This is a genomic window from Uliginosibacterium sangjuense (assembly GCF_059132465.1).
Genome location: NZ_CP101132.1, coordinates 393,704 through 450,689, shown reverse-complemented (window position 1 = coordinate 450,689; position 56,986 = coordinate 393,704). Strand labels below are relative to the sequence as shown.

At 66.1% G+C, this 56,986-nt stretch carries 50 protein-coding genes and 1 tRNA gene (1 of these 51 only partly in view); 16 read left to right on the top strand and 35 right to left on the bottom strand.

What is annotated here, in order from left to right:
- The 4 genes in view from NMB43_RS02075 to NMB43_RS02060 are tightly spaced (at most 38 nt apart) and all read left to right on the top strand, a layout consistent with a single transcriptional unit that may run on beyond the window.
- On the top strand, positions 1–551 hold the end of the coding sequence (locus NMB43_RS02075) for a glycosyltransferase (protein ID WP_494350500.1). 670 nt of this gene lie to the left of the window's left edge; only the last 551 of its 1,221 coding nucleotides appear in the window; its start codon lies beyond the left edge, outside the window; its stop codon occupies positions 549–551.
- The gene (locus tag NMB43_RS02070) at positions 548–1,693 is read left to right on the top strand and encodes a glycosyltransferase family 4 protein (RefSeq protein ID WP_494350499.1); all 1,146 of its coding nucleotides are present in this window, start codon (positions 548–550) and stop codon (positions 1,691–1,693) included. Before NMB43_RS02075 ends, NMB43_RS02070 begins: the two co-directional genes overlap by 4 nt.
- A gap of 23 nt (positions 1,694–1,716) precedes the next feature.
- Positions 1,717–3,039, top strand: a complete 1,323-nt coding sequence (locus tag NMB43_RS02065) for a UDP-glucose dehydrogenase family protein (RefSeq protein ID WP_494350498.1) — start codon at positions 1,717–1,719, stop codon at positions 3,037–3,039.
- A gap of 38 nt (positions 3,040–3,077) precedes the next feature.
- Entirely contained in the window at positions 3,078–4,181 is a 1,104-nt protein-coding gene (locus NMB43_RS02060) for a nucleotidyltransferase family protein (RefSeq protein WP_494350497.1), read from the top strand.
- 212 nt (positions 4,182–4,393) lie between these two features.
- Here the strand turns inward: NMB43_RS02060 and rpoH are convergent, their stop codons facing one another.
- From rpoH to NMB43_RS02005, 11 genes are all read right to left on the bottom strand, one after another.
- A complete protein-coding gene (gene rpoH, locus NMB43_RS02055) occupies positions 4,394–5,245 on the bottom strand; it encodes an RNA polymerase sigma factor RpoH (protein ID WP_494350496.1) in 852 nt (283 codons plus the stop codon).
- Positions 5,246–5,447: 202 nt separating this feature from the next.
- Positions 5,448–6,527: a lactonase family protein gene (locus NMB43_RS02050; protein WP_494350495.1), complete on the bottom strand. Its 1,080-nt coding sequence runs from the start codon at positions 6,525–6,527 to the stop codon at positions 5,448–5,450.
- Positions 6,528–6,568: 41 nt separating this feature from the next.
- Entirely contained in the window at positions 6,569–7,837 is a 1,269-nt protein-coding gene (locus tag NMB43_RS02045) for a glycerate kinase type-2 family protein (RefSeq protein WP_494350494.1), read from the bottom strand.
- Positions 7,834–8,730, bottom strand: coding sequence for a 2-hydroxy-3-oxopropionate reductase (locus NMB43_RS02040; RefSeq protein WP_494350493.1), 897 nt, complete (start codon positions 8,728–8,730; stop codon positions 7,834–7,836). Before NMB43_RS02040 ends, NMB43_RS02045 begins: the two co-directional genes overlap by 4 nt.
- Before the next feature lie 34 nt (positions 8,731–8,764).
- Positions 8,765–9,550: an aldolase/citrate lyase family protein gene (locus NMB43_RS02035; RefSeq protein WP_494350492.1), complete on the bottom strand. Its 786-nt coding sequence runs from the start codon at positions 9,548–9,550 to the stop codon at positions 8,765–8,767.
- Positions 9,551–9,567: 17 nt separating this feature from the next.
- Positions 9,568–10,353 (bottom strand): ABC transporter ATP-binding protein, encoded by a 786-nt coding sequence (locus NMB43_RS02030; protein ID WP_494350491.1) that lies wholly within the window; start codon positions 10,351–10,353, stop codon positions 9,568–9,570.
- A 16-nt stretch (positions 10,354–10,369) separates the two neighbouring features.
- Positions 10,370–11,242, bottom strand: a complete 873-nt coding sequence (locus NMB43_RS02025) for an ABC transporter ATP-binding protein (RefSeq protein ID WP_494350490.1) — start codon at positions 11,240–11,242, stop codon at positions 10,370–10,372.
- A gap of 9 nt (positions 11,243–11,251) precedes the next feature.
- Positions 11,252–12,154, bottom strand: a complete 903-nt coding sequence (locus NMB43_RS02020) for an ABC transporter permease (RefSeq protein ID WP_494350489.1) — start codon at positions 12,152–12,154, stop codon at positions 11,252–11,254.
- Between the two features lie 10 nt (positions 12,155–12,164).
- Complete coding sequence (locus tag NMB43_RS02015; protein WP_494350488.1) at positions 12,165–13,205, bottom strand: ABC transporter permease; 1,041 nt, start codon at positions 13,203–13,205, stop codon at positions 12,165–12,167.
- Positions 13,206–13,402: 197 nt separating this feature from the next.
- A complete protein-coding gene (locus tag NMB43_RS02010; protein ID WP_494350487.1) occupies positions 13,403–15,001 on the bottom strand; it encodes an ABC transporter substrate-binding protein in 1,599 nt (532 codons plus the stop codon).
- Between the two features lie 41 nt (positions 15,002–15,042).
- Positions 15,043–16,197 (bottom strand): mandelate racemase family protein, encoded by a 1,155-nt coding sequence (locus NMB43_RS02005; RefSeq protein ID WP_494350486.1) that lies wholly within the window; start codon positions 16,195–16,197, stop codon positions 15,043–15,045.
- A 263-nt stretch (positions 16,198–16,460) separates the two neighbouring features.
- Here NMB43_RS02005 and NMB43_RS02000 point away from each other — a divergent pair, with 263 nt between their 5' ends.
- Positions 16,461–17,192 carry a FadR/GntR family transcriptional regulator gene (locus NMB43_RS02000; protein ID WP_494350485.1) on the top strand — a complete coding sequence of 244 codons (732 nt, stop codon included), beginning with the start codon at positions 16,461–16,463 and terminating at the stop codon, positions 17,190–17,192.
- Positions 17,193–17,214: 22 nt separating this feature from the next.
- Here the strand turns inward: NMB43_RS02000 and ftsX are convergent, their stop codons facing one another.
- The 4 genes from ftsX to NMB43_RS01980 are packed head-to-tail and all read right to left on the bottom strand — an operon-like array spanning position 17,215 to position 23,060.
- The gene (gene ftsX / locus NMB43_RS01995; RefSeq protein WP_494350484.1) at positions 17,215–18,123 is read right to left on the bottom strand and encodes a permease-like cell division protein FtsX; all 909 of its coding nucleotides are present in this window, start codon (positions 18,121–18,123) and stop codon (positions 17,215–17,217) included.
- Positions 18,120–18,773 (bottom strand): cell division ATP-binding protein FtsE, encoded by a 654-nt coding sequence (locus NMB43_RS01990; RefSeq protein WP_494350483.1) that lies wholly within the window; start codon positions 18,771–18,773, stop codon positions 18,120–18,122. The genes ftsX and NMB43_RS01990 overlap by 4 nt, the downstream gene beginning before the upstream one ends.
- 53 nt (positions 18,774–18,826) lie before the next feature.
- Positions 18,827–21,940: an efflux RND transporter permease subunit gene (locus NMB43_RS01985; protein WP_494350482.1), complete on the bottom strand. Its 3,114-nt coding sequence runs from the start codon at positions 21,938–21,940 to the stop codon at positions 18,827–18,829.
- Positions 21,941–21,953: 13 nt separating this feature from the next.
- On the bottom strand, positions 21,954–23,060 hold the full coding sequence (locus NMB43_RS01980) for an efflux RND transporter periplasmic adaptor subunit (RefSeq protein ID WP_494350481.1): 1,107 nt from the start codon (positions 23,058–23,060) through the stop codon (positions 21,954–21,956).
- A gap of 128 nt (positions 23,061–23,188) precedes the next feature.
- On the opposite strand from NMB43_RS01980, the gene NMB43_RS01975 reads away from it, so the two are divergent.
- The 3 genes from NMB43_RS01975 to prsT all read left to right on the top strand — a co-directional run bounded on the left by NMB43_RS01975 (position 23,189) and on the right by prsT (position 29,638).
- Positions 23,189–23,944 (top strand): sulfite exporter TauE/SafE family protein, encoded by a 756-nt coding sequence (locus NMB43_RS01975; RefSeq protein WP_494350480.1) that lies wholly within the window; start codon positions 23,189–23,191, stop codon positions 23,942–23,944.
- Between the two features lie 144 nt (positions 23,945–24,088).
- Entirely contained in the window at positions 24,089–26,683 is a 2,595-nt protein-coding gene (locus tag NMB43_RS01970; protein ID WP_494350479.1) for a pectinesterase family protein, read from the top strand.
- A 192-nt stretch (positions 26,684–26,875) separates the two neighbouring features.
- Positions 26,876–29,638: an XrtA/PEP-CTERM system TPR-repeat protein PrsT gene (prsT, locus tag NMB43_RS01965; protein WP_494350478.1), complete on the top strand. Its 2,763-nt coding sequence runs from the start codon at positions 26,876–26,878 to the stop codon at positions 29,636–29,638.
- 462 nt (positions 29,639–30,100) lie between these two features.
- On the opposite strand, the gene NMB43_RS01960 is transcribed toward prsT, so the two are convergent.
- The 9 genes from NMB43_RS01960 to NMB43_RS01920 all read right to left on the bottom strand — a co-directional run bounded on the left by NMB43_RS01960 (position 30,101) and on the right by NMB43_RS01920 (position 37,895).
- Positions 30,101–30,874, bottom strand: coding sequence for a PEP-CTERM sorting domain-containing protein (locus NMB43_RS01960; protein WP_494350477.1), 774 nt, complete (start codon positions 30,872–30,874; stop codon positions 30,101–30,103).
- A gap of 258 nt (positions 30,875–31,132) precedes the next feature.
- A complete protein-coding gene (ychF, locus tag NMB43_RS01955) occupies positions 31,133–32,224 on the bottom strand; it encodes a redox-regulated ATPase YchF (RefSeq protein WP_494350476.1) in 1,092 nt (363 codons plus the stop codon).
- A complete protein-coding gene (pth, locus tag NMB43_RS01950) occupies positions 32,221–32,814 on the bottom strand; it encodes an aminoacyl-tRNA hydrolase (RefSeq protein ID WP_494350475.1) in 594 nt (197 codons plus the stop codon). The genes ychF and pth overlap by 4 nt, the downstream gene beginning before the upstream one ends.
- Complete coding sequence (locus tag NMB43_RS01945) at positions 32,814–33,422, bottom strand: 50S ribosomal protein L25/general stress protein Ctc (RefSeq protein WP_494350474.1); 609 nt, start codon at positions 33,420–33,422, stop codon at positions 32,814–32,816. The genes pth and NMB43_RS01945 overlap by 1 nt, the downstream gene beginning before the upstream one ends.
- Positions 33,423–33,512: 90 nt before the next feature.
- Positions 33,513–34,469: a ribose-phosphate pyrophosphokinase gene (locus tag NMB43_RS01940; protein WP_494350473.1), complete on the bottom strand. Its 957-nt coding sequence runs from the start codon at positions 34,467–34,469 to the stop codon at positions 33,513–33,515.
- Between the two features lie 108 nt (positions 34,470–34,577).
- A tRNA-Gln gene (locus NMB43_RS01935) sits at positions 34,578–34,654 on the bottom strand.
- A 52-nt stretch (positions 34,655–34,706) separates the two neighbouring features.
- Positions 34,707–35,573, bottom strand: coding sequence for a 4-(cytidine 5'-diphospho)-2-C-methyl-D-erythritol kinase (gene ispE / locus NMB43_RS01930; protein WP_494350472.1), 867 nt, complete (start codon positions 35,571–35,573; stop codon positions 34,707–34,709).
- A 7-nt stretch (positions 35,574–35,580) separates the two neighbouring features.
- The gene (locus tag NMB43_RS01925; protein WP_494350471.1) at positions 35,581–36,156 is read right to left on the bottom strand and encodes an outer membrane lipoprotein LolB; all 576 of its coding nucleotides are present in this window, start codon (positions 36,154–36,156) and stop codon (positions 35,581–35,583) included.
- 8 nt (positions 36,157–36,164) lie between these two features.
- Complete coding sequence (locus tag NMB43_RS01920) at positions 36,165–37,895, bottom strand: tetratricopeptide repeat protein (RefSeq protein WP_494350470.1); 1,731 nt, start codon at positions 37,893–37,895, stop codon at positions 36,165–36,167.
- 123 nt (positions 37,896–38,018) lie between these two features.
- On the opposite strand from NMB43_RS01920, the gene mutM reads away from it, so the two are divergent.
- The 4 genes from mutM to NMB43_RS01900 all read left to right on the top strand — a co-directional run bounded on the left by mutM (position 38,019) and on the right by NMB43_RS01900 (position 42,863).
- Positions 38,019–38,834: a bifunctional DNA-formamidopyrimidine glycosylase/DNA-(apurinic or apyrimidinic site) lyase gene (gene mutM, locus NMB43_RS01915; protein ID WP_494350469.1), complete on the top strand. Its 816-nt coding sequence runs from the start codon at positions 38,019–38,021 to the stop codon at positions 38,832–38,834.
- A gap of 235 nt (positions 38,835–39,069) precedes the next feature.
- Positions 39,070–41,031 (top strand): dynamin family protein, encoded by a 1,962-nt coding sequence (locus NMB43_RS01910; RefSeq protein WP_494350468.1) that lies wholly within the window; start codon positions 39,070–39,072, stop codon positions 41,029–41,031.
- A 160-nt stretch (positions 41,032–41,191) separates the two neighbouring features.
- Complete coding sequence (locus tag NMB43_RS01905) at positions 41,192–42,556, top strand: EAL and HDOD domain-containing protein (protein ID WP_494350467.1); 1,365 nt, start codon at positions 41,192–41,194, stop codon at positions 42,554–42,556.
- Between the two features lie 142 nt (positions 42,557–42,698).
- The gene (locus tag NMB43_RS01900; RefSeq protein ID WP_494350466.1) at positions 42,699–42,863 is read left to right on the top strand and encodes a hypothetical protein; all 165 of its coding nucleotides are present in this window, start codon (positions 42,699–42,701) and stop codon (positions 42,861–42,863) included.
- Positions 42,864–42,908: 45 nt separating this feature from the next.
- Here the strand turns inward: NMB43_RS01900 and NMB43_RS01895 are convergent, their stop codons facing one another.
- From NMB43_RS01895 to NMB43_RS01875, 5 genes are read right to left on the bottom strand one after another with little or no spacing between them, the layout of a single operon-like run.
- Complete coding sequence (locus NMB43_RS01895) at positions 42,909–44,195, bottom strand: dihydroorotase (protein WP_494350465.1); 1,287 nt, start codon at positions 44,193–44,195, stop codon at positions 42,909–42,911.
- 2 nt (positions 44,196–44,197) lie between these two features.
- Positions 44,198–45,160: an aspartate carbamoyltransferase catalytic subunit gene (locus NMB43_RS01890; protein WP_494350464.1), complete on the bottom strand. Its 963-nt coding sequence runs from the start codon at positions 45,158–45,160 to the stop codon at positions 44,198–44,200.
- Positions 45,153–45,653, bottom strand: coding sequence for a bifunctional pyr operon transcriptional regulator/uracil phosphoribosyltransferase PyrR (gene pyrR, locus NMB43_RS01885; protein ID WP_494350463.1), 501 nt, complete (start codon positions 45,651–45,653; stop codon positions 45,153–45,155). Before pyrR ends, NMB43_RS01890 begins: the two co-directional genes overlap by 8 nt.
- Entirely contained in the window at positions 45,640–46,083 is a 444-nt protein-coding gene (gene ruvX, locus NMB43_RS01880) for a Holliday junction resolvase RuvX (protein WP_494350462.1), read from the bottom strand. Before ruvX ends, pyrR begins: the two co-directional genes overlap by 14 nt.
- Before the next feature lie 4 nt (positions 46,084–46,087).
- Entirely contained in the window at positions 46,088–46,609 is a 522-nt protein-coding gene (locus NMB43_RS01875) for a YqgE/AlgH family protein (protein ID WP_494352099.1), read from the bottom strand.
- 113 nt (positions 46,610–46,722) lie between these two features.
- Between NMB43_RS01875 and NMB43_RS01870 the strand changes: the two genes are divergently transcribed.
- Positions 46,723–48,162 (top strand): cryptochrome/photolyase family protein, encoded by a 1,440-nt coding sequence (locus NMB43_RS01870; RefSeq protein WP_494350461.1) that lies wholly within the window; start codon positions 46,723–46,725, stop codon positions 48,160–48,162.
- Here NMB43_RS01870 and NMB43_RS01865 read toward each other — a convergent pair.
- Entirely contained in the window at positions 48,143–49,144 is a 1,002-nt protein-coding gene (locus NMB43_RS01865; protein WP_494350460.1) for a sodium-dependent bicarbonate transport family permease, read from the bottom strand. The genes NMB43_RS01870 and NMB43_RS01865 overlap by 20 nt on opposite strands.
- Before the next feature lie 76 nt (positions 49,145–49,220).
- Between NMB43_RS01865 and NMB43_RS01860 the strand changes: the two genes are divergently transcribed.
- Positions 49,221–50,138 (top strand): LysR family transcriptional regulator, encoded by a 918-nt coding sequence (locus NMB43_RS01860; protein ID WP_494350459.1) that lies wholly within the window; start codon positions 49,221–49,223, stop codon positions 50,136–50,138.
- A gap of 93 nt (positions 50,139–50,231) precedes the next feature.
- On the top strand, positions 50,232–51,407 hold the full coding sequence (locus tag NMB43_RS01855) for a phosphoglycerate dehydrogenase (protein WP_494350458.1): 1,176 nt from the start codon (positions 50,232–50,234) through the stop codon (positions 51,405–51,407).
- A gap of 61 nt (positions 51,408–51,468) precedes the next feature.
- On the opposite strand, the gene NMB43_RS01850 is transcribed toward NMB43_RS01855, so the two are convergent.
- Both NMB43_RS01850 and NMB43_RS01845 read right to left on the bottom strand, forming a co-directional pair.
- Entirely contained in the window at positions 51,469–52,665 is a 1,197-nt protein-coding gene (locus tag NMB43_RS01850) for an NnrS family protein (protein ID WP_494350457.1), read from the bottom strand.
- A 130-nt stretch (positions 52,666–52,795) separates the two neighbouring features.
- The gene (locus NMB43_RS01845; RefSeq protein ID WP_494350456.1) at positions 52,796–53,104 is read right to left on the bottom strand and encodes a high-potential iron-sulfur protein; all 309 of its coding nucleotides are present in this window, start codon (positions 53,102–53,104) and stop codon (positions 52,796–52,798) included.
- 239 nt (positions 53,105–53,343) lie between these two features.
- On the opposite strand from NMB43_RS01845, the gene mtgA reads away from it, so the two are divergent.
- Positions 53,344–54,036, top strand: coding sequence for a monofunctional biosynthetic peptidoglycan transglycosylase (mtgA, locus tag NMB43_RS01840; protein ID WP_494350455.1), 693 nt, complete (start codon positions 53,344–53,346; stop codon positions 54,034–54,036).
- Positions 54,037–54,133: 97 nt separating this feature from the next.
- On the opposite strand, the gene hemL is transcribed toward mtgA, so the two are convergent.
- From hemL to thiD, 3 genes are read right to left on the bottom strand one after another with little or no spacing between them, the layout of a single operon-like run.
- Positions 54,134–55,411 carry a glutamate-1-semialdehyde 2,1-aminomutase gene (gene hemL / locus NMB43_RS01835; protein ID WP_494350454.1) on the bottom strand — a complete coding sequence of 426 codons (1,278 nt, stop codon included), beginning with the start codon at positions 55,409–55,411 and terminating at the stop codon, positions 54,134–54,136.
- A 19-nt stretch (positions 55,412–55,430) separates the two neighbouring features.
- Positions 55,431–56,042, bottom strand: coding sequence for a thiamine phosphate synthase (thiE, locus tag NMB43_RS01830; RefSeq protein WP_494350453.1), 612 nt, complete (start codon positions 56,040–56,042; stop codon positions 55,431–55,433).
- 2 nt (positions 56,043–56,044) lie between these two features.
- A complete protein-coding gene (gene thiD / locus NMB43_RS01825; RefSeq protein WP_494350452.1) occupies positions 56,045–56,869 on the bottom strand; it encodes a bifunctional hydroxymethylpyrimidine kinase/phosphomethylpyrimidine kinase in 825 nt (274 codons plus the stop codon).
- Positions 56,870–56,986 lie beyond the last annotated feature (117 nt).

Genomic DNA, 56,986 nt, shown 5'->3' with positions numbered 1-56,986 from the left:
CCGCGCTGCCGGCGCCACGCATCGGTTTCATCGGTGCCATCAGCGGCTACAAGGTCGACTTCTCCTTGCTCACCGAGATGGCGACGCGCCATCCGGAGTGGTCCATCGTGCTGATCGGCAAGGTAGGCGAGGGCGACCCCTGGACCGATGCCTCCACGCTGCGGCAGTTTCCCAACATCCACTTCCTCGGCCCGCGCGACTACCAGACGCTGCCGGCCTACCTCAAGGGTTTCGACGTGGCGATGCTGCCCAACATGATCAATGAGTACACCAAGGGCATGTTCCCGATGAAGTTCTTCGAGTATCTCGCGGCGGGTGTGCCCGTCGTCTCCACCCGCCTGCACGCCTTGCAGGCTTATGGCCACGTGGCCTGTCTCGCCGAGGATGCGGACGCCTTCATCCGCGGCATCGAGCACGCCCTGCAGGAAGGCGACAGCACGCTCGAGGCGCGCCTCGACGTGGCGCGCGAGCAGACCTACGAGCGCCGCACCGAACGCATGCTGAAGGTGCTGCGTGCCACCCTGCCAGGCTACCCGGGGAGAACCGCATGAAGGTCGCCCTGATCCAGGATTGGCTGGTCGGCTACGCCGGCGGCGAGAAGGTGCTGGAGCAGATCCTCGCCCTCTACCCGGACGCCGACATCTTCACCGTGGTCGACTTCCTGCCGCCCGGCAAGCGCGACTTCATCCACAACAAGGACACGCACACCACCTTCATCCAGCGCCTGCCCTTCGCCCGCACCAAGTATCGCGCCTACCTGCCGCTGATGCCGCTGGCGATCGAGCAACTGGACCTGTCATCCTATGATCTCGTCATTTCATCCAGCCATGCGGTGGCCAAGGGCGTGCTGACCGGACCCGACCAGGTGCATGTGAGCTATGTGCACTCCCCCATCCGCTACGCCTGGGACCTGCAACACCAGTACCTTGCCGAATCTGGCCTGAAGCGCGGCCTCAAGGGCTGGCTGGCACGCGTCATCCTGCACTACCTTCGGCAGTGGGACGTGCGCACCGCCAACGGGGTGGACCACTTCATCGCCAACTCGCGCTTCATCGCACGGCGCATCCAGAAGGTCTACCGGCGGGATGCCGAAGTCATCTGCCCGCCGGTAGACGTCGCCCGCTTCCAGTTGCGCGAAGACAAGGAGGACTTCTACCTGACCGCCTCGCGCATGGTCCCCTACAAGCGCATTCCGTTGATCGTCGAGGCATTCTCGAAGATGCCGGACAAGCGCCTGGTGGTGATCGGCGAGGGGCCTGACTTCGAGCGCGCCAAGGCGCTGGCGGGCCCCAATGTGAGCCTGTTGGGCTACCAGTCGGCAGAGGCACTGATAGACCACATGCAGCGCGCCAAGGCCTTCGTCTTCGCGGCCGAGGAGGATTTCGGCATCACCCCGGTGGAGGCCCAGGCCTGCGGCACGCCGGTGATCGCCTATGGTCGCGGCGGTTCGCTGGAGACGGTGTGCGGCGAGGGCGAGGCCCGCACCGGCCTGTTCTTCTACGAGCAATCGGTGCCCGCCATCGTGGCCGCCGTCCAGTCCTTCGAGCAGATGCCACAGACGATCGCCCCGCAGACCTGCCGGACGCATGCCGAGCGCTTTTCGCCCGAGTCCTTCCGGGCCGCGATGAAGGCCGCCGTCGAGCGGACCCAGGCCAATTTCGCGCCGCGACGCGCCAGCCCCCTGGCCCCCTGAAACGCACACACAGAGAGTCGACCATGAAGATCACCGTTGTAGGAACCGGTTATGTAGGCCTGGTATCAGGCGCCTGTCTGGCCGAGATGGGCAATGACGTGCTGTGTCTGGACCTCGACCCGGAGAAGATCCGCATCCTCAAGGAGGGCGGCATCCCGATCCATGAGCCGGGGCTGGATGCCGTGGTCACCCGCAATGTCGCGGCCGGCCGTCTGCACTTCACGACCGACGTGGAAGAGGCGGTGCGCTTCGGCACGGTGCAGTTCATCGCGGTGGGCACGCCGCCGGACGAAGACGGTTCGGCCGACCTCAAGTACGTGCTGGCCGCGGCGCGCAACATCGGCCGTCTGATGACCGACTACAAGGTGGTGGTCGACAAGAGCACCGTGCCGGTCGGTACCGCCGACAAGGTGCGCGCGGCCATCGCCGAGGAGCTGGCGGCACGTGGCGTGACGCTCAACTACTCGGTGGTGTCGAACCCCGAGTTCCTGAAGGAAGGGGCGGCGGTCGAGGACTTCATGAAGCCCGACCGCATCGTGATCGGTGCCGACGACGAACAGGCCATCTACCTCATGCGCGCGCTCTACGCGCCCTTCCAGCGCAACCACGACAAGCTGGTGGTGATGGATGTGCGCAGCGCGGAACTGACCAAGTACGCGGCCAACGCGATGCTGGCCACGCGCATCTCCTTCATGAACGAACTGGCCTTACTGGCCGAGAAGCTGGGCGCCGACATCGAGCTGGTGCGCCAGGGCATCGGCTCCGACCCGCGCATCGGCTACCACTTCCTGTACGCCGGTTGCGGCTACGGCGGCTCCTGCTTCCCCAAGGATGTGAAGGCCCTGATCCGCACCGGTCAGGACGCCGGCCAGGCGCTCAAGCTCTTGCAGGCAGTGGAGGATGCCAACGATGCGCAGAAGCTGGTGCTGGTCGACAAGATCGTGCGTCGCTTCGGCGAAGACCTCTCCGGCAAGACCTTCGCGCTGTGGGGTCTGGCCTTCAAGCCGAATACCGACGACATGCGCGAGGCGACCAGCCGGGTGGTGATCGCCGAGCTGTTCAAGCGCGGCGCCAAGGTGAATGCCTACGATCCGGTCGCCATGGACGAAGCGCGCCGCATCTTCGGCGACGAGCCGCGCCTGGCCTATGCGGCCAATCCGATGGAGGCGCTCGAAGGCGCCGATGCGCTTGTCATCGTCACGGAATGGAAGGAATTCCGCAGCCCCGACTTTGAGCGCATCAGGACAAAGCTCAAGTCGCCCACGGTGTTCGACGGGCGCAACCTGTACGACCCCAAGCTGCCGCGCAGCTTCGGCCTCGACTACCAACCCATCGGCCGGGTCTGAACCCGGTACCCCGTATTCATAACGAAGAGGAAACGCACATGGCAAAGGCAATGATCCTGGCCGCCGGCCAGGGCACCCGCGTACGACCGCTGACCAAGGACATCCCGAAGCCGATGATTCCTATCCTCGGCAAACCGGTGCTGGAATACATCATCGAGCACCTCGCGCGCTTCGGCGTGAAGGAGATCATGCTCAACGTCTCCTTCATGCACCGCAAGATCGAGGAGTACTTCGGTGACGGTCATCGCTGGGGTGTGGAGATCGGCTACTCCTACGAGGGCGGCTACGAGCATGGCGACATCGTGCCCAAGCCGCTGGGCTCGGCCGGTGGCATGAAGTACATCCAGGACAACAGCGGCTTCTTCGACGAGACGACGCTGGTGCTGTGCGGTGACGCCATCATCGACCTGGACATCGGTGCCGCGCTGCACGAGCACCGCTTCAAGGGCGCCATCGCTTCGGTGGTTACGCTCGACGTGCCGCTCGAAGACGTGAAGAACTACGGCATCGTGGTGACCGACAAGGAAGGCAAGATCGAATCCTTCCAGGAGAAGCCCAAGCCCGAGGACGCCAAGTCCACCAAGGCCAGCACCGGCATCTACATCTTCGAGCCGGCCGCGCTGGACCTGATCCCGTCCGGCAAGGTGTATGACATCGGCAGCGAGCTGTTCCCACTGCTGGTGGAGAAGGGCCTGCCCTTCTACGCCCAGAACCGCTTCTTCAACTGGATCGACATCGGCCGCGTCACCGATTTCTGGGCCGTGCTGCAACGCGTGCTGCGCGGCGAGGTGGCGCAGATGGACATGCCTGGCAAGGAGGTGCGTCCCGGCATCTGGGTCGGCCTCAACACCCATGTCGACTGGGACAAGGTCAGCATCACCGGCCCGGTCTACCTCGGCTCCAGCGTGCGCATCGAGCCCGGCGCCACCATCGTGGGGCCGGCCTGGATCGGCCATGGCAGCCACGTGCGCAAGGGCGCCACCCTGGTACGCAGCGTGCTGTTCGAATACACCCGCATCGGCGAGGGCATGAGCTTCCCCGAAATGGTGGTCTCGCCGCGCTACTGCGTGAACCGCAAGGGCGACACCTACTACGTGGGTGACGACAACTGCCCGCTGCGCTGGGGGGATGCGCGCGCCTGAACGGGCCCCGCCACCTTCGTCCCTGCGCAGGCAGGGACCCAGTGACTTTGCTTGCCCCCGGCAAAGCGTCGAAAGACGCTGGATTCCTGCCCCCGATTGGGTCGAGGGCAGGCTCTACGCAGGAATGACGGCCAAGCGAAGCTGTGGCGAAGAGATGGAAGCCCAACAAAAAGCCGACCCGCGGGTCGGCTTTTTGTTGGGCAGAGTGCCGCTCAGTGGGCGGTCAGCAGGCCACGCATCTTCTGCAGCGCCTTGGCCTCGATCTGGCGGATGCGCTCGGCCGACACGCCGTACTCTGCCGCCAGCTCATGCAGGGTGGCGGCATCCTCATCCACCAGCCAGCGGCGCTGCACGATGTCGCGCGAGCGCGGATCCAGCGCATCGAGCGCCTCGTGCAGCGCCGTGCCGTGCAGGTGGTCGCGCTCGGCGGCCTCCAGCACTTCGGTGGGTTCGGCACCGGGCGCGGCCAGCCAGGCGGCCGGGGCGACGCGTTCCTCGTCGTCCTCGGGGCCGTTGTCGATGGCCACGTCGCCGCCGGAGAAGCGCGTCTCCATCTCGACGACTTCTTCCGGCTTCACGCCCAGGGTACGGGCGATGTTGTTCACCTCAGTGGGCGACAGCGTGTGCGCGTCGCCGCGCAGGCTGCGCAGGTTGAAGAACAGCTTGCGCTGCGCCTTGGTGGTGGCGATCTTCACCAGGCGCCAGTTCTTCAGGATGTATTCGTGGATCTCGGCCTTGATCCAGTGCATGGCGAAGGACACCAGGCGCACGCCGCGGTCCGGGTCGAAGCGCTTGACCGCCTTCATCAGGCCGATGTTGCCTTCCTGGATCAGGTCGGCATGGGGCAGGCCATAGCCCAGGTAGTTGCGGGCGATGGACACCACCAGTCGCAGGTGCGACAGGATCAACTCGCGGGCCGCTTCCAGGTCATTGCCGTCACGGTAACGGCGCGCCAACGCGAACTCCTGCTCCTCGCTCAGCAGCGGGTAGCGGTTGGCCACCTGCATGTACTGGTCGATGCTGCCGACAGCGGCCGGAACGGGAAAACTCAACGCGTGAGACATGTGACCTCCTGTGAAACCACGGGACATCTGGGGTTTTTCCCGTCCCGCGATCAAATTTTAGCACTCGCCGCTAGAGAGTGCTAACAGGAGGAAAAAGTTCCGGCAGACGGTGCCGGGCGGCGGAACGCCCCCGGCAAATGCGCCATCCCGCGCCACACAGGCCTGTTCACGCGCCGCTTCGCCTCATAAATGTGAACAGGCCCTAGGGCAGGCTCACGATCTCGACCCAGTTTGGCCCCTTGCCGGTCGGCACACGCGCCACCTCGGTCAGTACGCCACTGAGGGCGTCAATGCGATAACTGGTCAGGAAATGCGACTTCTGCCCCACGGCAAGCAGGAAGCGGCCATCCGGCGAAATGTTGAAGCCGCGCGGCTGGGTCTCCGTGGGCCAATGACCGATCAGCTTCAACTGGCCGTCGTCCGCCGAGACGGCAAAGCCGGCCAGGGTGCTCGACCCGCGCTCCGAGGCGTACAGGAATCGCCCGTCTGGCGTCAGGTGCAGGTCGGCCGCAGCCGGCTTGCCTGCGAACGCCGGTGGCACGGCGCTGACGGTCTGCATCGGCGTCAGGCGTCCGCTGGCGGGATCCGCGCGCAACACATGCAGCTTGCCGTCCAGCTCGTCGAGCAGATACAGCAAGGCATGGCGGGAAGAGAACACGAAATGCCGCGGACCGGACTGCGCGGGCAACTGCAGCATGACGTCGGGAGGCGTCCCCAAGCGGCCCTGCTGTGCGTCGAAGTCCAGGCGCACCAACTGATCCGCGCCGAGCAGACTGGCATACACGTGGCGGTTGTCCGCCGAGCTGCTCACCTGATGCGCATTGAGGCCGGTCGGTACGACCTGGCTGGTCGGCTGCGGTACGCCGCTTGCGTCGAGCGGATTGACCGCCAGCTTGTGGCCGCCATAGGACGCCGAGAACAGGAAGCGATTGCTGCGATCCAGCGCGATGTTGGCCATGCTGTCCGCCAAGGGCGCCGACCCGAGATCGCTCAGCGTGCCCTCGCGGGTGTCGATGCGCAGGGCGACGACCTGATAAGGCTGGGAGCGGATCGCGGCATAGAGGCGCTGTCGGTCCGCAGACACGGCCATGGGCATGACGGTACCGCCCACCGCCTTGGTCTGCACGGGCTGCAGGCTGCCCTGCGCCGGGTCCAGCCGGTACACCGAGATGTCCCGACTCTCGGCATTCGACACATACACCATGGTCGGCGTGGCGCAGGCGGACAACACCATCACCCCCCAGACGGCCAGGCTATTGCGAAAGAACGTGCTCGCTGACATCTCCATCCCTCTCTTCTTGGACACTGCATGAGGCACCCGCGTCAGGTCAGCAGCAGCAGGCGCAAGTCGTTGACATTGGTGCGCGTGGGGCCGGTGACGATCAGCTCGTCCAACGCGGCGAAGAAACCGTAGCCGTCGTTATCGTCGAGCAGAGCACGCGCACTGAGGCCGAGGGCGTGGGCGCGCGCCAGGCTGTCCGGCCGGCACAAGGCACCCGCGTTGTCCTCGCTGCCATCGATGCCGTCGGTGTCGATCGCCAGCGCATACACCCCGGGTTCGCCGTCCAAGGCGCAAGCCAGAGACAACAGGAACTCGGCGTTGCGCCCGCCACGCCCCTTTCCACGCACCGTGACCGTCGTCTCGCCTCCCGAGATCAGTACACACGGGGCCGCCAAGGGTTGCCCATGACGCCGCACCTGACGGGCCATGGCGGCATGCATGCGCGCCACCTCACGCGCCTCGCCTTCGATGGCGTTGCCCAGAATCAGCGGCGTGAAGCCCGCCGCGCGCGCCACGGCCGCTGCGGCCTCCAGCGCGTCCTGCGCAGTCGCCACGACATGGCAGGCATGCCCCGCGAAACGCGGATCGCCCGGTTTGGGCGTCTCCCCGTGTCCGCTTTCTAGCCAGTCTTGCGCCGCGTGAGAAATGTCAATCGCATAGCGTCGCAAGATCGCCAGGGCATCGGCACAGGTAGTCGGGTCCGGCAAGGTCGGGCCGGAAGCCACCACCGCCGGGTCGTCACCCGGGACATCGGAAATGACCAGCGTCACCACACGCGCCGGCGCGCAAGCAGCCGCCAGGCGCCCGCCCTTGATGGCCGACAGGTGCTTGCGCACGCAGTTCATCTCGGCAATCGAGGCCCCGCTGCGCAGCAGCGCGCGGTTGATCTGGCGCTTGTCCTCCAGTGTGATGCCCGGCGCGGGCAAGGCCAGCAGGGCGGAACCGCCGCCGGAGATCAGGCACAGCACGAGGTCGTCCTCGCCCAGCCCCTGGACGGCGGCCAGGATGCGCGCCGCGGCCTGCTCGCCGGCCGCGTCGGGCACCGGGTGCGCGGCCTCGACGACTTCGATGTGGCGGCAGGCCGCGCCATGCCCGTAGCGGGTGACCACGATGCCGGACAAGGGCCCCTGCCAATGTGCCTCGACCACTGCGGCCATGGCGGCGGCAGCCTTGCCGGCGCCAATGACCACGGTGCGGCCGCGCGGCGGCGGTGGCAAATGCGGCGGCAGGCATTCAGCCGGCGCCACGGCGGCGATGGCCGCCTCAGCCATCGCACGCAGCAGCGCTTCGGGGGTGGGCACTTCGCTCATGCGGAAGCCGGAGCGCCGATCTCGAAATTGGCCATCAGCTCCAGCGCACGCACCATGGCGGAGTGATCCCAGGCTTCGCCACCATGCGCCGCGCAGCTATTGAACAGCTCCTGGCAAGTGGCCGTGTTGGGCAGCGACAGGCCCAGCGCGCGCGCCGTGGACAGCGCGAGGTTCAGGTCCTTCTGGTGCAGCGCGATGCGGAAGCCCGGCGCGAAGTTGCGCTTGACCATGCGCTCGCCATGCACTTCAAGGATGCGCGAGTTGGCGAAGCCCCCCATCAGCGCCTGGCGCACCCGGGCCGGGTCGGCGCCGGCCTTGGAGGCGAGCAGCAGGGCTTCGCCCACCGCCTCGATGGTCAGCGCCACGATGATCTGGTTGGCGACCTTGGTGATCTGCCCCGCGCCGGCCTCGCCGACCAGGGTGATGTTCTTGCCCAGCTTCTCGAAGATCGGGCGGGCACGCGCGAAAGCCGCCTCCGTACCACCGCACATGATGGTCAGCGTGGCCGCCTTGGCGCCAACGTCACCGCCGGACACCGGCGCATCGACGTAGGCCGCGCCCAACGCCTCGATGCGGCGCGCGAAGTCCTTGGTCGCCACCGGCGAGATCGAGCTCATGTCGATGACCAGCTTGCCCGGCGTCAGCGCGGCGGCCACACCATCGGCGCCGAACAGCACGGCTTCGACCTGCGGCGTGTCGGGCACCATCATGATGATGACGTCGGCACGATCCGCCACCTCGGCCGCGCTGCGGCACGCGATGCCGCCCGCCTCCAGCAGCGGGGCCGGGATGTCGCCCTGCGTGTGCAGGTAGGTGGTGTGGCCGGCGGCGATCAGATGCCCCGCCATCGGCGTGCCCATGATGCCGAGGCCGATGAAACCAATGCTTTCCATGCTGTGCTCCTGTGTGCGATGTGATGGGCCGCGCTTAGGCGCGCGCGGCCTTGAATTCCTGGAAGCGCGCCGCGAGCTGCTCGGTGGCGCGGGCCAGCAGCGCGATGTCGGCGCCGACGGCGGTGAAGCTGCTGCCCCATTCGATGTACTGACGCGCCTGTTGCTCGTCGCCGGTGAGAATGCCGGCCGGCTTGCCGGCCGCATTGATGCGCGTGATCGCATCGCGGATGGCGCGCTGGATGTCCGGGTGCCCCGGGTTGCCGATCTGCCCCAGGGCGGCCGACAGGTCGCCGGGACCGATGAAGATGCCATCCACGCCCTCGACGGCGGCGATGGCCTCGATCTGCGCCAGCGCTTCGCCGGTCTCGACCTGCACGATCACGCAGATCTCCTCGCTGGCGCGTTGGTGGTAGTCCTTGATACGGCCGAAACGCGAGGCGCGCGACAGGCCGGTGAAGCCGCGCACGCCGCCTTCATGCGGATAGCGGGTGGCAGCCACGGCGGCGGCTGCCTCCTCGGCGTTCTGCACCTGCGGGATCAACAGGCTCTGCGCACCGAGGTCCAGTACGCGCTTGATCAGCACTTTGTCGTTCCACGCGACGCGCACCACCGGGCTGCTGCCGCCCTCGACCAGGGCCTGCAACTGCTGGTGCAGCAGGAAGGTCTCGTTCGGCGAGTGCTCGGCGTCGAGCACGATCCAGTCAAAGCCGGCACCGCCGATGACCTCGGTGCTGACATGGCTGGACAGGTGCGACCACAGACCGATCTGCAGACGACGATCACGCAGGGCGTGCTTGAAGGGGTTGAGGATCATGTCCATCCGGCATCACTCCGATGTCATGCCGTCTCGACGACCGATCGCTCGGCCATGTCGCGGCTGTAGTGGCGGCTGGCCTCGACCAGCATGCGGGTATAGGGGTGCTCAGGGATGGCGCCGACCAGGCTCGCGCTCTCGATCAGATCGACGATGCGCCCCTGCTGCATGACCGCCACGCGGTCGCACAGGTGGGCGACCACGCCCAGGTCGTGGGTGACCAGCAGGTAGGTCAGGCCGTCCTTCTGGCGCAGCTCGGCCAGCAGGTTGAGGATTTCCGCCTGCACCGACACGTCCAGCGCCGAGGTCGGCTCGTCGAGCAGCAGGATGCGCGGCTCCAGGATCAGCGCGCGTGCGATGGCCACGCGCTGGCGCTGGCCACCCGAGAGCTGGTGCGGGTAGCGATAGCGGAAACTGGTCGGCAGGCCCACCTTGCCGAGGATGGCGTCGATGCGCGCATCGATGTCGCCGATGCCGTGGATGCGCAGCGGCTCGGCCAACGCCGTCTCCACCGTGTGGCGCGGATGCAGCGAACCGTACGGGTCCTGGAACACCATCTGCAGCTTGCGGCAGCGCGCGCGATCGAGCTTGCGCCCCAGCGCCTCGCCATGGATCGCCAGGCGCCCGCTCCAGTGGTCGTACTGGCCAGCCAGGCAGCGCAGCACGGTAGTCTTGCCCGAGCCGGACTCGCCGACCAGGCCGAAGGCCTCGCCCTCGGCGACCGCGAAGCTCACATCGTGCAGCACCTGGTTGGCGTCGGCCCCCTCGCCGAAGCTCAGGTTCAGTTTGTCGATCTCGATCATGCCCATGTCCTGTCTCCTCGCCTCATGCCCGCACCGGCTCGGTGAGCCAGGCCGGGTCGCGCTGCAGCACCGGCAGGCGCGCACGCCGTTCATCCACGCTGGGCAGGGCCGCCAGCAGGCCCTGCGTGTAGGGATGGCGGGCGTTCTCCAGGTTGGCCGCGTCGATGGCTTCGACGACGCGGCCGGCGTACATCACCAGCACCCGGTCGCAGAAGCTGCGCACCAGGTTCAGGTCATGGCTGATGAAGATCAGGCCCAGGCCGCGCTGGCTGACCAGATCGTCCAGCGTGGCCAGCACCTGCAGGCGCACCGACACGTCCAGCGCCGAGGTCGGCTCGTCGGCAATCACCACCTCGGGCTCAGTGATCAGCATCATCGCGATCATGATGCGCTGCCCCATGCCGCCCGAGACCTCGTGCGGATACATGCGCATCACACGTTGCGGGTCACGGATGCGCACCGCCTCCAGCATTGCCAGCGCGCGCGCCTGAGCCTCCTGCTTCGACACCTTGTGGTGCGACAGGTAGGCCTCGGCGATCTGGTCGCCGACGCGCATGACCGGGTTCAGCGAGTACTTCGGGTCCTGCATGATCATCGACATGCGGCGCCCGCGGATGTCCTGCATGGCGCGCTCTGAGCAGCCCAGCAGGTCGATGTCGCCAAAGCGCATCTTGCTGGCGGTGATGCGTGCGCTGCGCGGATGCAGGCGCAGCAGCGAGCGACCGACGGTGGACTTGCCGGAGCCGGACTCGCCGACGATGGCGAGCTTCTCGCGCCCGAGGGCGAAGGAGATGCCGCGCACCGCGTCAACCAGGCTGCCGCCGCTGTTGAAGCTCACCCGCAGGTCCTGCACCTGCAGCAGGGGCTCGAAACTGGCACTGTCACGATTCATCATGTCGTCCCCTTATTCGCTGCGCGGGTCGAGCACGTCGCGCATGCCGTCACCGAAGAGATTGAAGGCCAGGCTCACCATCATGATGGCCGCGCCGGGCATGGCCACCAGCCACCAGCACTCCAGCATGTAGCGGCGGCCGGCCGAGATCATCGCGCCCCACTCCGGCACCGGCGGTTGCGCGCCCAGGCCCAGGAAGCCAAGGCCGGCAGCGGTCAGGATGATGCCGGCCATGTTCATGGTCAGGCGCACCACGACGGAGGACAGGCACATCGGCGCGACGTGGCGCCACAGGATGCGGAAGCTGGATGCGCCCTGCAGTTGCACCGCGACGATGAAGTCAGCCTTGCGCAGGCTGAGCGTCTCGGCGCGCGCCAGGCGCGCGATCGGTGGCCACGCGGTGAGCGCGATGGCGATAACGGCGTGATCCAGGCCCGGGCCCAGCGCGGCGACGAAGGCCAGCGCCAGCACCAGACCGGGGAAGGACACGAAGATGTCGGTCAGGCGCATGAAGACGGTGTCGATCCAGCCACCGAAGTAACCCGACACCACGCCGATGGCGAGCCCCACGGGGCCGACGATCACGGTCACCAGCGAGATGATGTAGAGCGTGATGCGCGAGCCATAGACGAGGCGGCTGTAGATGTCGCGCCCATACTCGTCGGTGCCGAACCAGTGTGCGGCGCTGGGGGCCTGCAGCGTGTTCGCCAGGTCCTGCGCCAGCGGGTCGTGGGTGGCGATCAGCGGGGCAAAGCAGGCGACCAGCAGCAAGGCGCCGATCACGACCAGGCCGGCCACCGACAGCGGGTTGCGCATCAGCTTGCGCAGGCCACGCGCAATGTTCTGACGCAGGGCCTGGGCCGAGGAACGCGGCGCGTGCTCGCTGGCCACAGCGGAGAGGGTTGCTGTTGTCATGAGGCCATCCTTAACGGGTACGGGGATCGAAGACCTGGTACAAGGCGTCTGCGATCAGGTTGAGGGTCACGAAGATGATGCCGATCAGCAGCACGCAGCCCATTACCGCGTTCATGTCACCGAGCAGCAGGCTGCTGGTGAGGTAGCTGCCGAAACCGGGCCAGGCGAACACCGTCTCGATCAGCACCGCGCCTTCGAGCAGCGAGCCATAGGCCAGCGCCACGATGGTGAGCAGTTGCACGAGGATGTTGCGGAAGGCATGGCGCCACACCACCTCGCGCTCCGACAGGCCTTTCACCCTGGCGGTGATGATGTACTCCTGCGACAACTGCGCCAGCATGAATGAACGTGTCATGCGCGCGATGTAGGCCATCGAGTGCAGGCCCAGGATGCAGGCCGGCAGCGTGATGTGCTTGACCGCGCTGTGGAACACCTCCCACTCGCCGGCCAGCGCGGCGTCGATCAACAGCAAGCCGCTGCGGCTCTCGACCAGGCCGTCGTAGGCCAGATCGACGCGCCCCGCACCACCGGCCCAGCCGAGCCAGGCGTAGAAGATGATCAGCCCCATCATGCCGAACCAGAACACCGGCACCGAGTAGCCGCACAGGCTGATCACGCGCACCACCTGGTCGCCGAGGCGACCGCGCTGGGTGGCCGCGAACACGCCCAGCGGCACGCCGACGCAGGTGCCGAACAGGATGGCCAGCGTGGCCAGCTCGATGGTGGCCGGGAACACGCGCGCGATATCGGCCGTCACCGCGTTGCCGGACAGCAGCGCCTGGCCCAGATTGCCGTGCAGCAGATCGCGCAGGTAGTAGGCGAACTGCACGTACAAGGGCTGGTCCAGGCCCAGTTGCTTGAACACCTGGTCGTAGGTCGACTGGTCGGCGTCAGAGCCGACGATGGACAGCACCGGGTCCAGCGGCATCACGCGGCCGATGAAGAAGGTCAGCGCCAACAGGCCGAACAGGGTGATCGCCACGATGCCCAGGCGATGGCCGAGGCTGGTCAAGCGGCGTCTGCCCAGACTGGAAGAGACAAGTATCGACATGAAATGCTCCGTTACGGATGCGCAGGGTCGGGTTCGCTGGCGTAATGGCGATCTGCTCGGTGGTCCAGATGAACGGGCCTCAACCACTGCCCACCCCTCCCCTTGTCAGGGGAGGGTGACCGCGACGGCCCACGCTGTTCTCCTCCCCTGACAAGGGGAGGCAGGGAGGGGTTCGAATACGCCACCACGCCCGGGCCTCACCGTTGCTTGAAGACCTCGCGCCAGCGCGTGGTCGCGGCCGGGTGGGTGTGGAAGTTGCGCACGTCCTTCTGCAGCACCACGGTCTCCACCATCTGCGACACCGGCTGGATGGCGCCGACCTGGCTGTCGTAGAGCTTCTGGATTTCCTGGTACATCGCGATCTGCTTCTTCTCGTCCTGCTCGACCTCGGCCTTCTCGATCAGCGCGTTGATCTCGGGGCTGATGAAGGAGGTGCGCCAGCCCTGGAAGTTGGTCAGCTTGGCTTCATCCCGGTTGTCCGGGTTGTAGACCAGGGAGCGCAGGCTGCTGTGCGGGTGCGGTTCGGCACCACCGCCGCCGCGACCCACGATGATCTCGAAGTTGCGGTCGCGCATCGCGCCGTAGACCTGGTTGCCGGTGCCGGGGATCACGCTGGCTTCGATGCCGCCCATCGCCAGCGTGGCCTGCAGGTTGGTGGCGATGTTGATGAAGGGCGGGTCGGACAGCACGCGGATGGTGGTCTTGAAGCCGTTCGGGAAGCCCGCCTCGGCCAGCAGCTTGCGCGCGGTCGGCACGTCCAGCTTGTAGCCGGGGTTGGGCAGCGTGGCCGGCAGGCCCATCTGCACCGGGCGCTGGTGGAACATGCCGTAGTTGGGCATCACGGTCTTGTTGATGCCCTCGTAGTCGATGAGGGCACGCACGGCCTGGCGCACACGCTTGTCGGCGAACTTGGGGTCCTTCACGCTGAGCGCCACGTAGTACACGTTACCGCGCTTGACCGATTCGACGACCACGCCGGGGTTCTTCTTCATCGCCTCGACATCGGGCACCGACATGCCGTTGGCCACGTCGATGTCACCGCGCTCCAGCATCAGGCGCAGCGATTGCGATTCGGTCATGTGGCGCAACACCACGCGACGCAGCTTGGGCGTGCCACGCCAGTAGCCGTCGAAGCGCGTCATCAGCAGCACATCTTTCTGGCGCCATTCGTTCAGTGCGAAGGGGCCGGAGCCGGCTTCGTTGGTGGTGAGCCAGGCACGGCCCAGGTCCCCGTCCTTCTCGTTCTGCATGACCTTCTTGCTGTCGAGGATCATCGCGCTGACCGAGGTACCCAGGGTGTAGATCACCAGCTTGGGGTCGGTCGGTTCGGGCAGGTCGATCACCAGGGTCTGCGGGTCGGTGGCGCGGATCTGCTTGTCGACGTTGGTGGCGGTGAAGCCATAGCTCTTCCACACCGAGGCCAGCGCGAGATTCAGCTTGAGCACGCGCTGCAACGACCAGGCGGCATCTTCGGCGCTCAACACGTTACCCGAATGGAATTTCACACCCTTGCGGATCTTGAACGTGATGCTGCGGTTGTCCGGCGCCACCGCCCAGCTCTCGGCCAGCCCCGGCAGCACCTTGTAGGTGTCGGCCGGGTCCAGCTCGACCAGCGAGTCGTACATGTTGGCGTTGATCTCGACCACGTCGTTGCCGGTGGCGCCGGCCGGGTCGAGCGACAGCAGGTTGTTCATGCTCATGCCGACGATCAGTTGATCGGTCGGCGTCTTGGCCTGCACGCCACCGATCAGCGAGATCGACAAGGCACAGATGGCCAGCAGATGCGGCAGTTTCATCACGGGTCTCCTCCGTTTTGTAATGGGTCCTGCGAAGCGGATCAGTAAGTGCTCACGGTATGGGCGGCGATGTATTCGAAGTTGATGTCCTCGCCCAGGCCGGGCTTCTGCGACAGGTGCACGAAGCCGTCCTGGTCCATGGGGTCGGCCAGGCTGTTGAGATAGGCCGGCACCTCGTCGTAGTCGAGGAAGGGGTGCAGCAGGCCACGCTCGTACCACTGGCAGTTCTTGATCGCAGCACACACCGCGAGGTTGGCCGCGCCGTTGCCATGCACCTCGCAGTTCATGCCGAAGGCATCGGCCATGTAGGCCACCTTGAGGGTCGGGGTGATGCCGCCCACGCCCGGCACACCGGCGCGCGTGATCGTCGCTGCGCCGGACTTGATCCACTCGGCGCGCGTGTGGTGCTTGCCGCCCATGTACTCGGGGCCGAGGATGGGGATGTCGAGCTGCTGGGTCAGCCACACGTAGGACGACATGCTCTGCTCGTCCATCATCTCCTCGAACCAGGCGAACTGGAGCTTCTCCAGGGCACGCCCGATCTTCAGTGCGTCGGTGCGGCTGTACCAGTGGTAGCCGTCGAGCATCAGGTCGATGTTGGGGCCGACCGCTTCGCGCACCGCGGCGCAGCACTTGATGTCCATCTCCACATTCGGGGCGAAGGCCACCGGCGGCATCCAGGTGTGCAGCTTGATCGCCTTGTAGCCGCGCGCCACGAGCTTGAGGGCGAAGTCCGCGTATTCCTCGGGCGTCGACAGCCCGCCCTTCAACTCATCGCCGCACATGGTGGAGCCGTAGGCCGGCACCTTGTCGCGGTAGCCGCCGATCAGCTTGTAGACCGGCTGGCCCAGCTTGCGCCCGGCCAGATCCCACAGCGCCTGGTCGGCCACCGCCATGGCGCGGTCGGTCAGTTGGCCAGCGCTGCCGCGCTGCCAGTGCGCCAGGTCCTGCCAGATCTGCTCGCGCATGAAGGGGTCGGCCCCCACCATGACCTTGCGGAAGAAGGCATCGACCACGTGCTTGCGCACCACCTCGACCGGGCCGAAGGCATGCCCCTCGCTGCCGTCGTCGCAGGTGATGGTCAGCATAGCCATCCTGGCCTCCTTCTCCGGCCCGGGATGGGAATGGCCCGCGCTATCGACCGAGCGCTTGCTCGGGTAGGTGAACACGGTGCCGCGTAGGCTTTCGATCTTCATGCTTGCTCCTGGAAACCGGGATGGGTGTGGACTCAACTCATCAGTCATCATACGAGTTGGGCCAATAGTAGAAGTCGGAAACAAGCGCTGTCAAAACTCTAAACCCTTACTCGTTAACCCTATAAAGCAAGGGTTTGCGCGCGAATAGGATTGCTGCTATCGCTCAGGCCGGGCTTTGATCTTGATGAGACGTGTGACAATATAGAGGCAGACTAGGCATCCATCGGGCAACTCATCACAGGAGTCGCCGACTAAGGACAACCATGAACAACGCCGTACAACCCATGCGCCGCCGCGAAACCCTGTCGGTCCAGCTCACGCGCACGCTGGCCGAGCGGATCTCCAGCGGCGCCTACCCGGTCGGCTCGCGGCTACCCAGCGAGCAGGAAATGATCAGTGAGTTCGGCGTCAGCCGCACCGTGGTGCGCGAGGCCATCGCCAACCTGCGCGCGGGCGGCCGCGTGACGACCGTGCATGGCGTGGGCGCTTTCGTGATGCAGCAGGACATGACGGAAGGCTTCCAGATCGATGCCGACAAGCTGTCCGCCGTGCAGGAGATGGTGTCGGTGCTGGAATTACGCATCGCGCTGGAGGCCGAGGCGGCCGTGCTGGCCGCGCAGCGCCGCACGCCGGCGCAGTTGGCGGCGATCCAGGATGCGCTGCGCGAGATGGGCGAGGCGCTGGCGCGCGGCGAGGATGCGGTGCATGCCGACATGCGCTTCCATCGCAGCATCATGGAAGCCGCGGACAATCCGCACTTCCTCAAACTATTCAACTACGTGGGCGAGTTGCTGATCCCACGGGCGCGCCTGCAGTCGGTGCGCCTCGACGAAACGCCGATGGCGGATTACCTCGCCCGCGTGCAGCGCGAGCATGAGCAGATCTGCTACGCCATCGAGCGTCAGGACCCCGAGGCCGCGCGCGCCGCCTTGCGCATGCACCTGACGGCCAGCAAGGCGCGCCTGCAGCGCAGCCTGGCACGCCTCACGCCCTGAAGCCCTGAAGCCGGGCCAAAACTCAGTCCACCACGGGTCCGTCGTGGAGGTGGCGGCGCACCGACAGCGCCGCCCCCAGCCAGCCGAGCAGCGCGGCAAAGGCCAGCAGCACGACCACATGCAGCGGGCCCGGCCCAGCCAGGTCGACCACGATGGAGAAGCTGGCCGCGAGCTGCTGCAGGCGCGGCGCGATCAGCAGCATCAGCGCCGCCACCATGCCCCAAGCCAGCAAGCCGCCCAGCAAGCCTTGCAGGAAGCCGAAGTACAGGAAGGGCCGGCGCACGAACTCGCGCGTCGCACCCAGCATCAGGCTCACCGCGATCTCCTGCCGCTGGGTCAGGATCTGCAGGCGGATCGTGTTGAAGGTGACGATCACCAGCGCGGTGCCGAAGAGCAGGCCCAGCAACAGGCTGGCGCCGCGTGCCACCTCGATGAGCTGGTGCATGCGCGCCACCCATTGCGTATCGAGCTGCACCAGGGCCACCTCGGGCAGCTTCGCCAGTTCGTCGCGCAAGGCGGCGAAGGCGGCCGGCGCATCGTCGCGCGGCTCCAGGATCAGCGCGTCGGGCAAGGGGTTCTCGGGCAATGCACTGGTCACGTCGGCAAAGCCACCGCGTGCCGACAACTGCTTGAGCGCCTCTTCGCGGGTGACGAAGCGCAGTGCCGCCACGCGCTTGTCGCTACGCAGCCGGGTCTCGATGGCCTGGGCCTGCTCGCGCGGCGTGTCGAGCTTGAAGAAGAGGCTGATCTCGGGCTTGCCGGAGACGCCACGCGCGATGCCGGCCAGGTTGTCGACCAGCACATAGCCGAGCACCGGCAGCGCCAATGCAATGGCGATGACCAGGGTGGACAGCAGGGTGCCGAAGGGTTTCTGGCTGAGGCGGCGGACGGCACGGCCCAGCGCCATGCGGTGCGGAAACAGGCTGCTCATGCGAGGAGGCTCCCTTTGGCGAGTTCGACGCGGCGCGCGCCATAGGGCGAGAACAAGGTGTCGTCGTGGGTGGCGAGGATCAGGGTCACGCCGGCCGCGTGGAAGCTGCGGAACAGCGCGGCGATCTCGCGCGCGTAGGCCGGGTCCAGGTGTGCGGTCGGCTCGTCGGCGATCAGGATCGAGGGGCGATTGACGATGGCGCGCGCAATCGCCACGCGCTGCTGTTCGCCGCCCGACAGGGTCACCGGGTTGGCCTGCTCGTGCGCCAGCATGCCCACGCGTTCCAGCGCCACACGCACGCGCTTGGCCGCATCGGCGGGTGGGGTGCCGGTCACCAGCAGCGGCAGCATCACGTTGTCGAACACCGTGCGATCGAGCAGCAGGCGATGCTCCTGCATCACCAGGCCCAGGCTGCGCCGCAGGTAGGGCACTTGCGAAGCGCGCAGGCGGCCGACGTCGAGGTCATTGACCAGCACGCGGCCGGCGCTGGGCTTCTCCAGCGCGGCGATCAGCTTGAGCAGGGTGCTCTTGCCGGCGCCGGAATGGCCGGCCAGCACCAGCAACTCGCCGTGGCGGATTTCAAGACTGACGCCGGACAAGGCCTCGTGGCCGCCGGGGTAGCGCTTGCTGACATTGTCGAAACGGATCATGGAAAGGGCGGGGAACGGGATGCGCCGGTCGGCGGACGCGGCATTTTCGCCGATTACGCCCCCTCCTGCATGGCGGGTCGGCGGCGCCGCACGCGCTGTGCCAGATCGTCGAGGTAGGTGAACACCACCGGCACCACGATCAGGGTCAGCAGCGTGGAGGTGATCACCCCGCCGATGATGGCGTGCGCCATCGGTGCGCGCTGCTCGGAGCCCTCGCTCATCGCGAAGGCCAGCGGGATCATGCCGAAGACCATGGCGAAGGTGGTCATCAGGATCGGCCGCAGGCGCACCCGCCCCGCCTCCACGATGGCGGCGAAGCGCTCCTTGCCCTCGCGCCGCGCCTGGTTGACGAAGTCCACCAGCAGGATCGCGTTCTTGGTCACCAGGCCCATCAGCATGATCACCCCGATGATGGAGAAGATGTTCAGCGTGCTGCCGGCCACCAACAGCGCCAGCATCACGCCGATCAGCGACAGCGGCAGCGAACTCATGATCGCCAGCGGCTGCATGAAGGACCCGAACTGGCTCGCCAGCACCATGTAGATGAAGATCACCGCCAGCAGCAGGGCCGAGGCGGCATAGGCGCCAGACTCGGCCATGTCCTTGGACTGGCCGCCGAGATCGAAACGATAGCCCGGCGGCAGCTTGATGTCGGCGATGATGCGCTTGATCTCGGCGCTCACATCGGCCAGTGGCCGGCCATCCAGGCTGGCGGTGATGGCGACCTCACGGAACAGCGAGCGGCGGTTGATCTGCGAGGGGCTGGTGGTCTCTTCCACGCGCGCGATCTGCGCCAGCGGAATCATCACAGGCCGGCCGCTGGCGTCGACACGCGAGCTGGCGAAAGGCAGGCGCTCCAGGTCGGCGCTGGAGCCCCGCTCGCTGCGCGGCAGGCGCACCCGCACGTCATAGTTCTCGCCGTCCGGGGCGAGCCAGGTAGTCGCCGCCTCGCCCGCCACCAGGGGGCGCAACGCGCCGGCCACACTGGACAGCGACAAGCCGACCTGCGCCGCCAGCTCGCGATTGATCTCGACCGCCAGCGTCGGCTTGGTCGCGCGCAGCGAGCTGTCCAGCTCCACCACGCCCGGAATCTTCTGCATGCGCGCCATCACCTCGTCTGAGATGCGCTTGAGCTCGCGGAAGTCACCGCCCTGGATCGACAGGTAGATCGGCTTCTGGCCGCCGCCCGGCCCGCTCGGCACGATGATGCCCTTGAGCGTAATGCCGGCCACGCGCAGCACACGCTCGCGGAACAGCGGGATCAGCATGCGCTGGCTGCGCTTGCGCTCGGCACGCGGCAGCAGACGCAGGTCGATGTTGACCGCATGCTTGCCCATGGCGCCGCCCACGTTGATGCTGGTGTAGGCCTCGGCCACCTCGGGGAATTCACGCAGGGCTGCCTCCACCTGCAAGGCCTTGGCGGTGGTATAGGCCAGCGCGGAGCCCTCGGGCGCATCGAAGCGCACCTGCAGGCGCGACATGTCGGGTTGCGGCACGAACTCCGCGCCGACCACCTTGACCAGGGCAAACGCGCCAAACAGGGAGAGGGCAGCGATGGCGATCACCGTCTTGCGATGCTGCAGGCACCAGCCGATGAGCCACGCGTACGCATCGGCGCACGCGTCCAGCCAGGCCTCGAACCGATTGAGAATGCCGCCGAACAGGCCGCGCCGCCGGGTGCCATGCACCTCGGGGTCGGGCCACACGGAGGACATCATCGGGTCCAGCGTGAAACTGACGAACATCGAGATCAGCACCGCCGCCGTCACAGTGAGGCCGAAGGCGAAGAAGAAGCGGCCGATGATGCCGCCCATGAAACCGACCGGCAGGAACACCGCGACGATGGACAGGGTGGTGGCCAGCACCGCCAGGCCGATCTCGCGCGTGCCGTCCATCGCCGCATCGAAGGCTTTCTTGCCCATCGCCGCATGGCGCACGATGTTCTCGCGCACCACGATGGCATCGTCGATCAACAAGCCCACGCACAGCGACAAGGCCATCAGGGTCATCAGGTTCAGCGTGAAGCCAGCGATGTAGATGAACCAGAAGGAACCGAGCATGGCGACCGGCAGGGTCAGGCCGGTGATCACCGTGCTGCGCCAGGAACCGAGGAACAGATACACGATCAGGATGGTCAGCGCCGCGCCTTCGAGCAGGTTGCTGCGCACCCCGGCGATGGCGTTGCGCACGCTGCGCGAAGAATCATTGAGCAGCTTCATCTCGATGCCTTCGGCCTGCAGCTCGGTGCTCAGCTGCGCGGTGCGCGCGCGCACCAGATCGGCCACGGCGATGGTGTTGGCGCCCTGCACCTTCACGATGTCCAGCGTGAGACCGGGCTGGCCGTTGATCAGCGAGACCGATTCGCGCTCGGCCTCGCCATCCACCACGCGCGCCACCTGGCCGAGGTAGATCGGGCTGTCGCCGCGCTTGCCGATGACCAGACGCTCGAAGGATTCGGGCGTGGGCAGGCGGCCATTGATCTGCACCAGCTTCTCGGTCGCGCGCACCTCGATGCTGCCGGCGGGCAGCTCCTGGTTCTCGGCGCGCAAGGCGTTGATGACCTGGTCGGCACCGACGCCGAAGCTCTGCATCGCGTCCGGGTTCAGCAGCACCTGGATTTCGCGCCGCGCACCACCGACCACGTTGACCTGGCCAACGCCAGTGAGCGTCTGGTACTGCTTCTGCACGTACTGCTCGGCACGCGTGGTCAGCTCGCGCAAGGGCAGGCGCGAGGAGGTCAGCGCGATGGTGATGATGGGGCGCTCGTCCGGGTTGAAGCGGCTGATCAGGGGCTCGTCGATCTCCTTGCGGAAGCCCGCCTTCACCGCCGCCACCTTCTCGCGCACATCCTGCACCGCGACCTCGGGGTCCACCGTCAGTTCGAACTCGGCCACCACCACCGAACGCCCGGTGTAGCTGTAGGAATAGAGATTCTTGAGCCCGTTGATCGCCGACAGCCCTTGCTCGACCTTGCGCGAGATGTCGGTCTCGACGACCTCGGACGACGCGCCGGCATAGGTGGTCGACACCACCACCACCGGGAACTTGACGTCGGGGAACTCTTCCACCGCAAGGCGCTTGTAGGAGAACAGCCCCAGCACCATCAGGCCCACCATCATCATGGTGGCGAAGACCGGGTTATGGATGCTGACGCGGGTGAACCACATGGCGATGCTTCCTTTACTGGGCCGCGAGCTTGATGGCCTGACCCGGCGCCAGCCCGGCCACCCGCGCGAGCAGCACCTGCTCGCCCTCCTTGAGACCGGACTTCACCTCGATCAGCCCGCTCTCCTCGTCACGCAAGCCCAGCACCAGCGTGCGCTGCTCGATCTTGCCCTCCACCACGACCAGCGCCTTGTCCGCGCCCTGCTCATGACGGATCGTCTGGTCGGACACCAGCAGGGTGGGCCCCGAATCCGCGATCACGATGCGCCCCTGCGCCACCATGCCGCCCTTGAGACGCCCGTCCGGATTGGCCACCCCGACGAAGACGGGGATCATGCGCGAGCCCTGGTCGGCCACCGGCGAGATGCGCTCGACCTTGCCCGTCACCGTGCCGCTCATGCCCTCCACGGCCAGCGTGACTTCCTGCCCGACGCCAACCGCGGCGACCTGGGTGACCGGCACGCTGGCGGCAAACTCCAGCTTGGACAGGTCCACGATTGAGAACATGCGGGCGTTGAGCCCCACATGCTGGCCCACCTCAATGCTGCGCTCGGCCACCACGCCGGCCAGCGGTGCGCGGATCACCGCCTTGTCCTGCGCCTGGCTGGCCAGAGCCACCAGGGCCTCGTTGGCCTTGAGGGTCTCGCGCGCCGCCTCCAGCGTGCTGCGGCTGTTGTCGACGGTGGTGGCGGAGATGAAGTTACGCGCCAGCAGCTCCTGATTGCGGTCGAAGTTCTTCTGCGCCAGTTCGAGCTGAGCGCGGCTGGCCGCCAGATTGGCACGCTGCTGCGCCAGGCGGTTACCCAGGTCGCGCGTGTCCATGCGCGCCAGCACCTGGCCCGCCGCCACGCGCTCGCCGGCCCGCACCATGACCTCTTCCACCCGCCCCTCGACCTCGGCGGTCAGCAAAGACTGACGCACCGGCTGCATCAGGCCGGACAGTTGCACGCTGCGCGTCACACGGCCACTGCGCACCGCGACGACGTCGACCGCGGCGATCTCCAGGGGCGCCTCCACCTTTTCCGGCAAAGGCGCCGCAGGGCGGCCGCGCCACAGCAAGAGCGCACCCGCCAGCACCACCACCCCCAGCGCAAGGAGTATCCAAGCGATCTTGGCACGCATGTTCATGACGCCCTACCCGAGAAATGACAAACGAAACCCGACATGTTAGCCCACTCGTGAATACTGCTCATGCGATGCCGTCAGATGGCTGCGGGTTATCATGCCGCCTCGCCCCGACAGACCGCCCCATGAGCTTCATCGACAATCCGTTCTTCTACTGGCTCGCCGTGCCGGCCGTGCTGCTGACCGGTATCTCCAAGGGCGGTTTCGCGGGCGGTCTGGGGGTGCTGGCCGTCCCCTTGATGGCCTTGGTGATCCCCGTGCCACAAGCCGCCAGCATCATGCTGCCCATCCTGTGCACGATGGATCTGTTCGGCTGGTGGACCTACCGCAAGGCCTGGGACAAATCCCTGCTCCTGCACATGTTGCCCGGGGCCGTGCTGGGCATCGTCGTGGGCTGGCTGCTGTTTCACCAGCTCAGCGGGCACTGGGTCGAGGGCCTGATCGGCACCCTGGCCGTGCTGTTCTCGCTGCAGCGCCTGCTGGGCCTGCAGCCGCGCGACGAGTCCCCCCTGCCTGAAGCGGCACGCGCCACGCTGTGGAGCAGCCTGTCCGGCTTCACCAGCTTCGTGGCGCATGCCGGCGGCCCGCCCGCGATGATCTACCTGCTGCCCAAGCAACTCGACAAGACGCGTCTGGTCGCTACGCTGACCCTGTTCTTCACCCTGGTGAACTACATCAAGCTGATTCCCTACGCACAGCTTGGGCAACTCGATGCGCGCAACTTGGGCACCGCCCTGATCCTCGCGCCGCTCGCCCCGCTGGGCGTGTATCTGGGCGCCTGGCTGCACAGACGCATTGACGACAAGCTGTTCTATCGCGTCTCCTACGTCCTCCTCCTGCTCACCGGCCTCAAGCTCCTGTTCGACGCGATTGTGCACTGATAGTGCACGGCCTGTGAGCCCACAGGCAGTCCTCCCCCGCTATGCCGCAGCGATATATTGCCGCGGCTAGCGGGCTGGCGTCAGCCATTGCGCTCGCACGTACAGCGGCATCCACGAGAAAACGGCCGCGCATCAGGAGGCAACATGAAACCCTTATTGTCCAGTCGCAGCGCATTGATCACTGCACTTCTATTCCCTCTGCTCGTCGCCTGCGGCGGCAGTGGCAACGACGACACGCCCGCCACGGTCGCCAGCGGCAGCTCTAGCTCCGGTGGCGCGGCCGTCTGCGTCGCGCCGTCCAGCAGCTCGAGCTCCAGCAGTTCGAGTTCCAGCTCCGGCGGCCCGATCACCCCGCTCACCTGTCCCAGCGGCGCTTATTTCTGCGACGACTTCCAAGCTGGCAACTCGGCCAAGTGGGACTTCCCGATGGCCGCCAGCGGTAGCGTCGGCCCCGCCGACGGCGCTTTCTCGGTCATCGCCGAGAACGGCAGCGCCAACCAGGTCATGCAGTACACCGCAGCAGCCAAGGGCGGCGTGCTGGCCCTGGTCAAGCCCACCGCCTTCACAGGCGTGAGCAGCGCCGATTACTCGGTCGAAGCGCGCTTCAAGCCCATGACCAACAGCACCACCAGCAATAAGCGCATCGTGCTGATGGGTCGCTACGTCAACGAAACGAACTGGTACGGCGCCCTGCTGAACGTGCAGAACTCCACCGGCAGCACCCAGGTGGAACTGGTCAAGATGATCAACGGCACCCTGACCCGTACCATCCAGATGAAGCGCGCGATCGCCCAGGACGGCCCGTGGTACACGCTGCGTCTGGAAATGATCGGCACTAGTGTGCGCGCCTATTTCGACGGAGAGCGCGTCGTGAATGCCACCATCACAGATGGCATCCCGACCGGCGCTGCGGCCTACACCGAGCTGACCGGCAAGGGCCTGATCGGTATCTTCACCGACAACAAGTCCTTCCAGATTGACGACGTGCGCGTCAGCGATCCGGCGGTCAAGCCGGTGCAACTGACGCTGTCGCCCGCCATCACGGCCTACTCCGCCGAAGCCGGTGACGCGCCCCAAGTGATCGCCGTGACCGCGAAGCAGAGTGACGGCGTAACCGCCGACAGCTTCACGGCCACCTCCAGCAATACCTCGGTCGTGACCGCCGCCATCAACGGCACCAACGTCACACTGACCCCGGTAGGCGCCGGCACGGCCACGATCACCTTCACCAGCGGTTCGGACAGCAAGGTGACCCGCAGCATTGTGGCGACAATCGCGCCGCAGTTCGTGCAGTCGAGCAAGACCTACAACCTGAGCGGCAAGGTCGTGCCCGCCGCCGGTGAAACGGCCGCCTACATCGACGGCAGCCTGCAACTGACTTTCGATTCGGCCCCGACGCTGACCAACCTGGGTTCCATCCGCATCTTCAAGAAGAGCGACGACTCGCTGGTGGATGTCATCAAGCCGGCCGACGAGACCGATCTGATCGGCCCGAAGGGTGGCGCAGCCTTCCGCGCGGTGAAAACCACGCCGATCCGCGTCTCCGGCAACACCGTGACCATCACGCCGCATAGCAACAAGCTGGAGTACGGCACCGAGTACTACGTCGCGATCTCCGACGGCACCCTGACCGGTGCCAACTTCAGCGGTACCAGCTTCACCGGTATCGGCAAGGCAGCCGGCTGGTCCTTCACGACCAAGGCTGCCGCCCCGACGGCTCTCAACGTGACGGTGGACGACACCGGTAGTACGGCGGACTTCCGCACCGTGCAGGGCGCGCTGAGCCACATCATGGCGCATGCCGACAAGACCACGGCAGCTACCGTCACGATCAAGAACGGCACGTACGAGGAACTGCTGTTCATCCGCGACCGCGACAAGGTCACGCTGAAGGGTGAGAGCCGCGATGGCGTGGTGATCCAGTACAAGAACAACGAGAGCATCAACTCGGGCTCCGGTGCGAGCCAGGCCTCGACCGCCTCCGGCACCGCGGGTGGCCGCGCCGTGCTGCTGATCGAGATCGCCGACGAGTTCACGCTGGACACGCTGACGCTGAAGAACACCACGCTGCGTTCGCCCTCCTCCAGCCAGGCCGAAACCCTGTACTTCAACGGCGCCGATACGGATCGCCTGATCGCCAAGAACGCCAACTTCTACAGCGAGCAGGACACCATCCAGGTCAAGGGTTACAGCTGGTTCTACAACACTCTGATCGCCGGCAACGTCGACTTCATCTGGGGCAACAACCGCGTGGCGCTGTTCGAGAACAGCGAAATCCGCTCGGTTGGCGACACCATGTGCTCCAGCTCGGGCTACATCCTGCAGTCGCGCACGACAGGCGCCACCGACAAGGGCTTCGTGTTCCTCAACAGCAGCCTGACCAGCGGCGTCGGCCCCGGCGGCGCACCCGCACCGACCGCGGTCTACCTCGCCCGTGCGGCGGCCGGCACCTGGACGGACAACGCGGTGTACGTGAACACCAAGATGGGCAGCCACATCAACCCGATGGGCTGGGCCTATGACGTCGAAGGCCAACCCAAGTCCAACCCGGCCACGCCGACCGCTACCAGCGGCTGGCGCGAGTACGGCAGCATGGACCTGAGCGGCGCCAAGCTGGATACCAGCAAGCGCGTTGGCGGCTACACGCTGACCGATGCCGAGTACGCCGCCGAGTTCTCCAGCCGGGCCAAGATCTTCGCCGCCTACAACAGCGGCGCAGGCTGGAACCCCGCGCCTTAAGCACGACACCAGCCAATCGAGAAGGGGAGCGCAAGCTCCCCTTTTTTCATTCCTGTCTGCGTCGCAGTTCACCGCACGACTCAGCCCAAACGTCGGCACTCGCCACCTGCAGGGAAGGCACGCTGTAAACTGCCCCCGCGGTCGCTCTGGGCCCATGCGGCATCAGCGATCAGCACACTTCCCACTCCGGAGATGGATATGCCCGCCGCACGCCACCTGTTGTGTACCTGCCTGACCCTGTCATTGCTCGCCTGCTCCAAATCGAGCGACGACTATCTGAAGGAAGGCCAGGCCGCCATCGAGAAACAGGACTTCAACCAGGCGGTCATCGTGCTGAAGAACGCGGTACAGCAGGCACCGGAATCCGCCAAGGTACGGATTGCACTGGGCGATGCGCTGGAGCGCTCCGGCAAGCTGAACGAGGCCGAAGAGCAGTACGCGCGTGCGCTGGAGCTGGGCGCCTCGGCAGACGAACTCGTCCCACGCATCGCGGTTCTCTCCCTTGAGAATGCGGAGCCGAGCGCGCTGCTGCGTAAATATGGCGCGACCCAACTGAACGATGCCACGGCAATGAGCAATCTCAGCGCCGCCCTGGCCACCGCCGCCCTGGCCGACCGCAAACCGGCGGAGGCGCATCGCTTCATCGAGCGCGCCAAGCAAGCCACCCCCAGCCTGTTGCTTGCCAAGGCGCAACTCGACTTCATTGAAGGTCGTCGGGAGCAAGCGCTGGCACAAGCCACCGAGTTACAGGGCAAAGGCCCGCTTTCCTGGAACCTGTGGCGCGGCATCGGTCGCCTCTATGCGGCGGCCGGCCAGGAAGAACAGGCACTTGTGGCTGCAGAGAAAGCCTATCAAGCCATGCCCGGACATCCAGAGCTGCAGGCTGCCCTGGCCGAAGCCTACCTGGCGCTTGGCAAGCTGCCGGAAGGCAAGAAACTGCGCGACCAGTTGATGCAGACGGCGCCTGGGCACTACCGCTCCCAGTTCATCGATGCTTATCTCAAGCTGCAGGAAGGACGGCCGGAAGAGGCGCATACACAAGCCCAGCGCGTCCTGGCCAGCGCACCCGAGCACTACCCTGCGCTGATCATCGCCGGCAAGATCGAGCTGTCACGCGGCGAGCTCGCTTCTGCCGAAGCGCGCGCACGCAAGGCCGTCGGTGTCCGCGACACCGCGCCGGAAGCCTATCGATTGCTGAGCGAAGCGCTCCTCGCCCAACGCAAGACAGCAGAGGCAAGCACATGGATCGCACGCGGCCTGGTACTCGCTCCCAGCGACGAACGACTGCTCAGCCTGCAAGCCGAAACCCAATGGCAGACAGGCAAACGCAATGACGCTGTAACCACGCTCGACAAGCTTCGCGCCAACCCGGCCAGCAAACAGAAGGCCGCCCTGACCGTGCGCCAGGCGGAAATGCACTTCGAGCTCGGTCAAAAGGACAAAGCCCTCGCCTTGTTGGCCGAAGCGGAGCAGCAGGCAGGCAATGACGACACGCTGCGCGAACGGATCTTCCAGGTCGCCCTGCGCGGAGGCCAGCGCGACACGGCACAACGTCTTGCCGATCAGGAGATTGCCCAGTTCCCAAACAAGGCGGCGCCGCACATGTGGCGTGCAGCGATCGCAGGAAGCGCCGGCCAGCAAGCCGAAGCACTCCGGCACACCCTGGCTGCCCTCGATGTTCAGGCCGACTACTACCCGGCCCTCCTCGCGCTGCGTGCGTCAGCCAAGTCCCGCGCCGAGAAGGACACCGTTCTCAACCGGCTCCAGAAAGCCATGGATGCGAAGACAACCGATGCACGCGTCTATGTCGACGCCGCCATCATGCGACGCGCCGACAATGCCCCACCGGACGATGTGCTCGCCGTGCTGGAGCGTGGCATCGCTGCCGTCCCGACGTCAGTGACCTTGCGGGAAAGCGCAACCAACCACCTGCTATCGCTGAACCAAGTCGACAAGGCGCTCTCGATTGCCCAGGCGGGTCAGGCCGCAGACCCCGCCTCGCCCGCGATGGAAACCTTGTTGGCCTCGGTCCTGCAAGCCAAGGGAGATCACCAGCAAGCGGCGCAGATCTTTGGCCAGTTGATCGCGCGCTTCCCTGACCAGCCAAGTCTGCACATCCGGCAAGCCGAAGCCTTGGTCCGTGCAGGTCAGGCCGACCAAGCCATCAGCCTCATGAAGAAAGCGATCGCCAGCTTCCCGGACGACATGTCGGTCCACACCACGCTCGCCGCACTTCAGGTGCAACTCGGGCAAGCCGAAGATGCGCTGACCACCATCAGCATCCTGCGCGACCGCAAAGCCTGGGCGCCACAGGGCTACATCATGCAAGGCGATGTATTCGTCCAGACCAAACGTTACGAAGACGCGCTCAAGTCCTATGCCAAGGCAAGCGAGCTTGGCACCGAAGGCCCCGCGCAACTGCGGCGCATCACCGTCCTCGACAGAATCAGCGAATCACCCAAGGCCGATCGGGAGCTGAACGCATGGCTTGCCGCTCACCCGGCAGATCTGACAGCACTTCAGTTCGCCGCGCAAAGAGCGGGCCAGCGCAACCAGCACAAAGACGCCATCGGCTATCTGCAACGCCTCAACCAGCAAGCGCCTGGCCACGCCGCCGTGTTGAATGATCTCGCCTGGCAAAAGATCCAGGCTGGCGATCCGAGCGCACTGACTGATGCCCGCGCAGCTTACGCGCTGGCCCCCAACGCACCGGCTGTCGTCGATACGCTGGGCTTGGCACTGGCCATGAACAAGCAGACCAAGGAAGCCATCGAGATGCTGCGCAAAGCGGTGCAGTTGGCGCCGACCGTTCCTGACATCCGCCTGCATCTGGCGATGCAATTGGCAGCAGGCGGTGATCGGAGCGAAGCGCGCAAACTGCTCGACGAAATCGATGGCAGCAAGCTCAACAGCGTGTCCCTACAAGACTTCAACAAACTCAAGAGCAGTCTCTGACATCCCGCTTGCGCGCAGCGGGGTCGCCCGCCAGGTCCGCAAAGGGCTACACCGATGGAGCATCTGCTTAGCTCCATCGGTCACTCGGTAGCCGTCCACATCGAGGTCAGGTGCAGCCCAGTCACCCGCCACAAGCCCCGCTCGGCCCCAGACGTCGTGCCGCTGCGCAGTGAAAGGCCCCTCACACACGACCAGACACGGCCGGAACGAGGCTCGCCGTTCGCGGCAGGCAAGCGCGCTTACGCAAAACACTTGCGAACCACGCAGGAAGCCTCACGCTGTCAGCACTGCATCATCGATCAACGGAGTTCAACCAGTTGCCAGGTCACGCCACGCACACACTCTCCTGATCTCAGCGCAACACGCCACCCGCAGCCACAGAATCTCGGCCCCCATAAAAGAAAAGCCCCTCTTACGAGGGGCTTTTAGCCTCAGGGGATCTCTCCCCTTTGCGCTCAAGGCTCAGGCGAACTTGCGGCGCAGCGCCAGTCCAGCCAGACCGAGGCCAACCAGCAGCATCGAGGTCGGCTCAGGCACGCTCACCGAACCCTTCGGCACGGAAGCGAAACGCAGCGTACCGCCCGCCGTCAGCACCTCACCAAAGCCGTCACCAAAGAAGGTCACGCTGGAGAAGAAGCCGGTGTCATCGATCGCGCCGATGAAGTTTTCGAACACACCACCTTTGGCGTAGCCGGGGTTGTCGGAATAGTCGTCGGCGTTGGCAGTCAGCTTTTGAGCGCCGCCGTCAAACCCGATCCACAGGCCAGAACCATTGGCCGGCACGCCGTAGCTGCTCTGAACCGCAGCAGGACGCGTACCCGTATAGCAGCAGGTTGCCCAGTCACCCACTTCGAAGCCAAAGGCATTGACCGGCGAGCTGAACGTGAAGGTGATACCCGAGTTGTAACCCGGGATCGGATCGGAGCCGCTGCTGCCCGGGTTGATCGAGAACGAAGCTCCCGTCATCGAGCCGTACTGGCCATAGAAGCTGGCTGCGCTGCCGTTCGGGCGGGTGATCGTCACGGTGGCGGCATTGCCATCCTTGTCGATGTAGTTGTAGACGCTGGTGCCCGTCACGATCTGTGCGGTGGACACGCTTGCCCCTGTGGCGGCGATGGTGGCGTCGAAGGACGCGATGCCTGCGGGGATCGAATCGTTGAAGACGCTCGGCAGGGCATGTGCGCTGGTCGAGAAGGCGGCCACGACAGCCACAGCCATCAAGGACTTGGTGAACATTTATTGACTCCTTGTTGATCGGATTGAGTTGCTCAGCAAGGAGGATTAAGCACGCAGCGTGCCAAATTATTTACTCAATAAATATCAACAAGTTACCGATAAAATCATTCAAGCATCAAAATCAATGTAAAGAAAGCTGACGCGCCTCCGTGAAGGAATTTACGTTTCTTCAGAAGGGTGCCTTCTGTGGCCTTTCGAGGCCACCATCCGCTCACGACAGAAAAAAGACCGCACATCTGTACGGTCTTTTTTTGCGTTTTAGACGTTGAACAGGAAGTTCATGACGTCGCCATCCTTGACGACGTATTCCTTACCTTCCGCACGCATCTTGCCGGCTTCCTTGGCGCCCTGCTCACCGCCGTACTGGATGAAGTCCTCGTACGCGATGGTCTGGGCGCGGATGAAGCCGCGCTCGAAATCGGTGTGGATCACTCCGGCCGCCTGGGGCGCGGTATCACCTTTGTGGATGGTCCAGGCCCGCACTTCCTTCACGCCGGCGGTGAAGTAGGTCTGCAGACCCAGCAGATCATAGCCGGCACGGATCAAGCGGTTCAGGCCCGGCTCTTCGAGGCCCAGATCGGCCAGGAAGGCCTTCTTGTCCTCATCGTCCAGGTCAGCCAGTTCCTGCTCGATCTTGGCGCACACGGCGACCACCGGCGCGCCCTCCTTGGCTGCATGCTCACGCAGGCGATCCAGGTGCGGATTGTTCTCGAAACCGTCCTCCAACACGTTGCCGACGTACATCGCAGGCTTGATGGTCATCAGGCACAAGGGCTTGATCAGCGCCTTGTCATCATCAGAAAGATCCAGCGTGCGCGCAGGCTTGCCCTCGTTCAGGTGCGGCAGCAGGCGCTCCAGCACGGCGACCAGCTTCTGTGCCTCCTTGTCGCCCGCCTTGGCCTTCTTACCGTCACGCGCGATGGACTTCTCCACCGAGGCCAGGTCGGCCAGCGCCAGTTCGGTCACGATGGTCTCGATGTCAGCAATCGGATCGACGCGGCCGGACACGTGCACCACGTTCTCGTCGTCAAAGCAGCGCACCACGTTCACGACGGCATCGGTTTCGCGGATGTTGGCCAGGAACTGGTTGCCCAGGCCTTCACCCTTGGAGGCACCGGCAACCAGGCCGGCGATATCCACGAACTCGACGATGGCCGGCTGGATCTTCTGCGGCTTGACGATGGCCGACAGCGCGTCGAGGCGCGGATCCGGCACTTCGACGATGCCCACGTTAGGTTCGATCGTGCAGAAGGGGTAGTTCTCGGCTGCGATGCCGGCCTTGGTCAGCGCATTGAACAGGGTGGACTTGCCGACGTTGGGCAGGCCGACGATGCCGCACTTGAGACTCATGCTGTTTCCTTGGGCGCCGCAGGGCGCGTGTTGATGTATTGAATGGCGGCGTTCCAGTCGCCCTTGGCAATCTTGGGCCAGGCCAGCAAGGCGCGATCCACTGCCGCGTCGATCTCGTCCTGCTCTTCGCGCCGCGCGCGATTGAGCACATAGTTCGCGACCTGCGCCTTGTCACCGGGGTGACCGATGCCGATGCGCAGGCGCCAGTAGTCCTGAGTCGCCAAGCGCGAAGTGATGTCCTTCAGGCCGTTATGCCCGCCCAATCCACCACCGAACTTCAAGCGCAGATGGCCGGGCGGGATGTCCAGCTCATCATGCACCACCAGCATTTCAGCAGGCGCGATGCGGTAGAAATGTGCCAGCGGCTGCACCGCCTGACCGGAACGGTTCATATAGGTCTGTGGCAACAGGATCCAGACGTTGCCGGCCCGCCCGACGAAGCCGTGATAGCGCGATTCATGATTGAGCGGCGCACCCAACTCGCGCGCCAGGCGCTCACAAAACCAAAACCCGGCGTTGTGCCGGGTTTCGGAGTATTCAGGCCCGGGATTGCCGAGCCCGACGATCAGCTTGGGAGCCGACTGCGTCATCAGGCCTTGGGCGCTTCACCCTCAGCAGCCTCGGCATCAGCGCCGCGCGCCTTCAGGATGGAGGCCACAACCGGATCGGCATCGCCATGCGCGGCCAGTTCCACGCCCGCCGGCAGCTTGATCTGCGAAGCATGGATGGATTCGCCGGCACGCAGTGCGCCCAGGTCGACTTCGATGAACTCGGGCAGGTTGCCCGGCAGGCATTGCACGTCCAGTTCATTGACCGGGTGCGACACCATGCCGCCGTCCAGCTTCACACCAGGCGCCACGTCACCGTTGATGAAGTGCAGGGGCACCTTCAGGTGCAGCTTGGCCGCAGCATCGACACGCTGGAAGTCCAGGTGCAGCACTTGCTGACGGAACGGGTGCCATTGGGTGGCGCGCAGCACGACGGTTTCCTTACTGCCCTCGACGTCCACGTTCAGCACGGACGAGTGGAACTTCTCGTTGCGCAGCAGGTGGAACAGCTCGTTGTGGTCGAGCAGAACAGGGATAGGGTCCTTGCCAGCGCCGTACACGATACCCGGCAGTTGGCCAGCACGACGCAGGCGGCGGCTCGCACCCGTGCCCTGTTCATCGCGCTTGGTAGCCTTGAACGAAAATTGCATTGTCATCTCCAGAATTACGGCGCCGTCCCGCGACCAGTCGGGCGCCTACACAAAAAGGGACCGGCTCGCGCCAGCCCCCGAAACCAAAAATCAGTCTTCCATGAACAAGGAGGACACCGACTCCTCGTTGCTGATGCGCAGCATCGTATCGGCCAGCAGGGCGCCGATCGAAACCTGTTTGATCTTGCGGCATGCGCGCGCTTCATCCGTCAGCGCGATGGTGTCGGTCACGACCAGCTCATCCAGTTCGGAATCGTTGATGCGGCTGATCGCCGCGCCCGACAGCACCGGGTGCGTGATGTACGACACCACTCGCTTGGCCCCCTGCTGCTTGAGCGCCTGGGCGGCCTTGCACAGCGTGCCGGCGGTATCCACGATGTCATCGACGATCACGCAAGTACGACCTTCGATGTCGCCGATGATGTTCATCACCTCGGACACGTTGGCCTTGGGACGACGCTTGTCGATGATCGCCAGGTCCGTCTCCAGGTGCTTGGCCACGGCACGCGCGCGCACCACGCCACCCACATCGGGCGACACCACGATCAGATCCTTGAGGTCCTCAGTCTTGCGCAGGTGATCCAGCAGCAAGGGGGTGGCATAGATGTTATCGACCGGAATATCGAAGAAACCCTGGATCTGGTCGGCGTGCAGATCGACCGTCAGCACGCGCTGCACGCCCACGGCTTGCAGCATGTTGGCCACGACCTTGGCGGTGATCGGCACGCGTGCAGAGCGCGGACGACGATCCTGGCGGGCATAACCAAAGTACGGGATGGCGGCGGTGATACGGCCGGCCGAGGCGCGCTTGAGCGCGTCGACCATGATCATCAGCTCCATCAGGTTGTCATTGGTCGGCACCGAAGTCGGCTGCAGGACAAAGATGTCCTTGCCACGGACATTTTCAAGCAACTCGACATTGACTTCGCCGTCGGAGAAGCGACCGACCGTCGCGGCACCGATCGAAATGCCGAGACGCTTGACCACGTCACCGGCAAGCTTGGGATTGGCGTTGCCAGTGAAGACCATCAGGCTGCGGTACGCCATGACTACCTCTGCAGAGCGAGCGTTCCTGTCACGGAACGGAAATATGCGATTAAAGCACTACAAAACACTCGGGCAGGCAGCAATTTGATTGCTGCCTGCCCGATTGACTGGCTGGGGAGGAAGGACTCGAACCCTCGAATGCCGGAATCAAAATCCGGAGCCTTAACCAACTTGGCGACTCCCCAATAACCTTTTTGAGACCTGCCGCATCGCCACCCGGCAAGTCCGTCAAACCATTTACTCGCGTGTGGCACCCCACAACGGATGGCGTTCCAGGGAGGCTGCCACCCAGACCTTCCAACGGTCTGCCAGCGCCGCCTCAACCTTGCGCGCCGCAGCCTCGCTCTCACAGGCAAGGAACACGCAGGCGCCGGAACCGCTCATCCTGGGGACTCCATATTCCGCCAGCGCGTCGAGCGCTTCCTGAACCGGCGGATACAAGCCACAGGCGACCGGCTGCAGGTCATTGCGGGCTTCGTTTTCGATCGCCCAGCAATCCTTCGCCGGAAAGCCCGACATTATTAGGGGCTTGGAGTCTCGTGTCAATTCCTTTGCGGCGAAAATCTGTGGGGTCGGCACCGAAACTGGCGGCTCGACCACCACGTACCAAGCCGGAGGCAGGTCCAACGGTCGCAACTGCTCACCCACGCCCTCGGCCAATGCAGTACGGCCAAACAGGAAGAAGGGGACGTCCGCACCCAGGCTCAAACCCCATTCCTGCAAGCGCGCACGCGGCACATCCAGCCCCCACAGCCGGTTCAGGCCCAGCATCACGCTGGCGGCATCCGAACTGCCTCCTCCTAACCCGCCGCCCATGGGCAGGCGCTTGGTGACGGCGATATCCACACCCAGGCGGCAGCCTGTGCGCGCCTGCATCAGACGCGCGGCTCGCACCACCAGATCCTGTTCCACCGGCACGCCAGGCAGATCACTACTGCGCGTGACCTCGCCATCCTCACGTAGACGCAACACGATGTCGTCCGCCCGGTCGAGCAGGCGGAAGGCACTCTGCAAAAGATGGTAGCCGTCAGGACGACGGCCGGTGACATGCAGGAAGAGATTGATCTTGGCCGGCGCCGGGCAGTGCAGCTCTTGCTCGTCCATCACGCGCTCACAAGCTCCAGTTTTCGATGGCCAGGCGAATCCGCAGAGTGCCATGGGTGAGTTCCAGACGGCTGGGCAGCGCATCCACTGCGGCACTTTCGTAGGCCAGGACCTGAATCCGCCAGCCACGGTCGAGTGCAGACTCCAGGCGGCCGAACTCGTCGTGGCGCAAGGCGGTGGCCTGCGCGCTGACACGGCCCAGCATCCATTCGCTCATCGCATCGAGCGGCACCGGCACCTCGGTCAGACGGGCGAACAGCTCGTCTGGCCGCTCTGCCTCGACCCGCTCGCCGTCGGCACCCAGCCAGCGCGCACCGTGCATATCGCGCTGCAGTTCGGCCAACTTCTGCCCCAGGGGACTGATGAAGCCCACGACGTCCAGTTGCGGAGAATGCTCCCAGGCCATGCGCAGACTGTCGGCACGCTCGCCCTGCCGAATCACCGCGCGCGCCTCCAACGCAAAGCTGGCGATGCTGGCGCGGGGCGGTCGGGGCTCGCTGGGCACGGGAACGGGCGCGGTGGCGCATCCCCACAGTACGCAGGCAGCCACCAGCATCAGCAGGTGACGCGATACATCGAACATGCGGGGGCTCATCGGACGAGCCGCGCCTCCAGCTTGTCGAGCAACTCGCTCTTGGGCCGCGCCTTGCGCGCGCTCTCCAGCAGGCGCATGGCTTCGTCCTTGCGACCGGCGGCCCACAGGGCCTCCACCAGATGGGCCGCGACCTCGTCGTCCTGCAGGCGGGCGTAAGACTTCTGCAGGTACTCGATGGCACGAGTGAAGTCACCCTTGCGGAAGTACAACCAACCCACGCTGTCGAGAATCGCCGCATCGTCGCCAGCCAGCGAGATGGCCCGCAACAGCAGGCTTTCGGCCTCGTCGAGGCGGATGTTGCGATCGGCGAAGGTGTAGCCCAGGGCGTTGTAGGCATGGGCGTGATCCGGCTTCAGGCGGATCAGCTTGCGCAGATGGGTTTCCATGAGCTCCAACTGGTTGGCGCGTTCGGCCACCATGCCAGCTTCATACAACAGCTCGCTATCCTCGGGGCTCTTGGCGAGCGCACTCTCCAGCAAGGCGGAGGCCTCGGCCGGCTTACCCTGCTTGAGCAGCACGCCAGACTCAGCAATCACGTAAGCGGTCGTGCGCTCCGGCTGCAGCACGGCCGCGTCTTGCAGCACACGCCGGCCTTCGTCCAGGCGTCCCTGGCGCGCCAGCAGGTTGGCCAGGGCCGAGCGGGCAGCCAGGTAGTCACGCCCCGGAGGCACGCCCTCGTAGGCTGCGCGCGCCTCGTCGTTCCGCCCGCCTGCCTCCAGCTCCTGCCCGAGTTGAATGCGCAGCAGGTTGGTCTCCGGATGCTCGGCCGCGATCAGGCGCCGGATCAGGGGCTCGGCGGTGGCGTGGTCGGCCTGGGCAACCGCCGCTTGCAGCACGACAAAGGCAATGTCCTCGTCACCCGGGAAATCGCTCAGCAGGCGCTGGTACTCGCTGCGCGCCTCTTCCTTGCGTCCCTTGCCCGCCAGCCAGCGCAGGTAGCCACTGCGCGCGCTACGCGCCTGCGGGTACTGGCGACCGAAGGCACCAAGCTCCTCCATCGCCGCCGTTTCGTCCTCACCAGCGCGGCTCTGCGCTACCTGCAGCGCGGCGCGCTCCCAGCCAGGACGCAGGGCGAGGGCCTGGCGCGCGCTGGCCTCACCGGCGGCGCGCTGACCATCGCCCAGATAAGCCTGGGCACGGGCCAGATGCGCCTCCGGCATGTTCAGATAGGGTTCGGTCAGGCGCAGCACGCTGGCCAGCACCTGCGCCTTGTCCGGCAGGTTGGCATAGATGCGCGGCAGTTGCGGCAGCAGGTTCAGGCGCGCTTCCGCGCTATTGGCGAAGAGGCGGGCCAGGGTGCGCTCCACCTCTTCCGGTTTGCCATTGGCGCTCGACTGCAGCAGGGCGAGCGTCTGCAACGCGGGCACTGAATCTGGCTCGGCATCGGCCCAGGCTTGGGCAGCCTCGATCGCCCACTGACCCTGCCGGGCCTGTACCGCCAGTTCAGTGGCACGCCGCGCAAAAGCGGGAATCGGATGGCGTCGCACCAGCTCCATGTAGGCCTGGCTGGCGATTCCCAGCTCGCCGCGCGCGGCGGCGATCTCGGCCAGCAGGTACTGGTACAGGGTGACCGGATCGAGGCCGTTCTGCTGCGCCACGCTCGCTACGGGGCGGCTGGCGGCAGGCGCGGGTTTCTTTGCCGGTTCGGCCGCCTGTGCGGCGCCGATGCCAATACCCGTGGCCAGGATGAGCTGTAAGGTGCGACTGAGACGAAGGGAGATGGCCATGGCGGGCGACTCGGCTGGAGAGTGGAGCGAGGGGGTGAAGCGGAAGCCGTGCGGATTGGAGTCGTTGCTCGTGCTTTGGTTCGTCGGCGATAGTATCAGCTAGTTTTTCCCTCGCGATGCGCCATGCCCGAACTTCCCGAAGTCGAAACCACCCGTCGCGGCATCGAGGCCGCGCTCGGCCCGGCCTGCGTCACCGCCGTGGCCGTGCGTCAGCCGCGGCTGCGCTATGTCGTACCCGCCGACCTGGCGGATCGCCTGTGCGGGCAGACGATCCTGGGCTATCGCCGGCGCGCCAAGTACCTCCTGATCGACTTCGCCCAGGGCAGTCTGCTGATCCACCTGGGCATGTCGGGCAGCCTGCGCGTCTTGCCGGTCAACACGCCGGCGCAGAAGCACGACCATGTCGACATCATTTGTGGCCCATCCATGTTGCGTCTGCACGACCCGCGCCGTTTCGGGGCAGTGCTGTGGCTGCATGCCGCAGAGATAGAAACACACCCCCTGCTCGCTGGACTTGGGCCTGAACCACTAGAGCCCGGTTTCGACGGTGAGCTGCTGCACACGGTCGCGCGACAGCGCCGCTGCGCGGTGAAGCTGATGATCATGGATGCCGCCGTGGTGGTGGGCGTCGGCAACATCTACGCGTCGGAGAGCCTTTTCCGCGCCGGCATCCACCCTCATCGCCCGGCCCATCGCGTGGCGGTGGCACGCTACCGCCGTCTCGCCGAAGAAATTCGTGCCACGCTGCAGGACGCGCTGGCTGCCGGCGGCAGCACCCTGCGCGACTTCGTGCACAGCGATGGTCAGCCCGGCTATTTCCAGCAGCAGTATTTTGTCTATGGCCGCGCCGGCGAACCCTGCAAGGTATGTGACACCCCCATCCGCCGCTGCGTGACCGGACAACGCGCCACCTTCTACTGCCCCGTCTGTCAGCGCTGAATTGCTGCGGCGCGATGAACGGTGCATAGCCAGGGACCCGAGGCAGGCCGCCGATTGCCGGCCTTGGCCCGATAGCGTAGATTCCACGGAGTCAATCAGAAGCGTCCGGCCCCGCATGGACGACGACTGGCGGCGCCCACGGCGCACGCCACCTGGCCGGCACGGCAGGATCACGGGTCACGCGGCGGGACGCCATCGGCCCGGCCGATGCCATCAAATTCTGGAGGAAGCCGTCATGGCTCTGGTGGAACAATTTTCTGCGTATGCCCAGTGGCGAGGGGACGTCGCCAAGGCGGTCCAGCACCTGCGCGGCTGGCTGACCCACAACGATGTGGGCGATGCCCAGTCCGACCTGCGCCTGCAGCACCTGCTCGACCGCCTGCGCGAGGACAAGCTGGTGGTGGCCTTCGTCGCCGAGTTCTCGCGCGGCAAGTCCGAGCTCATCAACGCGGTGTTCTTCTCCGAATATGGCAGCCGCATCCTGCCCTCCAGCGCCGGCCGCACCACCATGTGCCCGACCGAGCTGCAGTGGGAGGAAGGCCAGCAGCCCGGCGTGCGCCTGTTGCCCATCGAGACCCGAGCCTCCCGTGAAAGCGTGGCGGACCTGCGCCGCATCCCGGACGCCTGGACCTTCGAACCAGTGGACGTAGACGATGCAGAGAGCCTGCAGCGCGCCCTGTCGCGCGTCTCAGAGACGGTCCGCGTGCCACGCGAGGAGGCCGAGCGCCTGGGCTTCCCGATCGACGACAGCGGCGCCGAGGGCGCCAAGCCGGATGCCGAAGGCATGGTCGAGGTGGCGCGCTGGCGCCATGCGGTGATCCAGTTCCCGCACCCGCTGCTGGAGCAAGGCCTAGTCATCGTCGACACCCCGGGGCTCAACGCGATCGGCTCGGAACCCGAGCTGACCCTGTCGCTGCTGCCCAATGCGCATGCCGTGCTGTTCATCCTGGCCGCGGATACCGGCGTCACGCACAGCGACCTGCTGGTGTGGCAAAGCCATGTGAATGCCGGCGGCACGCAGAAGCGCGGCCGCGTGGTCGTGCTCAACAAGATCGACGGTCTGTGGGACGGCATGCGCCCCGAGGCCGAAATCAACGCCGAGATCGAACGCCAGGTCCAGTCGGTGGCCACCACCCTGGCCATCCCGCCCAGCCAGATCTTCCCGGTGTCGGCCCAGAAGGGGCTGTACGCCAAGGTGCACAAGGTCGCCTCGCTGCTCGAGCGCTCGCGTCTGGCCAAGCTCGAGAACGCGCTTTCCTCCGAGCTGCTGCCGGCACGGCAGCAGATCCTGCGCGAGAACGCCCTGCTCGAGACCAGTGACATCCTGCGCCGTGCCGACGAACTGCTGGCCTCGCGCCTGAAGGGCCTGCGCGAGCAGTTGCAGGAGATGTCGGACCTGCGCGGCAAGAACCAGAGCGTCATCGAGTACATGATGCGCAAGGTGCGCAGCGAGAAGGAGGAGTTCGAGCGCGGCCTGCAGAAGTACCACGCCGTGCGCAGCGTGTTCACCAACCTCTCCAACCGCCTGTTCCTGCATATCGGGATGGATGCCGTGCGCAGCGAAACCAAGCGCACGCGCGAGGCAATGATCGACGCGCGCCTGTCCAAGGGTCTGCGCGAGGCGATGGAACAGTTCTTCTCAAAGCTGCACGACAACCTGCGCAAGTCCTCCGGCGAGATCGACGAGATCACCGCCATGCTGGACGCGATGTACAAGCGCTTCGCCGTCGAGCACGGGCTGAAGCTCGCGCCACCAGCCGCCTTCTCGACCATCCGTTACGAACGCGAGATCGCCCGCCTACGCCACGCCTTCGACGAGCAGCTCAATAGCGTGGGCACCATGATCGCGCACTGGAAGGGGACGGTGACACAGCGCTTCTTCGAGACCATCGCGATCGAGGCGCGCCGCACTTTCGAGGTCGCCAACCGCGACATCGAGCAATGGCTGCGTGCCGTGATGGCCCCGCTGGAGACCCAGGTGCGCGAGTACCAGCTGCAGTTGAAGCGTCGCCTGGAAAGCGTCAAGCGCGTCCATGAGGCGACCGGCACGCTGGAGGAGCGTATCGAAGAGCTGGAACAGTCCGAAAGCGCCATGCTGCGTCAACTCGAAGAGGTGGCCTCGATGCGCCGCGTCATCGAGTCGGCCCTCGGCGAGGCGCCGGACGAGCTGCAGGAAGAAGGTTCCATCGCTGCCTGAGCCGCGCCCGCGTCGTCACGAAAGCGGCCCCGGTGGCCGCTTTTTTGTTTGTGCCAATGCTGTCGACGGAATATTCCGCCTCAGAGCGGGATGCCCCTGCTGCCGCCCTTAAAGAACATCGGCCGCCGCCGTTATTGCAGGAATGATCACGGATGTGCCCATGTTCCGCGCCTTGCTGCACTACCTCGCCAATCTTTTGGAACCGCCGGCGCCGCCCAGCCCGCCTGCCGCCCGCCCACCCGCCCCCGCGCGTGCGCCGACCCGCGCCACGCCCACGACCGAGGACGACAGCGCCCCCCTGCTGACCCGCCGCGATGTGCTGGACGCCGAGATGAACGTGGTGGCCTATGCCTTCGCCCTGCGTGGTGAGCCACGCGACAGGCTGCGCGGCGTCAGCGCCCAGATGCGTGATTTCCTCGATGAATTGCTGCTCGAACAGATGACCCGGTTCGACTCCACCGCGCTGGGCGAACGCCGCTGCTACCTGCAGGTGTGGGAGAGCAGCCTGGCAAGATTGGATCCGCAGGCTCTGCCGCGGCAGTGCAGCCTGCTGGTGGTGCCTACACGCACCGACCGCGTGGCGGACTCGACCATTCTGCTGCGCATGGCCAGCCTGCGTGCGGCCGGCGCCGAGATCTGGCTGGACGACTGCGCCGGCACGCCCTGGTTTGCCAGCGCCGCGGCACAGGCCAACGGCGTGGTGCTGCGCGTGGCGATGCACCTGCCGACCGAAATCGCCGACACGCTCAAGCGCCTGCGCCGAGACAGCCCGAGCCTCCAGCGCGCAGCCTGGGACATCGCCAGCCAGGAGGAATTCGAGCTCGCCCGCGGCCTGGGCTGCAGCCGCTTCCAGGGGGGCTTCGTGACCCGCCGCAGCGACGCGGGCGGACGCGAGCTGACACCGCAGGTGCTGGCCGTGGCCAAGCTGATCACCGATCTGCGCCATGGCGCGGACATGCGCGAGATGGCCAAGGTGCTCAAGCAGGACATGGCCATGTCCTACCGCCTGCTGCGCTATGTGAATACCGCGGCGCGGGGCCTGGAACGTCAGCTCTCCTCCATCGAGCAGGCCCTGATGGTGCTGGGCGAGGAACAACTGGACCGCTGGCTGACCCTGCTGATGCTGGGCGGCAACCTGGGCGGCAACGCGGCCCTGATGGAGGCTGCGCTGGTACGCGCGCGCTTCCTCGAACTGCTGGGCGAGGGGCGCTTGCCCGAGGCGCAGTGCGAACGGCTGTTCGTGCTGGGCCTGTTCTCGATGCTCGACGTGGCGCTGCGCATCCCGCTGGAACAGGCCCTGGAGCCGCTGAACCTGCCCGAGGACATGCGCATGGCCCTGCTGCGCCAGAAAGGCCCCTTCGGCGCCTACCTGGCGCTGGCGGACGCGGTGGAGCGCGGCCAGGTGGAGCGCGTGCTGAAGTTCGCGGTGGCGGTGGGGCTCAGCACGCGCAAGGTCAATGCGCGCCACCTGGAGGCCCTGGCCTGGGTCAACACCGCCGAGGCCACGCCGGTGCGCAGCCACTGACGCGCCCCACGCTTACCAACGACGAGAATCCGCGGCCAAACGGTGTGCACCCGACAGGGGGATGGCACGTTAGTGGGCAAGGGCAGCAGGGATTCGTCGGCAGGTGCCGGTGCTCCGCCGCCTCGCCCGCCGGGAGAACGCCATGAAACTGTCCTTCGGTCTGGTTGCCCTGACCATGCTCGCGCTGCACGACACGCGCGGACGGACACGTCCCGCACCCGGAGCGCCCGGCAGCCGGCCCCCCGCGGCGGAGCAGGAGGCGCGCGCATCCGTGGCGGCGCCGCGCCTGCGGCAGGCCCGGAAATAGAAAAGCCGGCTCACGCCGGCTTTTCCGTCTTTGCCCGCCGCGCCTTCAGCGCGCCGGCTCGGCGAACATCACGCGCCCTTCGACCAAGGTGTAACGCACCCGCCCCGGCAGCGGCAGACCCAGGAAGGGTGTGTTCTTGCCCTGGCTGCGCAGCGACTCGCGACTCACCACGCGCTCGGCCTCGGGGTCGAACACGCACACGTCAGCGCGCGCGCCCACGCCCAGATGGCCACCCTTGGTGATGCCCATGATGGCTGCGGCGTCGCGGGTGATGCGTGACAAGGCGTCGGCAAGGCCCAGCTTTTCCTCGCGCGCCCACTTGAGGGTCAGCGGCAGCAGCAGCTCCAGGCCGGTCGCACCGGCCTCGGCTTCGGCGAAGGGCAGTTGCTTGGCGTCGTCATCGACCGGCGTGTGGTCCGAACAGACGGCGTTGATCTCCCCGCTGCGCAAGGCCGCCCGCAAGGCCTCGCGGTCGCGCTGGCTGCGCAGCGGCGGCTCCAGGTGGCACAGCGGGTTGAAGTAGCCGATGTCCATATCGCACAGGTGCAGGTGATGGGCCGACACGTCACAGGTCACATCCACGCCTTCGGCGCGCGCGCGGCGGATCGCCTCCAGCCCGGCCGCCGACGACACCCGCATGATGTGCAGCTTGACGCCGGTGGCACCGGCCAGGCGCAGGTAACGGTCCAGCGCGAGCGTCTCGGCCTCCACCGGAATGCCGGTCAGGCCCAGACGCGAGGCGACTTCGCCATCGTGCGCCACGCCGCCCTTGCCCAGATACGGCTCGGTCGGCTGCAGCCACACGCGGTAGCCGAACGTGGCCGCGTACTGCATGGCGCGGAACAGCACCTGGGTGTCCTTGATCGGTACGTTGGCCTGGCTGAAGGCCACGCAGCCGGCTTCGGACAGCTCGGCCATCTCGGTCAGGCGCTCGCCCTTGAGGCCCGCCGTCAGCGCGCCTATCGGGTAGACGTGGGCGCAGTTCAGGTTCTTGGCGCGGAAGCACAGCATCTCGACCAGGCCTGGCTCGTCCAGGGTCGGATCGGTGTCCGGCGGGCAGGCCAGGCTGGTCACGCCGCCGGCCATCGCGGCCTGCATCTCGCTCTCCAGCGTGGCGCGGTACTCGAAGCCCGGCTCGCGCAGGCGCGCAGCGAGGTCGATCAGGCCCGGCGCGACAACCAGACCACCTGCGTCGATGAGCTGCTCCGGCGTGAAACCGGCGGGCGCGCTGCCCAGCGCGACGATCTTGCCGTCGGCGATGAACAGGTCAAGCTGCGCGTCGATCTTGTTCGCCGGGTCGATCACCCGGCCATTGCGGATCTGGATCTTCATGCTTATTCCTTGCTCCCCAGCATGCTCATCACGGCCATGCGTACCGCGATGCCGAAGGTGACCTGCGGCAGGATCACCGCATGGCGGCCATCGGCCACCGCCGAATCGATCTCGACCCCGCGGTTCATCGGCCCCGGGTGCATGACAATCGCATCCGGCTTGGCGAGCGCCAGCTTGTCCTCGGTCAGCCCCCACACCTTGAAGTACTCCTGGCTGGAGGGCAGCAGTGCCCCCTGCATGCGTTCGTTCTGCAGGCGCAGCATCATGACCACATCGACGTCCTTGAGCCCTTCGCGCAGGTCATGGAAGACGCGCACGCCCATGCGTTCGACGTCGGTGGGCAGCAGCGTGCGCGGGCCGATCACGCGGACTTCGGGCACGCCCAGCGTGGTCAGCGCGGCGATCTCGGAGCGCGCCACGCGCGAGTGCAGCACGTCGCCCACCACCGCCACGGTCAGCTGGGTAAAGTCCTTCTTGTAGTGGCGGATCGTGTACATGTCGAGCAGGCCCTGCGTCGGGTGCGCATGGCGCCCGTCACCGGCGTTGACCACGCTGATGTGGTCGCGTCCGGTGTTGCGCAGGTGCTGCGCCAGCAGGTAGGGCGCGCCGCTGGAGGCATGGCGCATGACGAACATGTCGGCGCCCATGGCGACGAGGTTGTCCACCGTATCGAGCAAGGTCTCGCCCTTGGCCGTGGAGCTGGTCGACACGTTGAGGTTGATGACGTCGGCCGACAGGCGCTTGGCGGCGATCTCGAAGGTGGTGCGGGTGCGCGTGCTGTTCTCGAAGAACACGTTGAACACGCTCTTGCCGCGCAGCAAGGGCAGCTTCTTGACCTCGCGCTCGGCCACCTCGGTGAAGGGCTCGGCGGTGTCGAGAATTTGCGTCAGGATGCGCTGCGGCAGGCCGTCGAGCGTCAGCAGGTGCTGCAGCTCGCCGCGCGCGTTGAGTTGGGGATTAAGCATGGAGAGTCCTCAGCGAGAAGAGTCCGTTTTCGTCACGCGACAGGCGCAGGCGCGCGCCGGCCGGCAACGGCTGCGCCAGCGCGTGGGCGCACCAGGTCGGCGCGATGGGCAGTTGGCGCTCGCCACGATCCACCAGCACCGCCAGATCGACGCGCCCTGGGCGGCCATAGTCGAACAGCTCGTTGAGCGCGGCGCGCGTGGTGCGGCCGGTGTAGAGCACATCGTCGACGAGGATGATGTCGCGCCCGCTGATGTCGAACGGAATGTCGGAACGGCGCGGTTTGGCATGCAGGCCGCGCGAGCCGAAGTCGTCGCGGTAGAAGGCCACGTCGAGGGTGCCCAGCGGTTCGCCGATGCCCAGCTCGCGGTGCAGGTACTCGGCCAGCCATACACCGCCGGTATAGATGCCGATCAGTGCGGTGCGCTCGGTGACATGGGGACGGATGTGCTCGACCAGTTGGCGGACGAGCGTGTTGGCGTCAGGCAGTTCCATGATGGTCCAGGAAGGATTGAAGGATTCTTTGTGCAGCCAGGGCGTCGAGATGCTTCTTGCGCTCGCGCCAGTCGCGGCCGGCACGCGTGCCGTGCAGCGCCCCGACTTCGCGCAGCATGTCCTCGGCGTCGGCCGAGCTTAGGCGTTCGTCCATCAACTCGACGGGCAGGTTGAAGCGGCCGGTGAGCTGGTTGGCAAAACGCCGGCAGCGCGCGCTCATGTCGTGCTCGCTGCCGTCCATGTTCATGGGCAGGCCCACGATCAGGCGGGCGGGCTGCCACTCGGCGAGCAGCTTGGCGATGGCCTCGAAGCGCAGCGCATTGGCCTCGCCCTCGATCACGCACAGTGCTTGCGCCAGGCCGGTTTCAGTCTCGCCCACCGCCACGCCGATGCGCACGGTGCCGAAGTCGAAGCCGAGCAGGGTCGACATGCCCTCAGGCGTGCCCCGCCACGTCGGAGAGATTCGTGAAGTCGATGCCCAGGAGCTTCACGGCGGCGTCGAGACGCGCCTCCGGCTCCAGTTCGAAGATGATGTGGGACTGCGCCGGCACGGTGAGCCAGGCGTTCTGCGCCAGCTCGTCCTCCAATTGCCCCGCACCCCAGCCGGAATAGCCCAGCGTGATGATCATGTCGCGCGGTTCGCCGCGTGCGCCGAAGGCTTGCAGGATGTCCTTGGAGCTGGTCAGCGCCAGCTCGTCACTGACGCGCAGGCTGGACTGCCAGTCACCCGCCGGACGATGCAGCACGAAACCGCGGTCGGTCTGCACCGGGCCGCCGAAATAAACCGGCTGCTCGCCGATCTCGTCAGCCTCCAGCGGCAGCTCGATGCGTTCGAACAAGCCTTCCACCGTCAGCTCGATGGGGCGGTTGATGATCACGCCCAGCGCCCCCTCGTCATTGTGTTCGGCCACGAACACCAGGCTGCGGGCAAAGTTGGGATCCTCCATGGCGGGCATGGCGATCAGGAAGTGATTGGTCAGATTCGTCGCGTTCACGCCCGCATTTTAACCCGTTTGTGCGCCGCCCCCGCGGGCTCATAATCGCCCCAGCCCAACCCGCCCCCGCTGCCATGAGCCCTGCCGCCCTCGTCTGGTTCCGCCGCGACCTGCGCGATCACGACCACGCCGCGCTGTACCACGCGCTGAAGACGCATGCGCGCGTGTACTGCGCCTTCGTGTTCGACCGCGACATCCTGGATGCCTTGCCCCAACGGCAGGACCGCCGCGTGGAGTTCATCCACCTGAGCGTGATCGAGCTGGACTCAGCACTGCGGCGCCAGGGCGGCGGCCTGATCGTGCGCCACGGCCATCCCCGCGACACCCTGCCCGCACTGGCACAGGCGCTGGGCGTCGCTGCCGTGTTCACCAATCACGACTACGAACCGGACGCGCTGGCCCGCGACGCCGAGGTGGCAGCCCGCCTGCACGCGGCAGGCATCGCCTTCCACAGCTTCAAGGACCAGGTGATCTTCGAGCGCGACGAGCTGCTGACCCAGGCCGGCACGCCCTACGGCGTGTTCACGCCCTACAAGAACGCCTGGCTGCGCCAGGTGACGGACTTCTATCTCAAGCCCTACCCGGTGGCGCGCTACACCGCCCACCTGGCCGCGCCGCCCACGACGGAACGCATTCCCGACCTGGCCGAGCTTGGCTTCGAGCCAACCAATCTAGCGGCGCTCAAGCTCCCCACCGGCATGCACGGCGCGCGGCAGTTGTGGGACGACTTTCGCGAACGTATCGACCACTACAAGGCCGCGCGGGACTTCCCGGCCGCCAAGGGCGTGTCCTACCTGTCCACCCACCTGCGCTTCGGCACGATCAGCATCCGCGAATTGGCGCGCCACGCCTGGGAAAAAGGTGGCGCCGGCGCGGAGACCTGGCTGTCTGAGCTGATCTGGCGCGACTTCTACCAGCAGATCCTGCACCACCATCCGCGCGTCACCGAGCATGCCTGGCGCGCGGAATACGATGCGCTGCGCTGGGACGAAGGCCCGGCCGCGGATGCCTTGTTCGCCGCCTGGTGCGAGGGCCGCACCGGTTACCCCATCGTGGATGCCGCGCAGCGCCAGTTGCTGCAGACCGGCTACATGCACAACCGCCTGCGCATGATCAGCGCCAGCTTCCTGACCAAGGACCTGGGTATCCACTGGCTGCGCGGCGAGCGTTTCTTCGCCGAGCACCTCAACGACTACGACCTCGCCGCCAACAACGGCGGCTGGCAATGGGCCGCCTCCACCGGTTGCGACGCCCAGCCCTACTTCCGCATCTTCAACCCGGTGAGCCAGTCGGAGAAGTTCGACCCCGAGGGGCGCTTCATCCGGCGCTATGTGCCGGAACTAACGCCGCTGCCCGCGCGGGCCATCCATGCTCCCTGGACCCTGGCCCCGATCGACCAGCAGTCGCTGGGGGTCGTGATCGGCCGCGACTACCCGGCCCCGGTGGTCGACCACGCGGTGGCCAGGGAGCGCACGCTGGCGCGCTTCGGCCGCGTCAGCCGACCCGTTGAATGAGTGCGTGGTAGAGCGGAATGCCCAGGACGATGTTGAACGGGAAGGTCACCACCAGGGCGGCGCCGAAGTAGAGCCCGGGGTTGGCCTCCGGCACAGCCTCCCGCAACACGGCCGGCACCACGATGTAGGACGCGCTGGCGGCCAGCACCATGAGCAGCAGCCCATCACCGTCCGATAGACCGAAACACCAGGCCAGGCCCAGGGCCAGCACTGCATTCACCAGCGGCGCACCCAAGCCAAACAGGACCAGGCCGGGCAGCTCCGCCCGCACCTCGCGTGCCCGCCGCACGACCAGCATGCCCATTTCGAGCAGGAAGAAAGCCAGGATGCCCTTGAAGAGCTGACCTGTGAACGGGTCCAGCACCTTCTTGCCCTCCGGCCCGACGATGGCACCGATGACCAGGCTGCCCACCAGCAGGAGCTGGGCACCGTCGGTGAAAGCCTCGCGCAAGATCTCGCGGAAACCATGCGGAGGCGTCGAGCCCGGCACATGCCGCCGGGCCAGGTTGGCCAGCAGGACCGCCATGATGATCGCCGGTGACTCCATCAGGACCATGGCCACCATCATGTAGCCGCCATAGCTCACGCCCAGGCGCTCCAGGAACTGGGTGGCGGTGATGAAGGTGACCGCGCTCACCGAGCCATAGGCAGCGGCGATCGCGGCCGCATCGAAAGGCGAGAAGCGCCGGCGCAGCACGGCATAGCCCCAGGCCGGCGCGAGCACCGCCAGCAGCAGGGCACAGGCAATGGGAATCCAGGCCCCCGCCCCCGGGCTCTCCGCCAACGCCACCCCGCCCTTGAAGCCCATGGCCATCAGCAGATAGAGGGAGAAGAAGCGCGCGATCGGCGGCGGGATATCGAGATTGGAACGGACCGCTGCCATCAGGCAGCCCAGGAAGAAGAACAGGATGGCCGGATCGAGCAGGTTGGACAGCGCGTGATTCAGCATGGACAGCACGGAAGAGCAGACAAGGGCTCGCATGCTGCACCGCATACAACTTAAGCTCAAATCAATTCTATGCAACACTTACATAGACTTTTATTTATGCAATGAAGCCATGCACCTGACCTTGCGCCAACTCCGGCTGTTCGAAGCGGTCGTCCGCACAGGCGGCGTCAGTGCGGCCGCGCGCGAAATGCACTGCACCCAGCCCAGCGTGTCGATCCAGCTCAAGCAGATCAGCGAGCAGGTGGGCCTGCCCTTGTTCGACGGGCACAAACCGCTGCGCCTGTCGCAGGCCGGCGAGGCGCTGTACCACGCAGCCCGGCGCATGGCCGACACCTGGGCAGACTTTGCCGATCGCATCCACGACCTGCGCGGCCTGCAGAGCGGACGGCTGCGCCTGGCGGTGGTCAGCACCGCCAAGTATTTCGTGCCCAGCCTCCTGGCCCCGTTCTGCGCGCGCTACCCCGGCATCGAAGTGAGCCTGGAGATCGGCAACCGCGCCCAGATCGCGGCCCGCCTGCGCCAGGGCCTGGACGACCTGACCATCATGTCGCGCCCACCCAGTGACATGGCGCTCGACGCGCTGCCTTTCCTCGACAACCCGCTGGTATTGATCGCCCCGGCCGGACATGCCCTGGCCCAGGCAGGCGCGCCAGTCGAAGCAAGGCAGGTGCAGACGGAGCGCTTCCTCCTGCGCGAAGCGGGCTCGGGCACCCGCATGGCGATCGACGACTGGCTGCAGCGCCACGGCCTGCAGTTGAACATCAAGATGGAAATCGGCAGCAACGAAGCCATCAAGCTCGCCGTGCAGAGCGGGCTCGGGCTGTCCATCCTGTCGCGCCATGCGCTGCGCGACACCCCGGGCATCGTGGAGCTGCCCTGCGCGGGCTTCCCATTGCCCTCGGCCTGGAAGATCGTGATGCCCGCCCGCCAGGAGCGCTCTCTGGTGACGCAGCGCTTCATCGAACACCTGCTCGCCGCACGCGAGGCAATGCCATTCCTTGATCCTGTGCAGCATGCGTTTCGATAGGCGTCTGCTATCGTTACGCGCTCCGTACTTCGGTCGGCCTGCGCGGCGACCGGGGCGAGCAACCTGATCACTGACGAGAAGAGCGGATACCCCATGTTCAAAATCCAGACCCTGAACAAGATTGCGTCCTGCGGCCTCGATCGCCTGCCGCGCGACAACTATGAATCGGCCACCGAGATCCTCAATCCGGACGGCATCCTGCTGCGCTCGGCCGACATGCACAGCATGGACATCCCGGCCAGCGTGCTGGCCATCGCGCGTGCCGGCGCCGGCGTGAACAACATTCCGCTCGACAAGTGCACCGAGCGCGGCATCGTCGTCTTCAACACGCCCGGCGCCAATGCCAACGGGGTGAAGGAAGTCGTCATCGCCTCGCTGCTGCTCTCCTCGCGCAACCTGTACGAAGGCATCACCTGGGCCAACACGCTCAAGGGCAAGGGCGATGAAGTGCCGCCGCTGGTCGAGAAGGGCAAGGCCCAGTTCGTCGGCCCCGAAATCCAGGGCAAGACCCTGGGCGTCATTGGTCTCGGAGCAATTGGTGTGCTGGTCGCCAACGCAGCCAATGCGCTGGGCATGCGGGTGATCGGTTTCGACCCCTTCGTCAGCGTGGATGCGGCCTGGAAGCTGTCGCACGAAGTGCAGAAGGCGGCCAGCCTGGACGCGATGATCGCCGAGTGCGACTACATCACGATCCACGTGCCGGCCACCAAGGACACCAAGAACCTCTTCAACGAAGAGCGCATCGCCCGCATGAAGAAGGGCGCGCGCCTGCTCAACTTCAGCCGCAACGGCCTGGTCGACAACGCCGCCATCAAGGCGGCCATCGCCTCCGGCCATGTCGCCGGCTACGTGATCGACCTGCCGGAAGACGAGCTGCTGGGCGTGGACAAGATCCTGTGCGTGCCGCACCTGGGGGCGTCGACGCCGGAATCGGAAGACAACTGCGCGGTGATGGCCGCCGACCAGATGCGTGAGTACCTGGAGCGCGGCAACATCAAGAACTCGGTGAACTTCCCGGCCTGCGAGATGGCGCCCACCGGCAAGACGCGCATCACGATCAGCAACAAGAACGTGCCCAACGTGATCAGCCAGCTCACCTCGGTGGTCGGTTCGCATGGCCTGAACATCGACGACATGATCAACAAGAACAAGGGCGACATCGCCTACAACATCATCGACGTGTCGGGCGAGGTCAGCGCCGATCTGGTCGGCCAGTTGAAGGCCGTCGACGGCGTGGTGGCGGTGCGGGTGATTCCGAACTGCGCCTGATCCGCCGTCGCGCCCAACAAAAAGGCCCGGCATCGCCGGGCCTTTTTCATGCCTGCCTGAATCAGCCCTCCCGCCCGTCCGGCCGCACGCGCAGCAACATCGGCGCGTACTTCCACAGGTACAAGGCGAAGCACGCAGCCCAGGCCGTCGCCGACACCATCAGCCCAACCCGATAGGCCTCCGGCCACATCAGCACGGGCAGCACGCGCGTCAGCAGCGCGACTTGCAGCAACAGGTAGCAGGCCAGCTCGACGGGGCCGCTGACCAGCATGCGGCCGGTATGGCCCAGCGCGGTGCGCGTGATCATGCCGAGGATCAGGCCGGCCATGCCGCCCACGGTGAGCAGGTGCAGCACCGGCGCGGCCGTGCCGATGCCCAGCCCGGCCAGGCCCAGCAAGGCCAGGGCCACGATGATCCAGCCATGCGACAGGTGCAGAATCCACAGCAGCGGCTTGCGCCAGGAGCCAAACGGACGCCAACCCCAGCAGCGCAGCGCCTGCGCCACGGCAGCGAGCAGCGCCAGCGGGCTGAGCCATGCCGCCGGAGCGTCCAGGGCCCAGGCCAGCAAGCTCGCGGCGGTCAGCAGCACCGCCGCCCACTCCAGGGCGGGATGACGGAAAGTCGTGAGCTTCAAGGCATTGGCCGTGAAGCTGGGCACGATGCGCCCGGCGATCACCGTCTCCAGCACGGTGATCAAGGCCACCGCGAGATGCAGGCCGGTGATCGGTGACACCGCCCACCAGCCGGCGCTGCCGGCGTGCACCACCAGGTTGGCGACCGTCAGCAAGCCCAGGATCAGCAGCAGGAAGTAATTGCGTGCTTGGTGCACCTTGAACAGGCGTTGCGCCAAGGGCACCGCCGCAACGGGCAGGAACGCCAGGTCCAGCAGCGCAGCCAGCCAGTGCGGTCCGCTCAGCAGCGCCACACGCGCAGCCAGCCATAGCGCCGCCAGGGCCGCCAAGGGCAGACCGCTGGGGGTGTCGAGCCCGGTCCAGTTGCGCACTGCGGTGAACAGGAAACCGACGATCACCGCGCACGCGAAGCCGAACACCATCTCATGCCCGTGCCACAGCAGCGGCGGCAAGACCGGCGAGAGCGTAGCGTGGCCGACGAAAAGGCCGATCCACAAGGGAACGAACAGCACCGCCAACGCGGCGGCCAGCAGGTAGAAGGGGCGAAAGCCCAGCGCGAAAGGCGCCCAGCCGGTAGGCGGGGTGCGCGGTTTCACGCGCGGCTCATCGAGGCGGATCAAGGGCATTGTGGTTCTCCTAGGGGGAACCCACATTGTCCGGAGCAGGTCGGGCCGGCTGCCTTGCCCCGAGTCAATTTTCCGCCCGCGCAACAAAAAGCCCGCACGCGGCGGGCTTCATCAGGCCGGCTCCGAAGACTCAGGCCTTTTTCACCCAGGCCATGCACCAGCCCTTGCCCGCCACCAGCTTATCGCCAAACGCGCTACAGGAGGCGCTGGCATCGGTCGGCTTGCCCTTGAAGAGCATGCAGTTGTTGCACAGGTTGCCAGCCTTGAAGGTGGGGTACTTCTTGGCATCGACCTTGGTCGCGTCCTCCTTGTAACCCAGGGCCACGGCGGTGGGGTCGTTCTCGAGCAGCTTGGCCTGGGCACAGGCCAGGCGACTGCCCAGCAAGCCCAGTCCCAGAACGGGAACGGCGGTCAACATGAATTGGCGACGGCTTTGCATGTGGATTACCTCGGTGATGGTCAGGAAAGCAATAACCCATTCCACTGAATGGGTATTCGGCGCACACCCTAGCGCCAAATGCGGCGCCGGACAATGCGCGCTACTACATAGAGGCCTTGCGAGCGCAGCAATACGCAGCCCCGATTGGAGAGCGCCGCCGGTCACAAAGTTGCAGGCACTTGCCCGCCGGGCACGCCTCTGCGATGCTGCCGCCCCGTTGCTGCACACCCCGCCACGCCATGAAGACCGCCTTCCGCTACACCCGCAATGCCCTGCTGGCCCTGGTCCTGCTGGTGCTGGCCTGGCATCTGTGGCTGCTCGCCCAGTTGTTGTGGTGGAACTGGAACGCTCCCGGCTCGACCAGCTTCATGGAGATCCGCCTTGAGGAACTGCGCGACAAGGACCCGAAGGCCCAGTTGCGCTACCAGTGGGTGCCCTACGAAAAAATCTCGGCCAACCTGAAGCGCGCGGTCATCGCGGCGGAGGACGACAAGTTCGTCGACCATGAAGGCTTCGACTGGGAAGGCATCCAGAAAGCCATCGAGAAGAACCAGAAGAAGGGCCGGGCCGTCGCCGGCGGCTCCACGATCAGCCAGCAACTGGCCAAGAACCTGTTCCTGAGCCCCTCGCGCAGCTATCTCCGCAAGGCCGAGGAAGCGGTCATCACGCTGATGATCGAGACGCTGTGGGACAAACAGCGCATCCTGGAGGTGTATCTGAACGTGGTGGAATGGGGCAATGGCGTGTTCGGTGCCGAGGCCGCAGCGCGCCGGTATTTCGGTGTTTCCGCCGCCCAGCTCTCGACCGACCAGGCCGCGCGCCTGGCCGTCATGCTGCCGAACCCGCGCAAGTACGAGAAGAACTACTCGCCACGCCTGGCCGCACACGCTGCGCGCATTCAGGGACGCATGCGCTACAGCGAAATCCCGTAGGGTGGAACTCCGAAGGAGGTTCCACCGGCCGCCGTCGGGCGGCTCGTGATCCTCATCGAAGGCACATGGCGGAACCTCCTTCGGAGTTCCGCCCAACTCAAGTCCCCGTCAATGCCACCCGCGCGGCCGCAATGGTCGCCGCAATATCCGCCTCGGTGTGCGCCGCCGACACGAAACCCGCCTCGAAGGCCGAGGGCGCCAGGTAGTGGCCGGCTTCCAGCATGGCGTGGAAGAAGCGGTTGAAGCGCTCGCGATCCGAAGCCATCACGTCGGCAAAGCTGTGCGGCAAGGCCTGGCTGAAATAAACGCCGAACATGGCGCCGACAGACTGCGCGCACATCGCGACACCGGCGTCCTTGGCCACCCGATTGAAGCCATCCACCAATTGCTGCGTACGCGCCACTACGCCCTCGTAGAAGCCCGGCTCACGGATCAGGCGCAGCGTGGCCAGGCCCGCCGCCACCGCCACCGGACTGCCAGACAGCGTACCCGCCTGGTACACCGCGCCCAGCGGCGCGATCTTCTGCATGATGTCGCGGCGGCCGCCGAAGGCCCCGACCGGCATGCCGCCACCGATGATCTTGCCCAACGTGGTCAGGTCCGGGGTGATGCCGTACAGGCCTTGCGCGCCGCGCAGGCCGACGCGGAAGCCGGTCATGACCTCGTCGAAGATCAGCACCGCGCCGTATTGTGTACACAGCGCACGCAAGGCATCCATATAGGCCTGCGAGGGGCGCACCAGGTTCATGTTGCCGGCCACCGGCTCGATGATGACGGCGGCGATCTCCTGGCCGCGCGCCGCGAACAGTTCTTCCAGCTTCGCCTGGTCGTTGAAGTCGAGCACGATGGTGTGCTTGGCGAAGTCCGCTGGCACCCCACCCGAGGACGGGTTACCGAAGGTCAGCAAGCCAGAGCCAGCCTTGACCAGCAAGCTGTCGGCGTGGCCGTGATAGCAACCCTCGAACTTGACGATGGCATCACGCCCGGTGAACCCGCGCGCCAGGCGGATTGCGCTCATCGTCGCCTCGGTGCCGGAGGACACCAGGCGCACCATCTCCATACTGGGCACCAGTTGCGTCAGCAACTCGGCCATCTCGACCTCGGCTTCGGTCGGTGCGCCAAAGGACAGGCCCAGCGCTGCCGCGTCCTGCACCGCCCGCACGACCTCGGGGTGGGCATGGCCCAGGATGGCCGGGCCCCAGGAGCCCACGTAGTCCACGTACTGCTTGCCGTCGGCATCCCACACATGGGCACCTTGGGCGCGCGCCAGGAAGCGCGGCGTACCGCCGACCGAACGGAAGGCACGTACCGGTGAATTGACGCCGCCGGGAATGGTCTGCTGTGCCCGGGCGAACAGGGTTTCGTTGCGACTCATGGAAGCGCTCTCCGGAAGATCAGGCGTACAGGGCAGCGAAGCGCGCCGCCTGCGCGCATGCATCGTCTGCCGCATAGATATCGGTGATGACAGCCAGCCAGTCGGCCCCGGCCGCCACCAAGGGCGCCGCGTTGTCGGCCGTGATGCCGCCGATGCAGGCGACCGGCAGCCCCAACTCGGCTTTGGCGCGACGGATCAGCGCTGGGTCGGCGGCCACGGCCTGCGGCTTGGTGGGCGAGGGATACATCGCACCAAACGCGACATAGCTCGCACCCGCCGCAGCCGCCTGCTGGGCGCGTGCAAACTCGTTGTAGCAGGAAGCGCCGATGATGAAATCCGGCCCCATCGCCGCACGCGCTGCCGCGAGTTCGCCATCCTCGCGCCCCAGATGCACCCCGTCAGCCGCGCACTGGCGGGCCAGATCCAGCTCATCGTTAACGATCAGGCAGGCATCGAAGTCTTGGGTCAGGTCGCGCAGTGCGCGGGCCTGCGCCAGGCGCAGGGGCGCGTCAGCCGCCTTGTTGCGGTACTGCACCCACACGGCACCGCCACGCAGGGCCGCCTCGGTGGCCGCCAGCAGGCGCGGCGTGTCATTCCAGTCCGGCGTGACGAGGTAGAGACCGCGGCGCATGTTCAGCGCGAATAGAAGCGGTTGGGAATGCTCTGCCCCATGCCGATGCGCAGGGCATGGGCCAGCGTGTTCCAGGTGTACTCCTGCGCCGCCCGCACCGCCTCCTGCATCGGCATGCCGCGCGCCAGCATCACCGCGATGGCCGACGCCAGCGTGCTGCCGGCGCCAAGGAAGCTACCCGGCAGGCGCTCCCAGGAATCGGTGCGCACCACGCCATGCACGTCGTACAAAGTGTTCAGTACCTTGGCGGTCGCCTCGTGCGCCCCCGTCACCAGCACATGATCAGCGCCCAGTTCGATCAGATGGCGGGCGCAATCGGCCAAGGGCAAATCTTCCCCGTCGCCGTCCTCTTCCGCCTCTTCCTGCGCCAGTCGGCGCGCCTCCATGCCGTTCGGCGTGAGGATGGTGGTCAGGGGAAGCAGCAACTCGGTCATCGCCGCCAGCATCTCTTCGTCGGCCAAGGGGTCACCGCTGGACGCCACGATCACCGGGTCGTACACCACCGGCACGTCCGGATAGTCAGCGATCACCTCGGCCACCGCGGCCACGTTCTCCACGCTGCCCAGCGCGCCGAGCTTGAACACATCGACCCGCACATCCTCCAGCAACACACGCGCTTGATCGACCACCCAATCGTCATCCACGGCCTGGATGTCATGAATGCTCGCCGAATCCTGCAAGGCGAGCGTGGTGAGCACGGATAAGGGATATGCGCCCAAGGCCGCAATGGTCAGCAGGTCAGCCTGGAGTCCCCCACCACCGGTCGGGTCGGACGCTGCAAACGTCAGCACGACCGGCGGCGCGGCCGAAGAAACTGGCAGATTCATGAAATTTGCGTATGCAGGGGTAAACGCTGACGTCGCCGTGGGCGGTGAAGCGCATCGGAAAAATGCGCTAAGATCGGCCGCAGTTTAACTGAAAAGCCTGCTCCCATGAGCGATAGC

Coding starts and splice junctions, on each gene's coding strand:
- NMB43_RS02010 (WP_494350487.1), bottom strand. CDS start 15,001: ATGAAACTGCCGCATCTGCTGGCCATCTGTGCCTTGTCGATCTCGCTG.
- NMB43_RS02020 (WP_494350489.1), bottom strand. CDS start 12,154: ATGACAACAGCAACCCTCTCCGCTGTGGCCAGCGAGCACGCGCCGCGT.
- thiD (WP_494350452.1), bottom strand. CDS start 56,869: ATGAATCTGCCAGTTTCTTCGGCCGCGCCGCCGGTCGTGCTGACGTTT.
- pyrR (WP_494350463.1), bottom strand. CDS start 45,653: ATGGAACTGCCTGACGCCAACACGCTCGTCCGCCAACTGGTCGAGCAC.
- rpoH (WP_494350496.1), bottom strand. CDS start 5,245: ATGTCTCACGCGTTGAGTTTTCCCGTTCCGGCCGCTGTCGGCAGCATC.
- ychF (WP_494350476.1), bottom strand. CDS start 32,224: ATGAGTCTCAAGTGCGGCATCGTCGGCCTGCCCAACGTCGGCAAGTCC.
- NMB43_RS02070 (WP_494350499.1), top strand. CDS start 548: ATGAAGGTCGCCCTGATCCAGGATTGGCTGGTCGGCTACGCCGGCGGC.
- NMB43_RS02035 (WP_494350492.1), bottom strand. CDS start 9,550: ATGGACATGATCCTCAACCCCTTCAAGCACGCCCTGCGTGATCGTCGT.
- pth (WP_494350475.1), bottom strand. CDS start 32,814: ATGACGCAGTCGGCTCCCAAGCTGATCGTCGGGCTCGGCAATCCCGGG.
- NMB43_RS01925 (WP_494350471.1), bottom strand. CDS start 36,156: ATGTTCGATGTATCGCGTCACCTGCTGATGCTGGTGGCTGCCTGCGTA.
- NMB43_RS01920 (WP_494350470.1), bottom strand. CDS start 37,895: ATGGCCATCTCCCTTCGTCTCAGTCGCACCTTACAGCTCATCCTGGCC.
- NMB43_RS01905 (WP_494350467.1), top strand. CDS start 41,192: ATGTTCCGCGCCTTGCTGCACTACCTCGCCAATCTTTTGGAACCGCCG.
- NMB43_RS01860 (WP_494350459.1), top strand. CDS start 49,221: ATGCACCTGACCTTGCGCCAACTCCGGCTGTTCGAAGCGGTCGTCCGC.
- ftsX (WP_494350484.1), bottom strand. CDS start 18,123: ATGAGCAGCCTGTTTCCGCACCGCATGGCGCTGGGCCGTGCCGTCCGC.
- NMB43_RS02050 (WP_494350495.1), bottom strand. CDS start 6,527: ATGTCAGCGAGCACGTTCTTTCGCAATAGCCTGGCCGTCTGGGGGGTG.
- NMB43_RS02015 (WP_494350488.1), bottom strand. CDS start 13,205: ATGTCGATACTTGTCTCTTCCAGTCTGGGCAGACGCCGCTTGACCAGC.
- NMB43_RS02030 (WP_494350491.1), bottom strand. CDS start 10,353: ATGGGCATGATCGAGATCGACAAACTGAACCTGAGCTTCGGCGAGGGG.
- NMB43_RS02060 (WP_494350497.1), top strand. CDS start 3,078: ATGGCAAAGGCAATGATCCTGGCCGCCGGCCAGGGCACCCGCGTACGA.
- NMB43_RS01985 (WP_494350482.1), bottom strand. CDS start 21,940: ATGTGGTTCACCCGCGTCAGCATCCATAACCCGGTCTTCGCCACCATG.
- thiE (WP_494350453.1), bottom strand. CDS start 56,042: ATGCGCCGCGGTCTCTACCTCGTCACGCCGGACTGGAATGACACGCCG.
- NMB43_RS01855 (WP_494350458.1), top strand. CDS start 50,232: ATGTTCAAAATCCAGACCCTGAACAAGATTGCGTCCTGCGGCCTCGAT.
- NMB43_RS01910 (WP_494350468.1), top strand. CDS start 39,070: ATGGCTCTGGTGGAACAATTTTCTGCGTATGCCCAGTGGCGAGGGGAC.
- NMB43_RS01945 (WP_494350474.1), bottom strand. CDS start 33,422: ATGCAATTTTCGTTCAAGGCTACCAAGCGCGATGAACAGGGCACGGGT.
- NMB43_RS02045 (WP_494350494.1), bottom strand. CDS start 7,837: ATGAGCGAAGTGCCCACCCCCGAAGCGCTGCTGCGTGCGATGGCTGAG.
- NMB43_RS01890 (WP_494350464.1), bottom strand. CDS start 45,160: ATGCTTAATCCCCAACTCAACGCGCGCGGCGAGCTGCAGCACCTGCTG.
- ruvX (WP_494350462.1), bottom strand. CDS start 46,083: ATGTCGACCCTGCTCGGCTTCGACTTCGGCACCGTGCGCATCGGCGTG.
- NMB43_RS02005 (WP_494350486.1), bottom strand. CDS start 16,197: ATGAAGATCGAAAGCCTACGCGGCACCGTGTTCACCTACCCGAGCAAG.
- NMB43_RS01900 (WP_494350466.1), top strand. CDS start 42,699: ATGAAACTGTCCTTCGGTCTGGTTGCCCTGACCATGCTCGCGCTGCAC.
- NMB43_RS01990 (WP_494350483.1), bottom strand. CDS start 18,773: ATGATCCGTTTCGACAATGTCAGCAAGCGCTACCCCGGCGGCCACGAG.
- NMB43_RS01850 (WP_494350457.1), bottom strand. CDS start 52,665: ATGCCCTTGATCCGCCTCGATGAGCCGCGCGTGAAACCGCGCACCCCG.
- NMB43_RS01865 (WP_494350460.1), bottom strand. CDS start 49,144: ATGCGAGCCCTTGTCTGCTCTTCCGTGCTGTCCATGCTGAATCACGCG.
- prsT (WP_494350478.1), top strand. CDS start 26,876: ATGGATATGCCCGCCGCACGCCACCTGTTGTGTACCTGCCTGACCCTG.
- NMB43_RS01960 (WP_494350477.1), bottom strand. CDS start 30,874: ATGTTCACCAAGTCCTTGATGGCTGTGGCTGTCGTGGCCGCCTTCTCG.
- NMB43_RS02000 (WP_494350485.1), top strand. CDS start 16,461: ATGAACAACGCCGTACAACCCATGCGCCGCCGCGAAACCCTGTCGGTC.
- NMB43_RS01875 (WP_494352099.1), bottom strand. CDS start 46,609: ATGCCCGCCATGGAGGATCCCAACTTTGCCCGCAGCCTGGTGTTCGTG.
- NMB43_RS01895 (WP_494350465.1), bottom strand. CDS start 44,195: ATGAAGATCCAGATCCGCAATGGCCGGGTGATCGACCCGGCGAACAAG.
- NMB43_RS02065 (WP_494350498.1), top strand. CDS start 1,717: ATGAAGATCACCGTTGTAGGAACCGGTTATGTAGGCCTGGTATCAGGC.
- mtgA (WP_494350455.1), top strand. CDS start 53,344: ATGAAGACCGCCTTCCGCTACACCCGCAATGCCCTGCTGGCCCTGGTC.
- NMB43_RS02040 (WP_494350493.1), bottom strand. CDS start 8,730: ATGGAAAGCATTGGTTTCATCGGCCTCGGCATCATGGGCACGCCGATG.
- NMB43_RS01975 (WP_494350480.1), top strand. CDS start 23,189: ATGAGCTTCATCGACAATCCGTTCTTCTACTGGCTCGCCGTGCCGGCC.
- NMB43_RS01940 (WP_494350473.1), bottom strand. CDS start 34,469: ATGGCGTACCGCAGCCTGATGGTCTTCACTGGCAACGCCAATCCCAAG.
- NMB43_RS02025 (WP_494350490.1), bottom strand. CDS start 11,242: ATGATGAATCGTGACAGTGCCAGTTTCGAGCCCCTGCTGCAGGTGCAG.
- NMB43_RS01845 (WP_494350456.1), bottom strand. CDS start 53,104: ATGCAAAGCCGTCGCCAATTCATGTTGACCGCCGTTCCCGTTCTGGGA.
- NMB43_RS01870 (WP_494350461.1), top strand. CDS start 46,723: ATGAGCCCTGCCGCCCTCGTCTGGTTCCGCCGCGACCTGCGCGATCAC.
- hemL (WP_494350454.1), bottom strand. CDS start 55,411: ATGAGTCGCAACGAAACCCTGTTCGCCCGGGCACAGCAGACCATTCCC.
- NMB43_RS01970 (WP_494350479.1), top strand. CDS start 24,089: ATGAAACCCTTATTGTCCAGTCGCAGCGCATTGATCACTGCACTTCTA.
- NMB43_RS01980 (WP_494350481.1), bottom strand. CDS start 23,060: ATGCGTGCCAAGATCGCTTGGATACTCCTTGCGCTGGGGGTGGTGGTG.
- ispE (WP_494350472.1), bottom strand. CDS start 35,573: ATGGACGAGCAAGAGCTGCACTGCCCGGCGCCGGCCAAGATCAATCTC.
- mutM (WP_494350469.1), top strand. CDS start 38,019: ATGCCCGAACTTCCCGAAGTCGAAACCACCCGTCGCGGCATCGAGGCC.